Below are 57,671 nucleotides of genomic sequence, written 5' to 3' on the forward strand. Positions count from 1 at the left end.
ATGATGACCAAAAATTTGGTTTCACGGAATACTGGACTGATTTTTTTCCAGCATAAGACCGCCAGTGCCAATACAAGAATGGTGGAAACTCCTGTTGACATGCGGTGGCTCCATTCGATAATGGAAGCAGGGTTCATTTCTGGAAAGAAACGACCGTGGCAAAGGGGCCACTGTCTGCCGCAGCCAAGACCGGAGCCAGTTTTCGTCACAAGCGCACCGCCAATCAGAACGATCAGCATCACAAATGTTGTGACAACGCTCAATAACCTTAAAGCAAATTTCATCAAATGATTTCACCTTCTCTAAATAACTTCTGATCTAAATGAAAACCTCACATGCTCTCAAGTTTAAGCCAAATGCGTGTTCTGTTGCAATTCATAATGACCAAAGTTCACAAAAAAATGATATGTTAGTTCACAAAGTTTACAGATTTAGAGTGCTTGATCTTTCTTTGACAGTCTGATAGAAATAGAGGAGAGAATATTTCATTTTGCACCGCCTTCTGAAACGCACATCCTAATAAATTCACGAAAAGTTCACAAATAACTTCAAGTTTGTCGTTTATTATTTAATAGGATGTTTTTTTACAGCTCTTTATCTTGTATGATAGAGTTGTAACGATTTTACGTTTTATTCGTTCGTTTGAAGGTTTGGGCAAGGGAGGTTATACACATTGGCAAATTCCAAAACAGCCGCGGAAGCAGCTATTCATGGACAAATAGAAGAAACAACCGCTTTAAAAGATTTTCTTGCTCTTATTAAAATGGGCATCGTCAATTCCAATTTCATTACAACATTTACTGGAATGTGGCTTGCTTTTTATTTTACAGATATGAGTTTCCTTGGAAATCTTGATATTGTTCTGTTAACAATGATTGGTTCTTCTCTTATTATTGCCGGTTCATGCGCCATTAATAATGCGTTTGACCGTGATATTGATATACTAATGGAAAGAACAAAAACAAGACCGACGGTGACAGGTAAAGTTCAGCCGGGTCAAGCGTATGCATTTGGTATTCTGCTTGTTGTACTTGGACTGATTATGCTTTTGATGACAACTGTTACATCAGCAGTGATTGGATTTATCGGTGTCTTTACTTATGCAGTTCTATACACGATGTGGTCTAAACGCCATTACACCATTAATACAGTCATTGGGAGTGTATCTGGTGCGGTTCCGCCATTAATTGGCTGGACAGCTGTTACAGGCACCATCGACACAACGGCTTGGGTCCTGTTTATGATTATGTTCATCTGGCAAATTCCGCATTTCTTATCACTTGCGATTAAGAAAACGGAAGATTACCGCAAAGCAGGTATTCCAATGCTGCCAGTTGTTTACGGCTTTGAAGTCACAAAACGCCAAATCATCATTTGGACAGCATGTCTTCTCCCGCTTCCATTTTTCTTAGGTGGATTAGGATGGCCGATTGTCGCACTTGGCACATTGCTGAACATTGGATGGCTCGTAATTGGTCTTATGGGCTTTAAAATGAAAGATATCATGAAGTGGTCAACACTCATGTTCGTTTATTCATTAAACTACTTAACGATCTTTTTCGTTGCGATGATTATTATTACACTATTCTAGAGTGAAATACACTTTGATCACATCAAAACAATGGCTATATCTTATAACACAACATTTTCTTACAACTATGAAAGCCGCCTGATATTCAGTTCTATTTAGGCGGCTTTCTGTTTATACATAGATGGTATTTTGAGTAAAAACATCATTTTTTTATGAAAAGAGGAAATGTAAGTGCTTTTATAAGAGGCGGGGGTTATGGATGGGTGAAAGGTGATTTTATAAATAAGAGGTAAAAAGCGAAAGGCAAAGGAGATCAAGCAAAAGGGGTTGGGACAAATTATGATAAGAAAATGGCGTGTTTATTCACTGTTTCTTTTACTGACGCTCGTTTTGGCGGGCTGCGGTGAACCATACTTATCAACACTCAAGCCAGTTGGGGAAGTAGCAGATAAACAGTTTTTCCTAACGGTACTGAGTACACTTATTATGGTTCTTGTCGTTATTGTTGTATCGATCATTTTCTTTTACGTCATCATTAAATTCAAACGTTCTAAAGTGGGAGAAGATACGATTCCTAAACAGGTAGAAGGGAACCGTAACCTCGAAATTACGTGGACAGCGATTCCGATACTTCTACTCATTATTCTCGTTGTACCTGTTGTGGCATACACGCTTGAGCTAGGGGATACAAGCGCTATGGATAAGAAAAAACGAGATCCTGAAAAAACACTTGTTGTGAATGTAAGAGCCAGCTTATATTGGTGGGAATTTGAATACCCTGATTATGGGATTGTGACAAGTCAGGAATTGATTGTTCCAACTGACCAAAAGGTTTATTTTAAGCTGAAAGCATCCGATGTGAAACACTCTTTCTGGGTTCCATCGGCTGGGGGTAAAATTGATACAAATACAGACAACGAGAACAAGTTTTATTTAACATTTGACTCAAAACGAACGAAAGATGCTGGAGAATATTTCTATGGGAAATGTGCGGAGCTTTGTGGTCCATCACATGCTTTAATGGACTTTAAAGTTAAAACGCTTTCTCAAGATGAGTTTTTAGGCTGGACGAAAAAGATGGCAGATTATAAGAAGCCTGCATCTACGTCAGATCTAGCCCTTGAGGGTGAAAAACTTTTTAAAGAGAAAAACTGTTTAAGCTGTCACGCGGTAGAGCCTGGAGATGAACGGCCAGAGGCGGCAAGGACTGCTCCAAACCTTGCAACCTTCGGAGAGCGGACAAAAGTAGCTGGAATTAAAGACATGAACAAAGAAAATGTCAAAGCATGGCTGAAAGATCCAGAGAGCTTTAAACCAGGTAATAAGATGACAGGGACGTACCCTAAACTAAATGACTCAGAAGCAGATGCACTCTACGAGTATTTAAAAGGTCTTAAAATACAGTAAATGCCTTGAGCAGCTTGAAGTTGCGCACATTCAAAAGGGTATACGATCTATGTGAAGTTTTTGTTAAGAGCTCCCGAATAAGTCTCTACATCCAAGAATAAGTCATCTGTCAGATATAGTCTGTTTTTAGAACGTGAAGATAGACATTGATATGAAAAGGGGCAAATGGGAGATAAGAGGGGGATTTCATGGTGAGTACAATAGCTAAAAAGCGGGGGTTTGGCGCTGTCTTATGGGATTACTTAACGACGGTTGACCACAAAAAAATTGCCATACTATATTTAGTGGCAGGGGGATTTTTCTTTTTAATTGGTGGCCTGGAAGCGATGATTATCCGTATTCAGCTAGCCATCCCTGAAAATGATTTTGTGAGTGCAGGGTTTTACAATGAAGTCATGACGATGCATGGAACAACGATGATTTTCCTTGCAGCAATGCCGCTTTTATTTGCATTAATGAATGCGGTTGTTCCCATTCAAATTGGTGCACGTGACGTAGCGTTTCCATTTGTGAATTCACTTGGTTTTTGGCTGTTCTTTTTCGGTGGTATTTTCTTAAACCTTGGATGGTTTATGGGCGGGGCACCTGATGCAGGCTGGACTGCCTATGCGTCGCTCACGCTGAATTCAGAAGGGCACGGCATGGATTTCTATATTTTAGGGTTGCAGATAGCGGGTATTGGTACGCTAATTGCCGGAATCAACTTTCTTGCAACGATTATTAATATGAGAGCGCCAGGTATGACGTATATGAGAATGCCGCTCTTTACCTGGACGACGTTTGTGGCATCTGCACTAATTTTATTCGCATTCCCGCCGCTAACAGCAGGACTTGCGATGCTGATGCTTGATCGAATGTTTGATACGAGCTTTTTTAATCCAGAGCTTGGCGGAAATACAATCATCTGGGAGCATTTGTTCTGGATTTTTGGACACCCAGAAGTGTATATCTTGATTTTGCCGGCATTTGGGATTTTCTCTGAGATCATTCCAGTGTTTGCAAGAAAAAGATTGTTTGGTTATTCGTCCATGGTGTTTGCGACTGTATTAATTGGTTTCCTTGGATTCATGGTGTGGGCGCATCACATGTTCACAACAGGACTTGGTCCAATTGCCAATGCGATCTTTGCCGTAGCCACAATGGCGATTGCGGTGCCAACTGGAATTAAAGTATTTAACTGGTTGCTCACCATATGGGGCGGTAATGTGAAGTTTACAACGCCGATGCTATATTCAGTTGCGTTCATTCCGTCATTCTTACTTGGCGGTGTAACCGGCGTCATGCTTGCAGCAGCAGCAGCGGATTATCAGTTCCATGACACGTACTTCGTTGTGGCGCATTTCCACTATGTCATTATCGGTGGTGTGGTCTTCGGTATTTTAGCAGGTGTGCATTATTGGTGGCCGAAGATGTTTGGGAAAATACTGAATGAGAAGCTTGGGAAAATTGGCTTTGTGCTGTTTTTCGTCGGTTTCCATTTAACGTTCTTTATCCAGCATTTTCTCGGTCTTTGGGGCATGCCGCGCCGAGTCTTTACATTCTTGCCAGGTCAGGGTCTAGACCTTGGGAACTTGGTCAGTACGATTGGGGCACTGTTCATGTTTGTAGCAGTTGTCATCATGCTGATTAATATCATCTGGACGACAGCAAAAGGGGAGCGTGTATCGGGCGATCCTTGGGGAGATGGAAGAACGCTTGAATGGGCAGTATCTTCACCTCCGCCAGAATATAACTTTAAGCAGCTGCCTCTTGTACGGGGACTTGATCCATTATGGATTGAGAAAATGGATGGTAAAAAAGGAATGACAGCATCTGAACCGCTCGATGATATTCACATGCCGAATAATTCCATCTTGCCTATCATTATCTCATTCGGTCTATTTGTGTCAGCGTTTGGTTTTATGTATCGTCAAGAACACAGCTGGGGTCTACCGGTGATCTTCATTGGTCTTGGCATCACGTTTGCGACCATGCTCGTTCGCTCTCTTAAAGATGATCATGGATACCATATTCACAAAGAAGATTTGACGGATGACGATGACAAAGGGGTGAAAGCATAATGGAACCACAAAAAATGACAGCGGAAACCTTTCCGGCTTCTCCTGAGAAAGCCACGTTAGAAGGAAAGAATAAGTTCGTCGGGTTCTGGTTGTTTCTTGGGGGAGAAACGGTCCTGTTTGCATCTTTGTTTGCCACTTATTTGGCGCTGAAAAATTCAAATGCAGGCGGCGCAACAACAACTGAAATGTTTGACCTCACACTTGTCTTTATTGCCACAATGCTTCTGTTAACGAGCAGTTTAACGAGTGTGTATGCTATGTATCATATGAAAAACTTTGCCTTTAAAAAAATGCAGCTTTGGCTAGGTGTAACCGTTCTTTTAGGTGCTGGATTTTTAGGGGTAGAAATTTATGAGTTTTATCATTATGTACATGCGTATGAATTTACAATTACGAGCTCTGCACTTGGCTCTTCCTTCTATACGCTTGTTGGAACACACGGGGCTCACGTCGCATTTGGACTTTGCTGGATCACCGCTCTGATGATTCGGAATATGAGACGCGGTCTAGATTTATACAATGCACCAAAATATTATGTGGCAAGCCTTTATTGGCATTTCATTGATGTTGTGTGGGTCTTCATCTTTACCGTTGTATATTTAATGGGAATGGTGGGATAAGAATGGGAAATAAAAACACAAATCAGTCCAAAGTCGATCTTGTCTATCGGAAAAAGAAAAATGCCGAAGAAATGAAGCATCAGCTCATTTCTTTCGGCTTGATGATTGGTTTAACGTTTGTTGCCTTTTTAACAATCGCCTCTGAAGACGTCGGAAATTGGTTCGCTGTCCCTTTTATTTTACTGCTTGCAGTGATTCAGGTGGCTTTTCAGCTTTATTATTTTATGCACATGAACCAAAAAGGGCATGAAACACCCGCGTTGTTTCTTTACTCAGGTGTGTTTGTCGCGTTTATTACCGTTTTAGCCTTTTTGACCATTATTTGGTGGTAAGCTCGCTTTGCCCTTGAAGGAGGCGCAGCAATGGAAAACTTAGAGATATTTGGATTTCGTGCATTATGGAGTCCTTACTATTTGACATGTATTGTAGTAGCAGCCGCTTTTTATCTGCTTCTCGTGACGAAGGGCAAGCACCGTGCGACGGTGAAAGAGAAAACGCTATTTCTCACGGGGCTTGTGTTGCTTTATGCAGTGAAGGGGAGCCCGATTGATTTAATGGGGCATATTATGTTCAGTGCGCATATGGCGCAAATGGCAGTGCTCTATTTGGTCATCCCGCCGCTTCTTATTACAGGTTTACCTGCGGCGATTTGGGAGCGGATCATTCAAACACGGGGCATTCAGCCGATTTTCCGCTTGTTTTCTAAGCCGTTGATTGCCTTGCTCGGATTTAACGGGTTGTTTTCGCTGTATCATATTCCGCTTGTGTTCGATTTTGTCAAAACAGATCCGTTTTATCACGCATTGATGACGGTTGTCATTTTTATCGCTGCCTTTTTCATGTGGTGGCCGCTTGTCCATAAAGTGCAAAGTCAGCCGCAGATTACGGGCATTTTAAAGCTTGGATATATTATGGCAGATGGGATTTTAATGACACCTGCCTGCGCACTCATTATGTTTAGTGAAGCGCCTATCTATGCCACTTATTCAGATGCCGGCGCATGGATACAAGCACTGCACCTATGCGTACCGAGTGATATGCTTGCTGGTCTTGCGCTTACGGGACCTGACATGTTTCATACATTGCCGCTGCTAGAAGATCAGCAACTAGGTGCTATTTTGATGAAAATCATTCAAGAGATTGTATACGGATCGATTCTTGCTGTTGTCTTCTTTGACTGGGCAAGAAAAGAAAGAGCGAAAGATGCCGTACCAGATGCGCTCATTCCGAAATATGAATAAATGAAAAACACAGCCGCAGGGGCTGTGCTTCCAGATTGTTGGCAAAGGGCTAAAATGAACTTTATTTTAGCCCTTTGTCTTCTTTTCAGCGTGATAGAAAACCTTTGCAGTCTAGGAAGGACGAGCACTGGAGCGGAGCGAATTTGGCATTCGTGAGCACCAGCGCACAGGACTGACAACGAATGCGAGGGTTTGTCTACACGCTGAAAGCACAGCCGTAGGGGCTGTGCTTCTTTTATGCTTCAGCAGTTATCGCTTCTAGTTTTTCTTTCAATTGGTTCAGCGTTTTTTTGCTGGATTGAATAAGAGATTTAGGGAAATCTTCGCCTTCTCCATATTCAACACCATGCGGATAATAGTGTTTTCCAAGTAAAGGTGTCAGCAGCTGGATGTGGGCTTTTTTGGAGCCGACATCTCCCTCAGTGGCGTAGCCAGAGATCCGTAAGTAAAACGTCCCCTCTACCATGTTATACTTCCTGTCGTACGTCACACGCTCATAATCCCATTGATCGGCTCGTACAAATCCTTCACTTTCCATAATGAAATCCAATTTATTTAAGTCAGCTGATACCTTTTCAATCCCCGTACCTTCAAACTTCACCCAAAACCCCTCCTTATAAAAATTCCCTTTACTGACAATCATAGTATGAAAGCGTTAAACTTTCAACTGTGAAAGGTATGTTCTTTTATAAGCTGGTTACAGTAATAAAGAAAATAACGGATGGAGGAATCAACGTGAAAACGAAAAAAATCAAAGATATCATGACGAAAAAAGTAGTGACGTTGCAAAAGGACGACAATGCGTATGAAGCGGCAGTCAAAATGAAAAATGCTGACATTGGTGCCATCCCAGTAGTCGATGGGGATCAGCTTGTTGGTATTGTCACAGACCGCGACCTTGTACTTAGAGGTATTGCTGAGAAAAAGCCGAACTCACAAGAGGTTGGTGCCATCATGACGAAGGAAGTTTTGACAGCTGAAGAAGATGCAACCCTAGAAGAAATTGTCCGGTTGATGTCAGAACATCAGCTCCGCCGTATCCCGGTTGTCAAAAACGGGGCACTAACAGGAATCGTAGCCCTTGGGGATTTATCAGTTGAAGATTTATCAAACGATCGTGCAGGTGATGCTCTGACGGAAATCTCTCAACAAGACCAGGATCATGGCCAAGGATTTCTTCATTAGGAGGGGCATATTTTAAATTCGTGTTAAATAGGCTGTATTGTCGTTGATAAATGGAGCAAGTTTTGTTTAAATGACAATAGAAGGTACTTTTTGTACCTTGCCAATTTAACGGAGGTGTTTATTTGAAAACTGTGCTGAAAACACTCTTCATCCTCCTGATTATATCTGGAACGTACGTTCTGTTTATTCAATATGGATCTTCACCAGAAAAAGAAAACAGCAATGAGCCGAAGGTGTCTAATGAAGAAACATCTAGCGATAAGCCGATCAACATTCCGAAAAAAGGTCTCATGTCCTTTATGGGGAAGTCTTCAAACGAAGTGCTTAAACAGCTAGGGGAACCAGATCGCATTGATCCTTCCGCATATGATTATGACTGGTGGATATACAATCAATCGAAGAAACACTATATTCAAGTAGGGGTAAAGGACAGTAAAGTGGTGACCTTGTTTGCGACAGGGGATGGGCTGAATGTTGAGCCGTTTAAAATCGGTCAAGCCACAAGTGAAGTATTTAAAAAAACACAAATCGCTCCTTACATTCATGTAGAGGACGAGGGAAATTCATATCGCTTTGAATTCTCAGAAGATGATATGAATACCAGGCCGACGGTGAAAGTGGGAGATGATGTGTATGTCCAGCTCTACATGGATAAGTTTGAAAGCACTCTTTCGAGCATTAGAGCCTTTAACGCAGATACATTTGTCAAACAAAAGCCGTATGAAGTCGTTTATCGAGGTCAATTAATTGAACCTGAGGCGATATCAGGCGAAAAGTGGAAGGATATTGAAGCGTCGAGTCAAAAACAAATTTTTGATATGACCAATATTATCCGCCATAAGTACAAACTACCGACCTTAAAGTGGGACGATGAAACCTCTGAAGTGGCATTCATGCATAGTGAGGACATGAAAGATCATCATTATTTCTCCCATGAATCTAAAAAATACGGCACGCTGAAAGACCGGTTAGAAAGAGGAGAGGTCGCATTTCAACTTGCGGGGGAAAACATTGCGTATAATTATGTTGATGGCCCTGCAGCTGTAGAAGGCTGGCTGAATAGCGAAGGTCACCGGAAGGCATTGTTAAATCAAGATTACACGCACCTTGGCGTTGGTGTGAAAGAAAAGTACTATACACAAAACTTCATTAAGAAAACGTCTTAATCCTCTAAACAGCTGCGCACAGATGGCGGCTGTTTTTTTATGAAAAGGGCTCACCAAAATAGATCCAGATGTATATAGTATAGTAGGCATTTGTATGGGGGGTGAGGATATGACAAATAAGCAAAAGCAAACATCCATTGATGAATTTAAACAGTTCGTCAGACGCCATCCGAAATTAATCCAAGAAGTGCAGACGCAAGAAAAAAGCTGGCAAAGTTTATACGAGAATTGGGTCATGTTTGGTGAGGAAGATGATATGTGGTCTCCTTACCGGCAAACACAAAAGGAAGAAGCAAAAGAAGAAAAAGCCGCTAAGCAAAGTGAACCGGGAAAAGCAGATTTTATGTCTAAAATGGTTTCTGCAGTGAAAAAAATGGACGCTGATCAAATGAATGAACAAATTAATAAAATGAGCCAGTCTATTTCCTCTTTACAAAGCTTACTCGGTCAATTTTCATCAAATGGCTCAAAGAAGGGTTCATCTGGAGGCAGCCAGCACCCATTCTCCTTCAGGAAAGATTAATTGAAAGGGGATGCTTTTGGTGCGGAGAGAAGTACAAGAGTTTGTCATGGCCGAAGAGGATCGAATCAAATTCATCAGGCAGCGCCCACTCTGGTATAGACAGTTAACGCGGCATCCTGAAAATGTCACTTCGTTTGAATTAGATAAAATGAACTTTTACGAAAAAACCATTCCTCATCGTGTGAGCCAGTTGAGCAATAGTGTCCAAATGGCTGAAATGATGATTCAGATGTTCCAAGCAATGCGCAATCAAAATGGAGCCGGGTGAGGCTTTTTTTGAGTTGATTAAGATGTCTATTTCATGAGCATCCTATGAAAGTAGACGAAAGGAGAATCAGAACATGAAATGGATGCTGTCAATATGCGCATTGCTTTTTCTTCTCACCGGATGTCAAAGTCAACATGATCAAGAGCAAGTAACTAGGCAAGAACCAGCAGTACCAGTCATGCAGCAGACGCAAAGTGAAATGAAGCAGCAAGGCTTTTTAAAATACAAAGTGCAGGGATCTGTTGTGTATATAGAAAGTACACTTCAAGATTTTCACCTTGAACCTTCACCCCTGAAAAAGGATAAGAAGGCGGGGTATTTTACTGTGTATGTAGACGGGAAACGGGCAGGCAATGAGTATACTGCGGCGTTTGTGGTCAAGCACCTTTCAAAAGGAAAGCATAAAATGACCGTTGTGCTAAATTCTCGTCACCCTGAATATAAGCAGAAAAGAGAGACGTGGGATGTATTTGTCACGTAAAAGCATTTTCTGATCCATAGGTTTCGTGGTAAACTATGAATTGGAGGTGCAACATTTATGTATGCGACAATCGAATCTGTGGAGCTCCAAGAGGAAGCAAATCAATTGGCTGCCATGATTCTTCAGTCGGAGGAGGCTGAACATTACCGCAACTGCTTTAAGCGTCTCCAGCAAGACGAAGAAGCCCAACAAATTATTGCCCATTTTACAAAAGTAAAAGAGCAATATGAAGATGTGCAGCGGTTCGGCAAATACCATCCGGACTATAGAACGATCTCAAAAGAAATGCGTGAGGTCAAAAGAAAGCTAGATCTTCACGATACAGTGGTTGATTTCAAAAAAGCAGAAACAGCGATTCAATCCATCTTAGATGAGATTAGTATTGAAATCGGTCAAGCTGTATCAGCATATATTAAAGTTCCAACAGGGAACCCATATTTTGATGGTCTATCATCATGCGGCGGTGGCTGTGGATCAGGAGGCAGCTGTGGCTGTAAAGTATCTTGACGAGACTTGAACGTCTCGTCTTTTACATAATGAACGGAAAGAATTGAAAAGCGGCAGGTGAAAAGATGGATACCAAACGTCAAGGGATGGTCGTTTGGCTGCATTCGTTAAAGCAGTCAAAAGCGCTAAGGAAATTTGGGAATGTTCACTATATTTCAAGGAAAATGAAATATGCAGTGATTTATTGTGATATGAATGATCTTGAGCGCCACATGGCAAAGCTCAGTTCATTACCATTTGTGAAACGTGTTGAGCCTTCCTATAAACCTTTTATTAAATTAGAGTACGAATCGAAATTGGACAAAGCAAAAGAGTATGACTATAAGGTGGGCTTTTAAAGACACAAAAAAACCCCCGCGGCATCACCCGCGGGGTCCTTCTATTCTTAATGATTCATTAAGGAGAAGGCAAAGGGAGAGGAGAAACCGGAGGAAGAACTTATGGGGAAACGTAAGTCTTCTCCGCGGTTGGCAACAGCACCACATCAGATGCTGTTAACAGTAGTATGACCCTCTCTTTTGTGATCTATACATAGAAAATGAATGGAATTCAGTGCATTGTCCCATGTGGAGTGGATATGGTAAGATAATGTTGAATTTTTTGTCATCAAACAATATTCAATAGATGCAAGCAGAAAAAGTGGTGGAAAAATGAGAGTGATTTCTGGAACAAAAAAAGGCCGCACGCTGAAAGCCGTACCCGGCCAATCAACAAGACCAACAACAGATAAAGTAAAAGAATCCATTTTTAATATGATTGGACCGTATTTTGATGGGGGATGGGCCCTTGATTTATTTGCTGGAAGTGGTGGTTTAGGTATTGAAGCGCTTTCTAGAGGGTTCGATCATTGTATTTTTGTGGATCGAGATATGAAGGCAATTCAGACGATTAAAGGCAACTTGAATCAATTGTCGCTGATGGATCAAAGTGAAGTGTTTCGAAATGATGCAAACCGTGCACTCGCTGCTGTAGTGAAGCGAGAAGAATCTTTTCAAGCCATCTTCCTTGATCCGCCGTATAAAGATCAAAAGTTGAAAGCACTTCTTGATACGATTGATGAGCATTCCTTATTAGCAGATGATGGCGTCATTGTCTGTGAGCACGATAAAGATGTGACACTGCCAGAGGAAGCAGGACAGCTACATATCTCAAGGCAGGAAATGTACGGAATGACTGGCATTACGATCTATAGAAAGCGGGGAAATTAAAGCATGGGGAATATAGCCGTTTGTCCGGGTAGCTTCGATCCAGTCACATTGGGCCATTTGGATATTATCAAAAGAGGGGCTAAGATTTTTGATGAAGTATATGTGTGCGTCCTCAATAACTCGTCAAAAAAGCCGTTGTTTACTGTTGAAGAGCGGTGTGAACTGATTCGTCAAGCAACAAAGGAGCTGCCGAATATCAAAGTGGAATCCTTTCATGGACTGCTCGTTGATTATGCGAAACAAAAAGAGGCGAAAGTCATTTTACGCGGACTTAGAGCGGTGACGGACTTTGAATACGAGATGCAAGGGACATCAATGAACAAAGTGTTGAATGATGACATTGAAACGTTCTTTATGATGACGAATAATCAATACTCCTTCTTAAGTTCAAGCATTGTTAAAGAAGTAGCGAAGTATCATGGATCAGTCAAAGAGCTTGTACCGCAAGAGGTCGAAGCTGCGCTGAAAGAAAAATTTAATGGATGAGTGCACTGTGCACTCATCCATTTTTTAATTTCTGATAATAGAGCGCAATATACACGATCAGACTGAACAAGGTGATGAGGGGACCAGCAGATACAAGCTGATTCCATAACACGCTGCTAAACACCACGACTTGCTCGCTTGCTTCAAATGCCCCTGCTGGAAGCGCCATGTCTGCTTTAGAGACGTAAAGGGGTTTGAATAACAAAAAGGCAAAGACGGCTGCGTAAATACCGTGAAGCAAACGGGCCAAGAAAAACGGTTTAAAACGTATATCGGTTGCTGCCAAAATGCCGGCTACCTGAGCTTGAACGGAGAATCCGCTAAATCCTAAAATAAAGCTGACCACAATCGTTTTAGCGAGCAGGGAAACCTCTTGTGACCCTGTGAGTTGACTTCCTAATGTGATTTCAAATAGACCCGCAATCATGGCTAGATCTAATTCTGGCGGAAGATGCATCGTTTTCAGTATATAACCGATCCCGATAGAGAGAAGATCTGTTACATGCACAACAGCGAGCATTTGACTAAAGACAGAAAATAAAATGATAAAGCCGCCAATCATAAAAAGCGTTTGAACAGATGACATGACAGCGTCACTTAATATTTGGCCAAGTGGTCTTTTTTCTGCGAGTCTTGCCGTATGAAGAGCGCTGAATGCTTCTCGAATTGGAGGCAATAAAAATCCTTTTCGGCTTCTGAGGTGCGCATCATGACGTGCTTTATATCCACGCATCGTCACCCCAACCGCGAGATTTCCTAAATAATGTGCACAGGCTAACACAATGCCTAAAGCTGGGTGATGAAAAAATCCTACAGCCACTGCTCCAAAAATGAACAAAGGGTTTGAAGAATTGGTAAATGACACAAGGCGTTCTGCTTCAATTCTTGTCAGCTGTCCTTCCTGCCGAAGTCTTGTCGTCAATTTAGCGCCAGAAGGAAAACCAGAGGCCATTCCCATCGCTAATACAAAACCGCCGACACCAGGCACCCGAAAGATAGGCCGCATAAATGGCTCTAATAATACGCCGACAAATCTGACAATCCCGAAACTGATTAATAGCTCGGACAAAATAAAAAAAGGTAGCAGCGATGGAAAAACCACTTCCCACCACATTGCAAGTCCATTTTTTGATGCTTGCAAAGAGGCTTGTGGATGTGTTATCACAGTGGCTGTTAAAAAGATAAAAAAAGCAGCGATGAACAGAGTGTTCCATTTTTTCATGGAGATGTCGCCCCTTGCCGTTATAATCTATTGGCTAGCTCGTGATTAAAGAAAAAGAGATGCTAGCCGAGCCTGTCTTCTATTACTATACGATGAGAAGGGGCATGTTTAGACCTATAGATTCGTATATATGCATAGAAAGAGGAGGGTGGATTCATGAAACGACCGATTATCGGGCTTGCGCTGGGCTCCGGGGGTACCAGAGGGATGGCGCATATCGGGGTTTTATCTAGTCTTGAGAAACAAGGAATTCAGGTGGATATGATCGCAGGAAGCAGTATTGGTGCTCTTGTGGGGAGCTTTTATGCGGCAGGACAAGACGTAGAAAAAATGAAAAAACTTGCACTTGTCTTCAGAAGAAAGTATTATGCTGACTATACACTGCCAAAAATCGGTCTGTTAAAAGGAAATCGAATTTTGCAGCTGATTCACACGTTTACATATGGGAAGAATATTGAAGAAATGCGCGTGCCTCTTGCGATTGTCGCCTGTGACCTTCAGACAGGGGAGAAGGTTGTGTTCAAAGAAGGGTCTGTCTCACAAGCAGTCAGGGCAAGCATTAGCATTCCGGGTGTGTTTGTTCCGCATGAAATAGGCGGCAGGCAATTGGTGGATGGAGCGGTAGTGGACCGCATTCCTGTCTCTGTTCTGAAAGAAATGGGGGCAGATCTCATTATCGCCTCTGATGTATCAAGGGTGAAAAAAACAGAAAAGGCAACGAGATTATCGGATGTCATTATGCAAAGTTTGGACATCCTTCAAAATGAATTGGTTCGTCACCAAACCATTCATGCAGATCTCATGATTCGGCCGAAGCTTGAGACCTTTAGCTCTAGTGCGTTTACACAGGTTCAAGAAATGATTGAAGCAGGGGAACTCGCCGCCGACCAACTAAGAGAAAAACTGAAAGATGTCATTGATAAATGGGAGTGTTAATCGAATGAAAAAATTAAATATTCGCTGGCTCAGCTTTTTTGCTGTTGTTCTAGTCTTATTTGGCTTAACTTTTGTGAAACTGCCCTATTACGTCACAAAGCCAGGTGATGCAACAGAAATTGCGCCACACATTCAAGTAGACGGAGGATATGGCGAGAAGGGCAGCTTTTCTCTTATGACCATTAAAGTAGGTCCAGCCAATCCATATACGTATTTGCTTGCAAAAATGAACAAGTATGACGAAATCGTTCCAGAAGAAAATATTAAAGCAGACGGAGAGTCTGATGAGGATTATATGAAACGGCAGCTGCAGCTCATGAAAAGTTCTCAAGAAAATGCGATGATTGCCGCTTATACAAAAGCGGGGAAAAAAGTAGATTATACGTTTAATGGGGTATATGCGAGCTATGTGATGAAAGGAATGCCTGCATATGGGAAGATTGAAGTGGGCGATAAGATCAAAAGCGTCGACGGCCGTACATATGAGTCAGCAGATAAAATGGTTTCGTATATTAGCAGTAAAAAAGCAGGCGCTGCTGTCCGTTTTGTACTTGAACGTAATGGCAAAGAAATCACGCAGAACGTGACGTTAAAACCATTTAAAGAAGAGCCAAAACGAGTGGGAATTGGCGTATCATTATTTACAGACCGTCATGTGAAAGTGTCTCCTTCTGTGAAAGTGGACATCGAAAACATCGGCGGTCCATCGGCTGGTTTAATGATGTCACTTGAAATTTACAATCAGCTGACAAAAGAAGATGAAACACATGGCTATGCGATCGCAGGGACTGGAACGATTGATGCAGATGGTACAGTCGGACCGATTGGCGGAATTGATCAAAAGGTTGTTGCAGCAGACAAAGCAGGAAAAGACATCTTCTTTGCACCGAATGATAAAGGTGACCCAAACTCTGACTACAAAAATGCAGTCAAAACAGCAAAAGATATTAAAAGTGATATGAAAATCGTTCCTGTGGATACCATGCAGGACGCACTAAACTATTTAAACAAATTAAAAGAGAAAGCATCATAAAAAGAGCAGCCTGACTTGCAGGCTGCTTTTTTTCTATCGAGGTGAAAAGAGCCCGCTCTCTTCATCATATCGAATCGGTGATGTTTTAAACTCTGCTTTCGTTAATTCTGTTTGCATGGGTTCACAGATGGGAAGGCTGAACACCCTTGAAGCGCGAATATCAAGATCAAGGGCGGGATGTGAAAAGGAAGACAGTTTACTCACAAGTGGTACATCCAACTCTTTTTTTACAAGAGACAGGTACTGTTGTCCTTTCCTTGTCATTCCAAGTAAACGAATATAGGGCGCTTTTTTCTCTTCAAGCAGCTCGTGCATCGTCTTTTTCTTCACGTTCATTAATAGATGCGTATTCATCCGCTGTAACCTTGTCCACGTATATCGTTTTGTTTTGACAAGTGATAGATACTCCTCGTAGGAAGACGCATGTGTCATGGCTTTTTGCATGCGGTGTTCAATGCCTTCTTCAATTTCATAGATGCCCTCTAGTTCACTCGTATCCATTGTATGAAAAACATGTTTCAGAAAGCGAAAATAGGCTTCTTGCGTATGTAAAAGACCATATGAAGAATGATAGTCGTGTAATTGCTTTAAAGTAGCGTCCGGGAGGTAGGGCGTGACTGCTTGAAATGAGCTCTGTTCTTTTAAAGCTTTTCGGATACTTGTGGCGCTTGCGATTTTTTGGTTGTCAGGTAGTTCTTCATCATGATAATCAGATGCAATTCTTTGAGACGTAAAAGGCTGCATGTGAGGAGCTCTCTCTAAGATGGCTTTAACATAATGAAAGCCTAAAATGTTATTTGGTTTGGACAAATCCAGTAAGTGTTCAGAATGAATGGCCTCATGAAACGCACCTGCTGCTGCTGCGGGATAACTAAGACCTTCTTTCACCTTTTCTTTTGTTAAAAGGTCAATCTCTGCCTTTTTTTCATGCCAAGCGTGTGCTGTGCGCTCAAATGCTTTGATCTCTCCATCCTCACTGCCGAAAAAAAGAGAATGGCATTTTAATGCATCGAGGATGGACACAGCGCCATTGGCGAAGGTTTCTGCCTTTTGTACGACATATATGTATGGAAGCTCACACACAATGTCTACACCGTTTTGCAGTGCCATTTTTGTACGTGCCCATTTTGAAACGATGGCAGGCTCCCCGCGCTGGAGGAAAGAACCGCTCATGACGGCAATGGCAACATCTGAGGAGGTTTGTTTTTTCGCCTGGTTCACATGATAGGCATGCCCATAATGAAATGGATTGTACTCGACAACGACTCCCACTGCTTTCAATAGATGTTCCGCCTTTCTTGCTATGGTTAAATGGTCTGTGCTACAGTAGCATAAGGGAAAAATGAAGACCATTTTTTTCAGTGTAGGCATTCCGAGAACTGATGTCAAACAGCCCTTTGACGTCATGAAGGACTGTAAAGAAAAAATATTGACAAATAGCATGATGAAAGCTATAATCATGTTTGTTGCTCTTAGAGGTGATACAATTGAAATGGACAGTTTATCAGTTACATCAAAAAGCTAAAAACAGCTTCGATTTTCATGAGACGGTTGACTTAAATGAACTTACTAGCCTTCATTCAGATATACGTCGCATTTCACCAGTAGAGGTGAAAGGGACTGGAGTGATCGAATCAAAGCAAGTCGCATTTGATTTAACCATCACAGGTGAAATGACATTGCCTTGTTCAAGAACGCTTGTTGATGTAAATTATCCATTTGCGATTTCAACAAAAGAACTATTTGTACTTCATAAGACAGACGATATAGAAGATGAAGACGTATCTGTTGTAGAAGACGATATCATCGACTTAACGCCTATAGTCAAGGAAGAAATTCTTCTTGAAGTGCCCATGCAAATCTTTTGCGACCAAGCTGACGTAAAAGGTGCTGCACCACAGGAAGGGAATGACTGGGCGGTCATTTCGGAAGATGCACATCAAAACCGAATTGATCCTCGTCTGGAAGGCTTGAAGAAGCTCTTAGAAGAAAATAATGAATCTTAACTCTTTAAGGAGGTGGGAATAATGGCTGTACCTTTTAGAAGAACTTCTAAAATGAAAAAAAGATTGCGTCGTACGCATTTCAAACTACAAGTACCTGGTATGGTAGCTTGCCCAGAATGCGGTGAAATGAAAATTTCTCATCGTGTCTGCAAATCTTGCGGAACATACAAAGGCAAAGACGTAAAAAGCAACTAATGCTTGATAAAAAAACGTGAGGGAATCTTCCCTTGCGTTTTTTTATTGATCTATTTTTTAGGTTTCTCTCCTGCAAATAGTCTATCTACTCTAGTAAGCGCATATGATGTGGTATTCAGATTCAGGGGGGATGATGAGTTGACGATTACACGGCAGGACGCATGGACACAAGATGAAGATTTACTTTTAGCAGAAGTTGTCTTAAGGCATATCCGAGATGGCGGTACCCAGCTTTCAGCATTTGAAGAGGTTGGAAAAGCATTGTCAAGAACAGCAGCAGCATGTGGATTCAGGTGGAATTCTTACGTCAGAAAGCAGTACCAGGCAGGCATTGAGCTTGCCAAAAAACAGCGAAAAGAACTGCGTAAAAAAATTGGTATCCATTCTTCGGGTTTACCGCAGCATGCGTTCACCATAGAGGAGAAGGCATCTTCTGATCAGACTGAACTGACGCTTCGAGAAGTAATTCGGTTTCTAGAGCAGCTTGAGAAAGAACCATCTGGTCCAGCTTATTTACGGGAGGAGCTTAAAGATGCACAGCATCAATTAAAATCACTCACCGAAGAAAATGAACAGCTGAAGCGTCAATTAAAAATGACAGAAGAAGATTACCGGGCACTTATTGGTATTGTAGAAAGAGTCAAACAGAATATCAGCTTAAAAGATTACGCAAAATAAGAAAACGCCCCTCACAGATGGAAAGAGGGGCGTTTTCTTATTGATTAAAATGATTAAGCGGACTCACCTGTGTTCTTTTGAATATGTGCAGGCTCCCAAATGAGTGGGTTTTCTCCTTTATCGCGTTCCATATCATATTTCACCGCTTCAAAGCCCATTTTATCCCAAAAACCGGCAGATTTGACGCGTGGATTCGTTCGAATTGGAAGGCCGAAAGATTTTGCGAAATCAACAAGCGCTTCGCCGTATCCTTTACGCTGATATCCTGGCAGCACTTCTAGCTTCCACAGCTCTAGATAATCATGATTATGGTCAAAATACGTCGTCGTCGAGCCATCTACTTGATAGAGGCTCATACGTGCCACAAGCTTATCTCCAAAGTAAATCCCATAAAATGGAGAGTTGCTGTCATTTTCAATCATATTACTTTCTAGGTCTTCAAGCATGGAAAGTTCTTGTATGCCATATTCCTTAAATTGTTTAAATTCCTCTAATGTTTTGTAGTTAATCAGAAGACGTTTTACTTGTGTCATGTGATCTTCCCCCTTACACACATAATGTCGACAGTGATGTCATTGAAGGCGTTTTCATCCCATCCGCCTAAAAAAGTTTTTACACTTATTATTATAGTTTTTTAATTAAAAAAATTCAATCATAGCGCGTTATCTGCTTTTTGCATCGTAGCACGAAACTGGTAAAATAGTTGATAACATGAAGTAAACAGAAAAAGGGAAGTGCGGCAATTGAAAATTGGAATCATTGGCGGTGGTGCGATTGGTCTGCTTTGTGCTAGTTATTTATCAGAGCATCATGACATCACCCTCTTTACAAGAAGAAAACAGCAGGCAGAAGAAATTCGAGCATTAGGCATTGAACGAATGGTAAGAGGGGAAACCATTCAATCAGCTGTTGGGGCCGATACGGGAGTCAAAGGAATATTTGATTTGCTGATTGTGACAGTGAAGTATCATCACCTGCAAGATGTTCTAAGTGAATTATCAGGACTGCCTCGTCAGCGGATCTTATTTTTGCAGAACGGAATGGCCCACTTATTCGATTTAAAGAACTGGAAAGCGGCACATCAGTTATATATTGGTGTAGTAGAGCATGGCGCAATGAAGGTGTCTGATCGCGCAGTAAACCATACAGGAATTGGTGTCATCAAGTGGGGAGCATTTCTGCATGAGGAAAAAGGACCTATGAGTAGTGGATTGTCATCGGCCGATTTTCAAATGATTTATACAGATGAATGGAAAAAGATACTGGAGGAAAAACTGCTCGTCAATGTGTGTATTAATCCGTTGACGGCTTTATTACATGTGAATAATGGGGAATTGGTATCGAACCCATCATATGAACATATGATGACATGTGCATTTGAAGAAGCGGTTTCCATTCTACGGTTGCCTGAAAAAGATCGTCTATGGGCTCATGTGAAATCGATTTGCCATCAAACGGCTGCCAATCAATCGTCGATGCTGCAAGATATCGTCAAAGGCCGCCAAACTGAAAGAAAAGCAATCATTGGCTACCTTTTAAAAAAAGCTCAAGGTCAAGGGATGACGCCGCCATTCCTCACTTTCTTGAATAGAAGCTTGGAAGTATTGGAAAAAAAGCAAACAAAATCTTTTGAGTGAGCTCATTTACATGCTATACTTTTTTCGGGAAACTAACTATTTATTGAAGAAAGGAAGTTCTAAACATGCAATTGACTGAACTTTCCATCCGAAGTCAGAATTTATTCATACGTGATTATATAGAAGAAAAAAAAGAGATGACTGCTTTTTTTGATTATGATATACATTCTGAGCACACATGGAAAAAGAGATACGACGATCTCATGGAAAGGAGCTTCCCGCGCGAGGCTTTAGCGGATTATATGAGCGCATATCATGCAAAATTTGATTCGGCTGCCATGCGTGAGAATATTGAGAAGATCCGTGATGAACGGAGCGTCATGGTGGTTGGAGGACAGCAGGCAGGCTTACTGGCAGGTCCGCTTTATACCATACATAAAATCATTTCCATTATTCAGTTTGCCAAAGAAAAAGAATCAGCGCTTGGCGTTCCTGTTATTCCGGTCTTTTGGGTAGCGGGTGAAGATCACGATGTAGACGAAATTAACTTTGTGTACACGTCTGGCGAAAAAGGCCCAGTCAAACAAAAGCTTCCATTACATCATGTGAAAAAAACAGCTGCGAAAAGAACACCTCTCCACCAAGAGAAAACAGAGAGATGGCTTCGTGATGTATTTTCAACCTATGAGGAATCTGCTTACACAAATGACTTGTTTGATCAGCTTCTTCGATGTTTACGCAAATCAGAAACGTTTACTGATTTCTTTGAGTGGATTGTTTGCGATCTATTTGAAGAAGATGGACTGCTGTTATTGAATTCAGGAGACTTCGGCGTGAAGCCACTTGAACGTACGTTATTCAAGCAAATTGTGGAGTCGAGTGATGCGATCGTGGCTCGCTTAAATAACACGCAGGCTGCCATGAAACAAGCGGGGTATCAGCCGATTATTGAAGCTGGTGACCATCAAGCCAACTTGTTTTACGAATATGATGATGAGCGTTTCCTCATGGAAAAAGAGAATGGCCAATTTTCTATATCCGAAGTGGGGCTTACTTGGACAAAAGATGAGCTTTTGCAGGAAGTCGAGGAGCACCCAGAGCGGTTTAGCAATAATGTGGTGACCCGTCCATTGATGCAGGAAACCCTTCTTCCAACGCTTGCTTTTATGGCTGGACACGGTGAAGTGAACTATTGGGGTGAGCTGAAAGGCATCTTCGAGTACTTCGATGTCAAAATGGCACCCGTTCTTCCAAGACTGCACGTCACCATTCTTGAAAGGCACATTGATAAGAAGCTGCCGATAAGAGAATTGTCGGTTGAAGAAGTGCTGACAAAAGGCGTGAAAGAAAAGAAGGATGCGCACTTTCAGCAAAGTCTCCCAGACAGCTTTGTTCAATCGGTTCAACATGCCAAACGTGAATTAGCGAATGTTCATGAGGCAATGAGACAAGAAGCGCTAGAGATCGAACCAAGCTTTGAACAGCTATTAGATAAAAATGCCAAATTTATAGAAGACCAGCTTCAATTTGTTTATCAAAAGGTTGCAAAGCGTGTGGAAGAGAAGGAAGGATACATCCTTCGAGATTTTGAACGGATTGAAAATAGTTTAAAACCACTCGAAGCACCACAAGAAAGAATTTGGAATATCATGTACTTTTTAAACAAATATGGTCCAGAATTCTTCAAAACGTTCAAAAATCTGCCATTTTCATTTCAAAACAAGCAACAAATTGTCAAACTTTGAAATAAAGTTTTAATGAACCCTGACTAGTTCAGGGTTTTTTTTTATGTGGAAACAGTGTAAAATAAGTTTTGTGGAGAGAAGTGGTGGATAGTGGAGAGTATGGGTGAGAAAGTGGGGCTCTGATATCATGTTCATGGGTGAATACCAACATACGATTGATACAAAAGGGCGCATGATCATCCCTGCTAAATTTAGAGACGATCTCGGAGAACAGTTTGTGCTGACGAGAGGGCTTGATCAATGTTTATTTGGCTACCCTATGAGTGAGTGGAAACTAATTGAAGAGAAACTCAAAGCACTGCCGCTAACGAAAAAAGATGCACGTGCGTTTACCCGGTTCTTCTTCTCCGGCGCAGTTGAATGTGATCTGGACAAGCAGGGGCGCATTAACATCGCATCCAACCTACTCCAATATGCAAAACTCGAAAAAGAATGTGTGGTCATCGGCGTTTCAAATCGAATTGAGTTGTGGAGTAAGTCGATCTGGGAACAATATACAGAAGAGCAAGAAGATTCTTTTGCTGAAATTGCTGAAAACATGATTGGATTTGATATATAATAATCCCTTGTGCAGCAAGCTTTCTACACATTCATTTCTATTTGAAAAAGGTGGGACCATATCATCATGTTTCAACATGAGACAGTATTATTAAAAGAAACAGTTGACGGTTTAAACGTCAAAGAAGACGGTACATATGTGGACTGCACGCTAGGCGGCGCAGGTCATAGCTCATATTTACTATCTCAATTATCAGAAAAAGGTACATTGATTGGGTTTGACCAAGACGATGCTGCACTGGATCATGCACGAGAGAAGCTCGCACATGTTAAAGCGAACATTCTTTTCATAAAAAGCAACTTCCGATATTTAAAAGAACGTCTGAATGAACAAGGAATTACAAGCGTAGACGGTGTGATTTTTGATCTTGGGGTTTCATCACCTCAGCTTGACACACCAGAGAGAGGCTTTAGTTATCACCATGATGCACCTCTTGACATGCGAATGGATCAAACCGCTGCTTTGTCGGCAAAACAAGTGGTGAATGAATGGCCATTTGAAGATCTAGTTCGGATTTTCTACAAATATGGGGAAGAAAAATTCAGCAAGCAAATCGCACGCAAAATTGAAGAAGCCAGAAAAAAAGCGCCAATTGAAACAACAGGTGAGCTTGTCGACATTATTAAAGAAGGAATTCCCGCACCTGCAAGACGAAAAGGCGGACATCCAGCGAAAAGAGTATTTCAAGCGATCCGAATTGCCGTAAATGACGAATTGAAAGTATTTGAAGAAGCACTAGAACAAGCAATAGAGTTACTCAATCCGAAGGGGAGAATTTCTGTCATTACATTCCATTCACTTGAAGATCGGATTTGTAAAAGTACATTTAAAGAAATGTCTTCTCTTCCAGAACTTCCGCACGGACTACCAGTGATTCCAGAAGGACTTGAACCAAAACTGAAGCTGATCACGAGAAAACCAATCGTTGCATCAGAACAAGAGCTGGAATATAACAACCGTGCCCGTTCAGCGAAGCTCCGAATTGCAGAAAAAAAGTAAACGACACCATAGATGATGATAAAAAGGAGGTTTCTTATGAGTAATTTGGCTTACCAAAGAGAAGTAAAGCAACATCAAACCGAGCAGCAAGGTCAATCGGTTGTGATTAGAAGAAGAGGTTCTATTACACTTGGTGAAAAAATCTTACTTGTCATGTTTGTCATGGCTCTCATGTGCAGCTCGATCCTCATCATTTCGAAAGCCTTTGCTGTTTATCACGCAAATATCGAAGTGCAGAAACTAGAACAGCAAGTGTCATTAGAATCGAAAAAGATCACCGAACTGCAAAAGGAAAAAGATTTACTAAGTGAACCAGAGAGAATCATTGAAGCCGCTAAAAAAGCGGGCTTAAGCATATCGAAAGATGTTAAGAAGGTCGATTAACATGGCGATGCCTAAAAAGAATAAAATGATGAACAGAGGCGCGGCAATTGCGAGTATTTGCTTCGCCCTGTTTTTCTTTATCATCCTTGCACGTTTTATTTATATTCAGATTACGGGAACCGTTGATGGACAAGTGTTAGCTGCAAAAGCCAATGAACAATATCAATCGAAAAAAACACTTGAAGCCAAAAGAGGGTCCATTTTAGACAGAAACGGAAATGTGATTGCGGAAGATACATCTGTGTATAAGCTGATTGCGATCATGAGCAAGAAAATGACGGTCGATCCAAAGCATCCGATGCATGTCGTTGACAAAGAAAAGACAGCAAAAGAGCTGTCAAAAGTCATTGATATGAGTGAGAGTGAAATTTTAAAGCGTCTGAATACAAAAGATGCGTTCCAAGTTGAGTTTGGTAAAGCCGGAAAGGATATTAGTTTTTCAACAAAGGAAAAAATTGAAAAGCTAAAACTTCCTGGGATCGCCTTTGAAAAAGACACAAAGAGGTATTATCCAAACGGCATGTTTGCTTCGAACTTAATCGGTTACGCTAGATTAGATGAAGCAACGAAGGACATGTCAGGCGCAATGGGTCTAGAAAAGGCTCTGAATAAATATCTGAAAGAAAAAGATGGCTATGTAACATATAACAGCGACAGAAGCGGATGGGCACTTCCGAATAGTAAAGAAGACATCGTTGCCCCGAAAGACGGGAAAAACGTCACACTGACCATCGACCAAAAAATTCAAGCATTTCTTGAAGAAAGTATGACGCAGGTCGCTAAAAAATATAAGCCGAAGAAAATCATTGCGACAGTCGTTGATCCGAAAACTGGAAGAGTTCTTGCAATGGGACAGCGGCCAAGCTTTAATTTAAATGAACTCGACATTACGAACTATAACAACGATGTCATTTCTTACGCATTTGAACCAGGTTCAACAATGAAAATTTTTACACTCGCTGCTGCTATCCAAGAAGGAGTGTACCAAGGCAGTGACAAGTATCAGTCTGGTACTTATAAAGTAGGCGGCGGTCTTGTAAGAGACCATAACAACGGAAATGGCTGGGGGAAAATTGATTTTCATGAAGGTGTTCTACGTTCTTCAAACGTAGCTTTTGCGAAACTGGCAAAAGATAAGCTAGGTTTCACACGCTACGAACAATACTTGCAAAAATTCCATTTCTATGACAAAACAGGCATAGACTTGCCGAACGAAGCGTCTAGTAAAATCAATTTCAGATACGAATATGACAAAGCATCGACTGCTTATGGTCAGGCGTCCGCGATTACCCCAATTCAGCAAATTGAAGCGGCGACAGCCATTGCAAACGGTGGAACGATGATGAAACCATATGTAATCGATCATATTACAGACCCGAACACAAACAAAACAATTTTACAGCACGAACCAACAGTAGCAGGAAAACCAATTTCTTCTGATACAGCGAAGCAAGTCCGTGACATTTTAGGTGAGGTCGTTTCCTCAAAAATTGGCACAGGACAGCCATATCAAATCAAAGGTTTTGATGTCGCTGGGAAAACAGGTACAGGACAAATTGGCGGTGCTGGCGGTTACCTTCAAGGGAGAAACGATTACGTCTTTTCATTTATGGGAATGGCACCAAAAGATGATCCGAAGCTGCTCGTTTATGTGGCTGTCCAACAGCCTCAGCTATCTGAAACACAAACAGGCTCTGCCCCTGTTTCAGAAATCTTTAACCCTGTGATGAAAAATAGTTTGCTCTATTTAAATATCGCACCAACAAAAACAGACGATAAAAAATCTGGCAAACAGAAAATAAAACAAGAAACAATGCCGTCATTCCTAGATTTAGAAGTGAAACAGGCAGAAACAGAAGCAAAAAACAAAAAGTTATCACCTGTTGTCATTGGTGACGGTCTATCCATTAAACGCCAATGGCCAAATGCGGGCTCTGAATTCTCTGAAAGCCAGAAAGTCTTTTTGAAAACAGCAGGGAAAACCATTAAAATGCCTGATATGACAGGCTGGTCCAGAAGGGAAGTTCTTCAATATGCGTCTATTTCAGGTGTGCATATTGAAACAAATGGACAGGGATATGCTGTCAAACAAAGCGTGAAAAGTGGAGCGGAGATTTCAGATAAAGTCGTCACAGTGACCTTCAAAAGTCCAAATTAACTTGAAAACCTAGCAAATCATTTGCTAGGTTTTTTTCTTCTGCTTGAGCGATGGACGAGATCGTTCTATAAAAAGACGAGCCTGCATATGATGAAAACAAGCCATATGTAAGGAGTGAACCGGGCGTGCGAGTGTCAAGTGTAACAGTGAGAAAACGATTGCTTTTCGTGCTGCTGTTTGGGGTGATCATTTTTTTCATCATAGATACTAGATTAGGATATGTGCAGTTTATTATGGGCGAGAAGCTGACAAGTTTAGCGAAAGATTCATGGAGCCGTAACCTTCCATTTGAACCAGAACGAGGAGATATTTTGGATCGAAATGGAGTGGAGCTGGCGACGAACAAAAGTGCTCCCTCTATTTTAGTCGTGCCGCGGCAGGTGAAAGACCCAGCAGAAACAAGCAAAAAATTAGCAGCAGTGCTGAATATGTCTGAGGAGAAAGCGTACAAGCATGTCACCAAGAAAACGTCTATAGAGCGGATTTCCCCAGAGGGGAGAAAAGTATCTCATGAAAAAGCAAAAGAAGTCAGAGAGCTTGATTTAGATGGAGTCTATGTAGCAGAGGACAGCATTAGACATTACCCGTTTGGAAGTTTCTTATCTCATGTATTAGGTTTTGCTGGAATTGATAATCAAGGCTTACTTGGGCTAGAAGCGTACTATGATGATGACCTAAAAGGTGAAAAAGGCTCTGTGAAATTTTATTCTGATGCAAAAGGGCAAAAAATGCCAGATGAAGCAGATGATTATACACCGCCTAAAGATGGGCTTGATATGAAATTAACAGTTGATTCAAAAGTGCAAACCATCATCGAACGAGAACTAGACAATGCCCAGGCAAAATATAACCCAGATGGCATGATTGCCATTGCCATGAATCCGAAAAATGGTGAGGTGCTGGGAATGTCGAGCAGACCTGACTTTGATCCGGCTGACTATCAATCAGTTGATCCAAAAGTATTTAACCGAAACTTACCGGTGTGGAGCACATATGAGCCAGGATCGACGTTTAAAATCATTACACTGGCAGCTGCCCTGGAAGAAAATAAAGTAAATTTAAAACGTGATCAATTTTTTGACAGCGGATCTGTGACAGTGGATGGCGCAAGGCTCAGATGCTGGAAAAAGGGAGGACATGGATCACAGTCGTTTCTAGAAGTGGTACAAAACTCTTGTAACCCGGGATTCGTCGAGCTAGGCGACCGTCTTGGAAAAGATAAATTATTTTCTTATATTAAGAATTTTGGCTTTGGTCAAAAGACAGGAATCGACCTTCAAGGAGAAGGTAGAGGAATTTTGTTCCCGCTTGATCGTGTTGGTCCTGTAGAACAGGCAACAACAGCCTTTGGTCAAGGTGTATCTGTTACGCCGATTCAACAAGTAGCTGCAGTGGCAGCCGCAGTAAATGGAGGAACGCTTTACACCCCTTATATTGCAAAAGAATGGATCGATCCAATTACAAAAGAGGTGGTAAAAAAGCAATCACCAATTGCCAAGAAGAAAGTCATTTCAGCGGAGACGTCTAAAGAAATCAGGTATGCCCTTGAAAGCGTAGTCGCTCAAGGAACTGGCCGGAATGCATTCGTTGAAGGATATCGGGTGGGCGGAAAAACAGGAACAGCACAGAAAGTAAAAGACGGAAAGTACATGGAAAATAACCATATTGTGTCATTTATCGGTTTTGCGCCTTCGGATGATCCAAGCATTGTTGTGTATGTAGCAGTAGATAACCCAAAAGGCACGATTCAATTTGGTGGGACAGTAGCAGCACCTATTGTGGGCCATATTATGCGAGACAGTCTGCCTGAAATGGGCGTGAAAAAAAGAAAAGGACAAATTGAAAAGAAGTACCAATGGCTGGACACAAAAACCATTGAGGTACCGAATCTTGTAGGAGGATCTGTTTCTGACCTTGAATCACTCCTGATTAATCTAAAGATTGATGCTTCAGGAACTGGCAGTAAAGTGGTGAAGCAATCGCCTGCTGCCGGCACAAAGGTCAAAGAAGGTTCCACGATCCGATTATACTTAAATGATGAATAATAAAGAATGAACAGAGGGTAGCCGCACTCATTCGGCTGCCTCTTTTTGTTGAAACAGAAGGGTCGCTTTAAAAAAAGAGCATAAAGTGTGCTTTTTCCAAGAGAAACTTAAGGAATACGCTGGATGTATCCTTTTTTTTACGATAAAATATAGACTGTGTGTTTTTTTCACAAGACATGCACGTGAACGAATTTGAGAGGTTTGATATGAAATGAAATTACAAGAACTCCTTACATACTTTAAAAGTGAAAACAATGAACTGATAAACGAAAATCCGGAGATTACTTCCATTGAAATGGATTCAAGAGAAGTGAAAAAAGGGAGTCTTTTTGTCTGTATAAAAGGCTATACAGTAGATGGACATGATTACGCTGAAAAAGCAGTGAAAAGCGGGGCTGCAGCGATTGTAGCAGAACACCCACTTCACATAACAGATGTACCAGTCATTATTGTAAAACACTCTCAAAGAGCACTTGCAAGAATGGCAGATGCTTTTTACGAACAGCCAACTCATAAACTCAATCTAATTGGTATTACAGGAACGAACGGGAAAACGTCCACAACACACATGATTGAGCAAATGATGAGAAAAGCCGATAAAAAAACAGGTTTAATCGGTACGATGTATATGAAGGTAAACGATGAAATTCTCGAAGTGAAAAACACAACACCTGAGAGTGTCACCCTTCAGAAGACCTTTAAGCAGATGCTTGATCAAGACGTAGATACAGCCATTATGGAAGTATCATCACATGCTTTGCATCTTGGGCGTGTTCATGGATGTGATTATGATATTGCCGTCTTTACAAATCTTACCCAAGATCATCTGGACTACCACAACACAATGGAAGAATATAAACATGCAAAAAGCTTGCTCTTTTCCCAGCTTGGAAGTGCCTTTCAGCACGATAAGCCGAAGCATGCCATTTTAAATGCAGATGATGAAGCGTCTAGTTATTTTGAAAAAGTCACAGCTGCTGAAATTATGACGTATGGCTTAGAGCAAGAATCAGATGTAATGGCAAAGAACATTCAAATCAAACCAAAGGGAACACAATTTGATTTGATCACCCCAATCGGCACAAAAAATGTGACGGTTGCCCTTATTGGGAAATTCAATGTGTATAACATTCTAGCAGCTGTATCAGTAGGAATTGTATCAGGCTTAACGTTTGAAACGATCGTTAGTGCCATTGAAGAACTTGAGGGAGTCAAAGGAAGATTCGAACTTGTGAATTGTGATCAAGACTTCCCAGTCATCGTTGATTATGCGCACACACCTGACAGTTTAGAAAATGTACTGACTACGTGTAGAGAATTAACAGAAGGTAGAATTTTCTGTGTAGTTGGCTGCGGGGGCGACCGTGATAAAACCAAGCGCCCTCAAATGGCCCAAATCGCTGTGAAATATGCAGATGAGCCTGTTTTTACATCAGATAATCCAAGAAGTGAAGATCCATCAGCCATTTTGAAAGACATGGAAAATGGCGTGCCAAATGCCTATTATCACAGCTTTGTGAACCGGAAACAGGCCATCTTTTTTGCCATTGCTAATGCAAAAAAGGGCGATACAGTCTTAATAGCTGGAAAAGGCCATGAAACGTACCAAATCATTGGTGATCAAGTCTATGACTTTGATGATGCCAAGGTGGCATCCGACGCTATTTTAGATCTAAACAAATCTTAAAAATGATGAAAAGAGTGTAATGAAATGAAGCATTTTGTACAAAAACAACATACGAAAGACACGAATGAATATCATAATAATGAATGCTATTTTCTAATGGAAAACGGCTTTGGAAATTCGGAAGGAGTAAAGAACAATGCTTGAACAGGTGATATTGTTTACAATCATAATGGGATTTTTAATCAGTGTTCTTTTATCCCCGATTTTTATTCCGTTTTTAAGAAGACTTAAATTTGGTCAAAGTATTAGAGAAGAAGGACCTCAGTCTCACCAAAAGAAATCTGGTACCCCAACAATGGGTGGAATTATGATTATCTTTTCTATTACAATTACAACGATCGTGATGATTAACAAATTCTCTGAGATTAGTCCAGAAATGTTTTTATTGTTATTTGTCACCCTTGGCTACGGATTATTAGGATTTTTAGATGATTATATTAAAGTAGCGATGAAGCGAAATCTTGGCTTAACATCAAAACAAAAACTGATCGGGCAAATTGTGATTGCTGTGATTTTCTATGCAGTCTTCCATTATTATGAGTTTGCAACGACTATTCGCATTCCAGGAACAGATGTCAGCTTTGACTTAGGATGGGCATATTTTATCCTCGTCGTTTTCATGCTTGTCGGTGGTTCTAATGCGGTAAACCTTACAGATGGACTTGATGGTTTATTATCTGGAACAGCTGCTATTGCATTCGGAGCTTTTGCTATATTGGCTTGGAATCAATCTCAGTATGATGTGGCGATCTTTTCGGTAGCAGTAGCAGGGGCTGTCCTTGGGTTCCTTGTCTTTAATGCGCATCCTGCAAAAGTATTTATGGGTGATACGGGATCGCTTGCTTTAGGCGGTGCCATCGTGGCCATTGCCATTTTAACGAAACTTGAGATTTTACTCGTCATTATTGGAGGAGTATTTGTTGTTGAAACGTTATCCGTTATCCTTCAAGTCATCTCCTTTAAAACAACTGGAAAAAGAATCTTTAAGATGAGCCCGCTTCACCACCACTATGAGTTAGTTGGCTGGTCTGAGTGGAGAGTAGTTGTCACCTTCTGGACAGCTGGTTTATTGCTTGCTGTTTTAGGAATTTACATCGAGGTGTGGTTATAATTGAATAGGATGCAAATGTTAAAAGACGAACATGTACTAGTACTAGGCCTTGCAAAAAGCGGATATGCGGCAGCCTCAATTCTTCACGAACACGGAATAAACGTGACGGTCAATGACCAAAAAGCTTTTGAAGAAAACGAGCCTGCTCAGTTACTTTCTGAAAAGGGGATTGATGTCATTTGTGGCAGTCATCCTCTTCGTATGTTTGACGATAAAGAAATTACGATTTTAATTAAGAACCCTGGAATTCCTTATGAGAATGTGATGGTTCAAGAGGCGCTTCGCCGAAAAATTCCAGTTTGGACTGAAATAGAATTGGCGTATCATTTGACCTCATCTCCTTTTATTGGGATTACCGGATCAAATGGAAAAACGACCACGACCACTTTGATTTATGAAATGTTGAAAAAAGACAGCCAAAAAACATTGGTAGCAGGTAATATCGGAACGGTCGCAAGTGAAGTTGCCGCGCGTGCAGCGGGCGATGAATGGATCGTAACTGAGCTCTCTTCATTTCAGTTAATGGGAACCGTTGAATTCAGACCTAAAATCAGCTTAATATTAAATATTTTTGACGCACATTTAGACTATCATCACACGCGTGAAGAATACGAAAAAGCAAAACAGAAAGTGTATGCACATCAACAAGAAGATGACATAGCTGTGGTTAACCTAGATGATCCTTCTGTTGTCAAACTAGCAGAAGATTCGAAAGCGCAAAAAGTGTTTTTCTCAGTTAAAGAGCCGGTAGCACATGGAGCGTTTATTAAAGATGGTGCCATTTACTATATGAATGAACATGTCATTGACCTCAAGGATGTTGTTCTTCCTGGTGAGCATAACCAAGAAAATATTCTAGCAGCTATTTGTGTTGTAAAAAATGCAGGCTGCTCAAACGAAGCGATTGCGCAAGTTCTTACTACATTTAGTGGAGTGAAGCATCGTTTGCAATTTGTGGAGACGATTCAAAATAGAAAATTTTATAATGACAGTAAAGCGACCAATATACTGGCAACAAGTAAAGCTTTGTCTGCCTTCAAGCAGCCGACCATTTTACTAGCAGGTGGACTGGATCGTGGCAATGAATTTGATGAATTAAAACCTTTTATGAAGAATGTAAAAGGAATGATTACATTTGGTGAGACTGCGCCTAAGTTTGTGAAGCTTGGTGAAGAGCTGGGAATACATCACGTAAAACATGTCGATAATGTTGAACAAGCAGTACCTGCGGCGTTTAGCATATCTGAAGAAGAAGACGTGATTTTATTGTCTCCAGCTTGTGCAAGCTGGGATCAGCATAAAACATTTGAAGAACGTGGAGACATGTTTGTAAACGCCGTGCATATGCTTAAATAAGGGCTTGTCTCTCATAAGACTGACAGCCCAAATGAAATTATGCTTGGGGTGTCGGTCTCTTGACGAATAAGAAAACTTCTCCGGATTTTTTGCTTGTTGTCATTACGTTACTTTTATTGACGATTGGTTTAATTATGGTGTACAGCGCAAGTGCTGTGTGGGCATCGTATAAATTTGATGATTCGTTTTATTTTGCAAAAAGACAGCTTTTGTTTGCCGGAATCGGAGTTATCGCAATGTTTTTCATTATGCGGGTCGATTATTGGACGTGGCGGACTTGGTCAAAGATACTGATTGCAGTGTGTTTTCTCCTCCTCGTGCTTGTCTTGATTCCTGGTATCGGTATGGAGAGAAATGGTTCAAGAAGCTGGATTGGTGTCGGTGCGTTTAGTATTCAGCCCTCTGAATTTATGAAGCTTGCGATGATTGCGTTTCTTGCAAAATTCTTATCTGAAAAGCAAAAGAATATCACATCCTTTCGTAAAGGTTTCGCCCCAGCACTAGGTATTGTGTTTTCTGCATTTGCCATCATTATGCTGCAGCCGGACCTAGGTACAGGAACGGTTATGGTTGGAACCTGTATTATTATGATATTTGTTTCAGGTGCGAGAATCGCTCACTTTATCTTTCTCGGTCTTTTAGGGCTTAGCGGATTTGCCGCACTTGTCTTATCAGCACCCTATCGAATAAAACGAATTACATCTTATTTAAATCCTTGGGAGGATCCACTTGGCAGCGGGTTTCAAATTATTCAATCGTTATACGCTGTCGGTCCAGGCGGTCTGTTTGGAATGGGGCTAGGTCAGAGTAGACAAAAATTCTTCTATTTGCCTGAGCCTCAAACAGACTTTATCTTTGCTATATTGTCTGAAGAACTTGGATTTATAGGTGGATCACTCATTTTGCTGCTCTTTAGTGTTCTATTGTGGAGAGGCATTAGAATAGCCCTCGGGGCACCAGATTTATATGGAAGTTTCTTGGCAGTGGGTATCATCTCAATGGTTGCCATTCAAGTAATGATTAATATCGCAGTTGTCACTGGTCTCATCCCTGTGACGGGCATCACACTCCCATTCTTAAGTTATGGCGGTTCATCACTGACATTAATGCTGATGGCAATTGGCGTACTTTTGAATGTAAGCAGATATGCTAGATATTAATGTGCTGATAGTTCATGAAACCATATAGACTTTTATTTTGCAAAAGTATGAAAAAATGATTTGAAGAGTGAAAATGGCAGTTTCTGTTTCGAAAACATGATGATTGACTCTTCTTTACAGGTTTTGACGGAGCCCTGTTGTTTAAAACAGGGTTTATACTTTGTTCAGAGCAGAAAAAAATTGAGGGGAAATGGTATAATGCGTATAGTTATTAGTGGAGGCGGAACAGGCGGGCATATTTATCCTGCTCTAGCTTTTATTAAAGAAGTGAAAAGACTGCATCCTGATGTGGAATTTTTATATATTGGCACTGAGAACGGGCTTGAAAAGAAAATTGTAGAAAGAGAAAATATCCCATTTAAATCAATTGAAATTTCAGGTTTTAAAAGAAAGCTTTCCTTTGATAATGTAAAAACAGTGATGAGGTTTCTAAAGGGCGTCCAAAAAAGTAAATCTTATTTAAAAGAATTTAAGCCGGATGCTGTTATTGGAACAGGTGGTTATGTGTGTGGTCCTGTTGTTTATGCTGCGTCTAAGCTAAAAATCCCGACGATCATTCACGAACAAAATAGCCTGCCAGGCATCACAAATAAGTTTCTGGCAAGATATGTGAATAAAGTAGCCATCTGTTTTGAAGAAGCAAAGGAACACTTTCCTTCAGAAAAGGTTGTTTTTACGGGAAACCCAAGAGCCTCTGAAGTCGTCTCTATTAAAGAGGGAAAATCTCTTAAAGAGTTCGGGCTGGATGAGAAGAAAAAAACGGTTCTCATTTTTGGCGGGAGCAGAGGTGCAGCTCCAATCAATAAAGCAGTGATTGACATGCAAGATGAATTAAAGGCAAAGAACTATCAGCTTTTATATATTACAGGTGAGGTTCATTATGAAAAAGTGCTGAACGAATTAAAAGAAAAAGGTGAAGCGCCGAATATGATCACAAAGCCTTTCTTGCATCAAATGCCGGAGTATTTAAAATCAATTGATGTCATTGTTGCAAGAGCGGGAGCCACAACGATTGCTGAAGTGACGGCACTTGGAATTCCGACCATCTTCATTCCAAGTCCATACGTGACCGCAAATCATCAGGAAATTAACGCAAGATCACTTGAAAAACATGATGCTGCGATCGTTTTAAGAGAATCAGAGCTTTCAGGAGATCGCTTGCTTCATGCAATTGATGAAATTGCTGGTAATGACGAGAAACTACATCAAATGAGCCGTTTAACAAAAGAACTCGGAGTACCAGATGCGGCCACACGTTTATATAATGTGTTAAAAGAAATTACGACTTCATGATGAATGATATGAGGTAAGGCGGAGGGTAATATGGAGAACTTGAAGAATGAATTATTAGAAGCGCAAGTTGGTAAAGTACTTGAAAACGAACCGCTTGCAAATCATACGACAATGAAAATAGGCGGACCGGCCGATCTATTAGTCATCCCTAAAGATGTCGATGCTGTCAAAACAATTATGGATCAGGTGAAAAAACATGATACTCAATGGACGGTCATTGGGAGAGGGTCCAATTTACTTGTTCTTGATAAAGGAATTCGCGGGGTCGTTTTAAAGCTGGGTGCTGGGCTTGATCACTTAACTGTCAATGATGAAGAAATTACAGTTGGCGGAGGCTATTCAGTTGTAAGACTTGCTACGTCTCTTAGTAAGCAGGGGCTGTCAGGATTGGAATTCGCAGCTGGTATTCCAGGTTCTATTGGTGGCGCTGTTTATATGAACGCAGGGGCACATGGATCTGACATCAGCAAGATTCTTGTGAAAGCGAGAGTCTTATTTGAAGATGGAACGATCGAGTGGTTAACTAATGAGCAAATGAACTTTAGCTATCGAACTTCTGTGCTTCAAAAGGAACGCCCTGGAATTGTTCTCGAAGCAGTGTTCAAGCTTAAACAGGACGAACGTGAGAAAATCACAAAGAAAATGCAGCAAAATAAAGATTATCGTAAGGAAACACAACCGTATAATAAACCATGCGCCGGCAGTATTTTTCGAAATCCATTACCTGAATATGCAGGACAGCTTGTAGAAAAGGCGAATTTAAAAGGATATCAGATTGGCGGGGCTAGAATTTCTGATATGCACGGAAACTTTATTGTCAACGCTGGTGGGGCAAAGGCTCAAGATGTGCTCGACTTAATTCAGTACATTCAAAAGAAAATCAAAGATGACTACAATGTAGAGATGCATACAGAAGTAGAAATTATTGGTGAAGCAAATTAAAGGCTACTACTTATGAATGATGGTATCACGGAAAACAAACGGCATTTTTTCATGCCGTTTGTTTTCTAATCAATATGAGATAAAGAATGATCCAAAGGTGCGGACAAGCAGCTTTGAATGAGGTGAAGAGTATATATGCGGCCTGATCATGAAAATGAAAAGATCGTCAATATAGAAGAACGAATCCCTAAAATTAAAGAACAAAGGAAGCAGAAAGCGAATCGGAGATTAATCTCTTTTATTTTGCTGTTTTTTATCATGGTTTTAATTATTGTCTATTTGCAAACACCAATCAGTAAAATTTCTTCTTTAACCATTACCGGTAATGAACATGTACCAACAAAACAGCTCGTTAAACTTTCGCAAATTAAAGAAGGCGAGACAGAGTTTTGGAATTTAAATAAAGATATGACAGCAGACCATATAAAGCAAAATAAATTGATTAAAAGTGTCAGTATCAAAAAACATTTCCCTAATAAGGTCAGTATTGCTGTCAAAGAGTATGCAAATATTGCGTATCTGCAAAAGGGACATTTTTATTATGAGCTTCTTGAAAACGGGACGGCTTTGCCAGATGAAGTAACACCAAGTCACGCAGGACCTATTTTTGTCGATTGGGACAATAAAGAGAAATTGAAGCAAACAGTGAAAGCTCTAAATCAACTGCCGGCTTCTATTCAGGAACTAATCTCAGAAGTATATTACGTACCGACTAGCTCCAATCAGTGGCTCGTTAAATTTTATATGAATGATGGAAACACCGTTATTGCATCAATTAAAACATTCGCAGATAAAATGACGACGTACCCTGCCATTGTCAAAGAGCTTTCGTCCTCTGAGAAAGGTACGATTCATATGGAAGTAGCTACATATTTTGAAGCTTTTAAATCTAAGAAAAAGGAAGATGAACGTTGAGAGGCAAAACCGTCATATTCTCAATTGTAATGCTTGTTCTTGGATTTCTGATTTCTTTTTCATACCAATATACGAAGCAGCATCGAGCAGATGTCAATCGAACAGAACAATGGAAAAAAGAATATTCTTTGAAAAGTCAGCTAACAAAGCAAGAAAAGGCGAATCAAAAACTTGAAAAAGAACTTTATCGTCTTCAATCAAAAGTCCAAGAAACAGAGTTTGGTTTGAAAAATGAAAAAGAGCAGTATTTCAATGTTTTGGAAGATGTTGAGAAATACAGAATGTTTACAGGAGAAATAGGTGTAAAAGGGAAAGGGGTAAAAGTATCTCTTGAAGATGCATCTTATATCCCGAGTGGACAAAATGTCAATAATTACATTGTGCATGAGAGCCACATTTTCCATGTGATAAACGAACTATTTATATCAGGGGCATCTGCTGTAGCTATAAACGGACAAAGAATCACACACCAATCATACATACATTGTAACGGTCCAGTCGTCACGGTTGATGGTGTTCAACATCCAGCACCATTTGTCATTTCTGCTATTGGAGATCCAGCTGTTTTAATTCCTGCATTAAACATTGCAGGCGGGGTGGTTGATCAGCTGACAAGTGATCATATTTCCATGACGATTGAAAAGAAGGATATTCGTATGAATCCTCTTCTAAGAAACAAAGATTAAATGTGAAAAGGTGAGTGGTGTTGAGGAAAAAGAAGCCATTACTTAGTTTGACAGTCCTGATGGTCATATTTGGCATCATGGTCTCGATCCAGTTTAACTCTCTACAAAAGCCTAAAGTTCGCGATACTCGAGACGTTTGGGAATTAAGAGAGGATTTATCTGCATCTAAAAGTAAGGAACTGGATTTGTTGAAAGAAATTGATAAATATGATGAAATGCTAAAAAAGTATGGCAACCAAGAAGATCAATCCAAAGAAGCACAATTAACAAAAACGTTGAAGGATTTGAAAGAAAAGGCTGGTTTTACAGAGGTAACGGGTGAAGGAGTTGAAATAGAAATTACTCAGCTTTTTTCTAAGGAACTTACCGGAGAAGAAGTCAAAAATATACCACCTGATCTTCTGAAAAAATTAATCAACGAAGCCAATATGTTTGGGGCAAAACATATTTCCATTAATGAACTCCGGGTGATTAACACCAGTGTTATTCGAGATATTAATGGTACGACGAAAATGGATGGTTACAGCATAGATGGTGATACAGTCACGATTAAGATGGTCAGCGAGCAGGCCGATAAATTATACAGCCGTTTAAATGTATCAGATATTGGTGATTTGTTTGCTCAGGAAAATTTCAGTTTGAGTATTAGACCGCCGAAGAAAAAAATTCATTTAAAAGCATTTGACGGTACAATACAATTAAATGAATTGAAGCCTCTTGACGATGTAAAGGAGGGAAAATCTTAATGTGGCTTCCTGTACTTGGTTTAATCATAGGAGTTGCGATCGGTTTCTTAACGAATTTTACGATACCGAATGAGTATTCTAACTATCTTTCCCTCGCTGTACTTGCTGCGCTTGATACATTGATTGGTGGAATCAGAGCACATCTGCAAGGGGCATACGATGAACTAGTGTTTGTATCAGGTTTCTTCTTTAATATTATACTCGCAATAAGTTTAGCTTTTCTGGGCGTCCATCTTGGTGTAGACTTGTATTTAGTCGGAATGTTTGCATTCGGTGTTAGATTGTTTCAAAATATCGCCGTTATTCGAAGAATTCTACTAACAAAATGGACAATTTCTAGAGAAAAAAAGAAAAAAAGTGAGTCATAAAAAAGGATATACATATGATGTAACGAATATTTTCAGTAATCCTAATAAAAAATGTTGATTTTTTAAGTTTTGTTACACACTTGTAAAAACACATTCATTGTATTGTTGTTCAGCAAATAATAGAATAGAAAGTATTGATATGTGAGGAGGTGCCATAGAATGAACAACAATGAAATTTACGTCAGCCTTGACATCGGTACATCCAATATAAAAGTCATCGTCGGAGAAATGGCGGATGATTCGCTTAACATTATAGGTGTTGGAAATGTCCCTTCAGAGGGGTTAAAAAAAGGATCGATTGTTGATATAGATGAAACAGTTCATTCTATTAGACAAGCATTTGAACAGGCTGAGAGAATGGTAGGTTTTCCTTTACAAAAGGCGATAGTCGGAATTAACGGAAACCACATTCATATTCAGAATACGAGCGGCGTTGTCGCGGTGTCTAGTGAAAATAAAGAAATACATGCTGAAGATGTGAGACGTGTCTTGGATGCTGCACAGGTAGTATCTATTCCGCAAGAACATCTCGTAGTAGACGTCATTCCGAGACAATTTATCGTCGACGGAAGAGATGAGATCACAGATCCGAAAAAAATGCTAGGTGTAAGGCTAGAAGTGGATGGATCGTTAATCACTGGTTCTAAAACGATTCTACATAACTGGCTCCGATGTGTAGAGCGGGCTGGTATTGAAATTATGGATATTTGCTTGCAGCCACTTGCATCGGGTTCAGCAGCGTTATCGAAAGATGAAAAAAATCTAGGGGTAGCTCTTGTCGATATTGGCGGCGGCTCTACTACGATATCCGTATTTGAAAACGGGCATCTCTATTCTACTCACAGTATCCCATTGGGCGGAGAGAACATTACAAAAGATTTGTCTATAGGACTTAGAACTTCCACTGAAGAAGCTGAACGAATCAAAAAGCAATTTGGGCATGCATTCTATGATGAAGCATCGTCTGAGGAGACATTTGAAGTTTCCGTCATCGGTACGGACCAAAAACAGACGTATACACAACTTGAAGCAGCCAATATCATCGAAGCGCGATTGGAAGAGATTCTGCTTTTTGTGGCAGAGGAATTACGCAATATGGGTGTCCATGATTTGCCTGGCGGATTCGTTCTAACAGGTGGACAGGCAGCTATACCAGGTATTCTTTCTCTGGCACAAACGGTCTTACAAAACAATGTAAGAATCGCAAGTCCTAATTATATTGGGGTCCGGGAACCTCAATATATGACAGGAGTGGGCTTGATCCATTTTGCTTATCGCAATGCAAAGATTCAGGGCAGACAGGTTGGATTCCAAATGCCGGATGAAGCATTTCATGAAGTAGGCGCGTCCATGGAGCCGGTTTCTTCTACACCACAAGTAAAAGAAGCTCAGCCAAGACCGAAAGTGAAACAAAAAGCGCAACAAGAGACAAATAAAAAACCGGGCAAAATGAAAAAACTATTTAATATGTTCTGGGAATAGAACTAGATTTTCGACGGATTAGGAGGATTCAGCATGTTGGAGTTTGAAACAAATATAGACGGCCTAGCATCAATTAAAGTAATCGGTGTAGGTGGCGGCGGAAATAACGCTGTCAACCGAATGATTGAAAATGACGTACAGGGTGTCGATTTTATTGCAGTGAATACAGATGCACAGGCGTTAAACTTATCAAAAGCAGAAACAAAAATGCAAATCGGTGCTAAGCTGACAAGAGGGCTTGGAGCAGGTGCGAATCCTGAAGTCGGTAAAAAAGCTGCTGAAGAAAGCAAAGAACAAATTGAAGAAGTCCTAAAAGGCGCTGACATGGTCTTTGTGACAGCCGGTATGGGCGGTGGAACTGGTACGGGTGCTGCACCTGTCATTGCGAAAATCGCAAAAGATTCAGGAGCCTTGACAGTTGGAGTTGTGACTCGTCCTTTCACATTTGAAGGAAGAAAGCGTCAGCTTCAAGCAGTTGAAGGGATTGCTTCTATGAAAGAAGCAGTTGATACGTTAATCGTGATTCCAAACGATCGCCTGCTTGAAATTGTCGATAAAAACACGCCAATGCTTGAAGCATTCCGTGCAGCAGATAACGTGTTAAGACAAGGTGTTCAAGGGATCTCAGATCTCATTGCAACACCAGGTTTAATTAACCTTGACTTTGCTGACGTGAAAACGATCATGTCTAACAAAGGTTCAGCTCTTATGGGAATTGGTGTCGCAACAGGCGAAAACCGTGCTGCTGAAGCAGCGAAAAAAGCCATTTCTTCACCACTTCTTGAAACAGCGATTGATGGAGCACAAGGTGTTATCATGAATATTACTGGTGGTACCAACCTTAGTCTTTATGAGGTACAAGAAGCAGCGGATATTGTTGCATCAGCCTCTGATGAAGATGTCAACATGATCTTTGGATCTGTCATTAATGATAACTTGAAGGATGAAATTGTGGTCACAGTCATCGCAACCGGTTTTATTGAGCAAGAGCCGGAAGTGACAAAACCTCAAAGAAATCCATTAGGACAAGGATTAAAGCAGAATCAATCTATTCCACAAAAGCGTGAAGTAAAACGTGAGGAACATCAACAAACATCATCACAACCAAGACAAAATACACAGTCAAGTGATGATACATTGGATATCCCAACGTTCTTACGTAACCGCAACAAACGATAAGCAAGCACGATTCATCCCCTTCCTTTGGAAGGGGTTTTTTTATGTCTGCATGGTGAAAAGATCCTGAGAGTGATTGATATAAAAGTCTTGTTTCTGCGTGTTATTTGGATCTATCGTATGTGTTTTGGCTTGAGTTTTTTAAGTCAAAAGAATCATTTTTAATTCCCTTTACAAAAAACGACAAAATGTTGAACTTTATTTGACTACATTAATGAGAACACCATGAATCTTGTCATGATCAAAAAGAAGGGGGAGGGGCAGGGTACACACTGTTTGACCATTTGAGGAGGAGGGATTTTATTGAAAGTGAAGTTTCGCAAAACCGCCGTCTATCGTTTCATGAGTCTTTTGGTGATTGGTACTTTAACGATGACAAGCTTTGGGATGGTTCAAGCAAAATCGACTTCTACCTCATATCAGGAGGAAGCCATTTCCTCTAAGACAACAAAAGCCAAGATTTCTTCGAGATTAAAGAAGCAGTTTCAAAAGGAAGATAAGGTGACCTTCTTAGTCAAAATGAAGGAACAAACGAATGTACAAAAAGTAGCAAAAGAAGCTGTATCAAAAGCAAAAAAACAAAAATTAACCGCGGCTAAAACGCAGTACACAAAAAGATCATCCGTTGTATCTGAGCTGAGAGCAACATCTGATGAAACGCAGCAAGCGCTCCTAGCGTATTTACAAAAGGAAAAAAAGAATAAGCAAGTGAAAGATATTCATTCCTACTATATTGTGAATGGTCTAGCTGTGACGGCAACAAAAGAAGTGATGGAAAAGGTTGCTTCTTTTCCAGTAGTAGCTCAAGTGCTGCCGAATGAAACACGTCAACTTCATCGTCCTGTTGATTTGAAGCATGCTAAGCCAAACAAACAAATCAAAGCAGTAGATGGAGTTGAATGGAATATTGCTCAGGTGCATGCACCAGAAGCGTGGGATTTAGGCTATGACGGGACTGGAACCGTTGTAGCAAGTATTGATACAGGTGTCGAATGGGATCATCCTGCGCTAAAAGAAAAATACCGCGGGTTTGACCCTGCTCGTCCGAACGAACCATCTCATGAACTGAATTGGTATGATGCCACGACAGGATCTGAAGTCCCTTATGATGACTTGGAGCATGGGACCCATGTGACAGGCACAATGGTTGGTTCTGAGCCAGATGGAAAGAATCAAATTGGGGTCGCACCGGGAGCAGAATGGATTGCAGTGAAAGCTTTTTCAGAAGATGGCGGTACAGATGCAGATCTGTTAGATGCCGGTGAGTGGATTTTAGCACCGAAAGATAAAAACGGAAATCCTCACCCAGAAAAGGCACCTGATGTTGTGAATAATTCGTGGGGCGGCGGGCCAGGTCTTGATGATTGGTATAAAGATGTAGTGAATGCTTGGAGAGCAGCAGACATCTTTCCAGAATTTTCAGCCGGTAATACCGATTTATTCAATCCAGGCGGCGCAGGATCGATTGCAAATCCCGCTAGCTATCAAGAAGCCTTTGCTACAGGCGCAACAGATCAGGACAACAAGTTAGGGTCTTTCTCCCTTCAGGGTCCTTCTCCATATGGCGTAATGAAACCAGATATTGCTGCTCCGGGAGTAAACATTCGCTCTTCGATCCCGGGAAAAGGATATGAGGATGGGTGGAATGGTACATCGATGGCAGGTCCGCATGTCTCGGCTGTTGCTCTTCTTCTCCGCCAAGTGCAATCAGACCTTTCTGTTGATGAAATTCAGCAAATTCTCATTGAGACAGCGAAACCACTGACAGATCAGCAATTTCCTGAATCCCCTAACAACGGCTATGGGGCAGGGTTAGTTGATGCAAGAGAGGCGATTACTGCTTTAACCAATGGAATCGGTACGATTGAAGGCCAAGTGACAAAAGAGGGAGAAGATACAGAACCACCTGTTTTTTCACATAAAGGTCCGAATGAAATTTTTACTGCAACGCCAACCCCATTGACCATCACTGCAGAAGATGGGATAGCAGTGACAAATGTTTCCTTGACTTATCGAGTAGATCAAGGTGAATGGGAGACGCTGAAAGCCAACCGCACGGATGGAAATCATTTAAAAGGAACCTATACGGTGCAGCTCCCTGAACTCGAGGGGGAAAACGTGACGTACCGATGGATTGTGAAAGATTTTGGAGAAAATGAAGCGGCATCAGATCCTTATACACTTCCAATTAAAACATCCATCACCACTGGCTACTCACAAGATTTTGAAGCATGGCCAAGTGGATGGTTCAGTGGTGGAACAAAAGATCCGTGGCAGTGGGGAATACCGTCCACTGGTCCAAAACAAGCATTTAGCGGGGAACATGTCTACGCCACCAATTTAGACAGTCCTTATGAAAATAAAACGGACGCCAATTTGTCTATGCCGCTCATTGCTGTACCAGATTCAGGTTCTTCCTACCTGCAATATCAATACTGGCATGATCTCGAAGCCAATTATGATTATGTGCATGTCTATGTACAGCCAGAGGGTGAAGACGCCGTTCAAGCGACAGCTTATACGGGAAAAACAAATGCGTGGACAGCAGGCGAAGTTGATTTATCTGCTTATAAAGGTCAAAAAGTGAGAGTCCTGTTTCAGATAAGAACAGATGGCAGTGTCACAAAAGATGGCTTTTATTTAGATGATGTGAAAATCACAGATGAGGCTTTGTCTCAACAAGCCAAGAACCAGCTGGGTGTGATCAAAAAAGAAAAATCCACAAGCCAGAATAAAAAATCAGTTGATCCAAAAAAGGCAAAGCCTGCTAAAGTAAAAAATAAACATGTACAAATTCAAAAGCAAAACAGTCATGATGCTCCGTCTATTCAAGCTCTTCCAATGAGAGCGCAAATCAGTGTTCTAGAAAGCGGAAAATCAACTTCCACCGATGAAGCGACAGGGAAATATCAGCTGTCTCAAGGAGCAGGAGAATGGACAGTGAAAGCGGAAGCTTACGGCTTTGAATCACGGTCCCAAAAAGTCAAAGTGGCATCAAAAGAAACAGCAGAAGCGAATTTCTCCTTACAGCCGCTAGAGAAACGAACGATCTCCGGCACGGTCGTCAATGAAACAACTGGTGAAAAGGTGAAGAATGCAACTGTTTATCTTGTGGAGGACGCAAAAATTGAGCCGGTGAAAACAGATGAATCCGGTGAATTTTCTCTAGAGGCATTAAGCGGTGTCTATACAGTCAAAATTTTTGCAAAAGGGTTTAAAGGCTATACGTTTACAGCGGATGTGACGGAAAAGCCGCTTGAAAAGTCAGTGAAACTTGAGCCTTTTATCGGTTTTCCGGGAGAGATTGGCTATGATGATGGAACGGCTGAAAATGCACGGGCTTTCTACGATCCTGGCAATGGTTGGGCTGTGAAGTTTTCATTAGAAAAAGGAAAGAAACAAGCACAAGTCACAGGTGGCCTTTTCCGGTTTTGGACATCAGAATGGCCAGCTCCTGGAGGCGATGAATTTGCTGTTGAAGTATATGATGCTTCTGGGAAGGGTGGCGCACCAGGTGAGAAAATCGCAGGACCTTTAAAAGCAAATGCACTGCGTAATGGTGAATGGACAAAAGTAGATTTAGAAGATCAAGCCATTACAGTGGATGGCGATTTCTATCTTGTTTATATTCAAACGAAAAAGAATACCGAATCTCCGGGACTTGCCACAGATGAAGATGGCCCTAATGCTGAAAGAAGCTGGCAGCTGACGAGCGGTGCTTTTTCTCCTTCTCCGAAAGAAGAGGGGAATTATATGATTCGTGCGCTCGTAAACTATGAAGCAGATGTACCAGAAATCACTTCTCCAAAGGCAGGAACCATTACAAATCAAGGTGAATTGACGATTGAAGGCACGGCCTCTCCGGGTCTCGATGTGGCCATTTATCAAAATGATGAAGAGGTGGCCAAAGTCAAATCAGATGAGTCGGGTACTTTCAAAGAAAATGTATCTGTTCCAAGTGGAGAGCATGTCTTCACGGCGGCGACTGTAACGGATAAAGGCTCAACAAAACATTCCAAGCCAGTCAAGGTGATCATCGATCAAACAGCACCGACGTTGACCATTGATACACCGAAAAAAGGTGACAAGTCTAATAGAGAATCACTCACGGTGGAAGGGAAAGTAGCGGATGATTATCTAGACCAAGTCACAGTCAATGGAAAAAAAGCGACCGTAAAGGATGGGGCATATTCTGCAAGGGTGCTACTTGAAAATGGGAAAAATACAATCAAAGTGACAGCAAAAGATGCGGCTGGAAACAAAACGACTAAAAAGGTCGACATCGATGTACAATATGATGCACCTGTCATTTCTGAATTAGCGCCAAAAGACAATATGAATCTATCATCAGGTGAATCGGTTAAGATTTCATTTAAAAGCAGGGAAAAGCTAGATGCCACCTTTGTTCTTCATATGCCGCTGACAAATGCTAGATCAAAACTTCAAAACACAACCGAACTGCCGATTCGTGAAGTAGCACCGGGAACGTATGAAGGCTACTGGACGGCGACATCTATTGCAAAAGCAAAAGGTGCAGTGATTGAAGTCATTGTCAAAGATGATTATGGAAATGTCACAAGACAGAAGGCAGAAGGAACACTCACCATCAATGAGAAAGAATGACAGCGAAAAAGACACGACTCTTCGGAGCGTGTCTTTTTTTGTGCAATTGATAGAGGAGACACTTGTCCAACAAATCATTCCGATGTTCTTTCTGTTTCATACGTCGACAAAAACGATAACAATCCACCAAAAGTTCTCTATCATCCCCTACAAGAATTGACAGACTTCCATCCGATGACTGTTTTATACTGGTACAAACAAGTGCAAGTACTGCTTTTGATTCTTTGTTTCAGATGAAAGGAGCAGAAGGTGGTCATTTATTTAGATGTCATTTGGCTGTTAAACTTTTGTTTTGATCTATTGCTGCTCTTACTCACGGCATTTATTCTCAAACGACAAGTGAAAAAAAGGCGATATATGTTAGGAGCTCTCATTGGATCGAGCATTGTTCTCTTGCTCTTTACGCCATTTGCAATGATTGTGTCGCACCCTTTAGGCAAACTGCTTTTTTCTGTCTTGATCGTGCTTGGAACCTTTGGCTTTCAAAGATTTCGTTCCTTTTTTCAAAATCTGTTTGCTTTTTACTTTGTCACATTTTTGATGGGAGGGGGCATGATCGGGGTTCATTCGTTTTTGCAGACAAATACAGTTATTCAAGATGGACTGCTTATTTCACAAAATGATGGATTTGGTGATCCCATTAGCTGGCTTTTTGTTCTCACTGGCTTTCCGGCCATTTGGCTGTTTTCAAAGAAACGATTAGGAGAGGTTGGTGCGAAAAAAAGACAATATGACGAACAAGTACTTGTGGAGATCCACATTCAAGGAGAAACGATCCGCTTAAATGGTCTGGTCGATTCTGGAAATCAGCTGTATGATCCATTGACGAAAACACCTGTCATGATCGCCCAGCTCGATCAGCTCACATCTATTTTCGGAGAGCCATTTATAGAAAAAATGAAACAGTTTCATCCTGTTGAAGTGATGCAAAAGCTCGATGACCATTTTCCGCTGCTTGATCGTTTAAGACTTGTTCCGTATCGCGCAGTCGGTCATGATCACGGGTTTCTACTATGCTTTAAACCAGATACGGTCGTCCTTTATACAAAAACGCATATGATCCAGCCAGCGAAGTGTTTTGTTGGGATGAGTCTAAGTGGATTATCAGCAGATCAGGAATTTCAATCCATCATTCATCCAGAGATGTTAGACGGAAAAATGATACAAGGGGTGTCGTAGTTTTTTTGTGATGTCTTTTATCTTACGAAGTCAACTGGACATTTAGAAGGGAGAAGAAGATGAAAAAATTAAAATTTAAACTCACTTACTACTGGTATAAACTCCTCATGAAGCTAGGGCTAAAGAGTGATGAGATTTATTATATTGGTGGAAGTGAGGCACTGCCTCCGCCATTATCAAAGGATGAAGAACAAGAATTGCTCGTTAAATTACCTAAAGGTGATCAAACAGCAAGAGCCATTTTGATCGAAAGAAATTTGCGATTGGTCGTTTATATCGCAAGAAAATTTGAAAACACAGGCATTAACATTGAGGATTTGATTAGTATCGGAACGATAGGCCTCATCAAGGCAGTAAATACGTTCAATCCAGAAAAAAAGATCAAACTGGCCACATATGCGTCTAGATGTATTGAAAATGAAATTTTGATGTATTTGCGCCGAAATAATAAAATCCGTTCAGAAGTATCCTTTGATGAACCGCTTAACATCGACTGGGACGGTAATGAACTGCTTTTATCAGATGTACTTGGGACAGATGATGATATTATCACCCGCGATATTGAAGCAAATGTCGATAAAAAATTACTGAAAAAAGCGTTAGAACAATTAAACGATCGTGAAAAACAGATCATGGAACTGAGGTTCGGTTTAGTTGGCGGTGAAGAAAAAACACAAAAAGATGTTGCCGACATGCTTGGTATTTCTCAGTCCTATATTTCAAGGCTCGAAAAAAGAATTATTAAACGATTGCAAAAAGAATTTAATAAGATGGTCTAAAAAAATTTTTTTGAAAGCTTTATCCCTGCACTGTCAAAGGGATCACCATTTTTTCACATCTTTCTCGTCGTAGACCGTGCATATTTTTCCATCCCACGGAGATACTGAACTTTGTACAACAGCTCCTGTAGGGAGGGAAAAAAGTGTCCAGAAATAAAGTGGAAATCTGCGGAGTCGACACCTCCAAACTGCCTGTTCTGAAAAACGACGAGATGAGAAAATTATTCAGACAGCTGCAAGATGAAGGTGACGATACAGCAAGAGAAAAGCTAGTTAATGGCAATTTGCGGTTGGTTTTAAGTGTGATCCAGCGTTTTAACAACAGAGGCGAGTATGTTGATGATCTCTTCCAAGTAGGCTGTATCGGATTAATGAAATCAATTGATAATTTTGATTTAAGCCACAATGTCAGATTTTCAACTTATGCGGTCCCTATGATCATAGGAGAAATCCGTCGATACTTGCGCGATAACAACCCTATCCGGGTGTCTCGTTCACTAAGAGATATTGCCTATAAGGCGCTTCAAGTCCGTGAGAGATTGATTAGTGAGACAAGCAAGGAACCAACGGCAGAAGACATTGCCAAAGTGTTAGAAGTCCCTCATGAGGAAATTGTTTTTGCCCTAGATGCCATTCAAGATCCTGTTTCTTTGTTTGAACCGATTTATAATGACGGAGGAGATCCGATTTATGTGATGGATCAAATTAGTGATGAACGGAACAAAGATACACAATGGGTAGAAGAATTGGCCTTAAAAGAGGGAATGCGCAGATTGAATGATCGAGAAAAAATGATTCTTCGTAAACGCTTTTTCCAAGGCAAAACACAAATGGAAGTGGCAGAAGAAATCGGCATTTCTCAAGCACAAGTATCAAGGCTTGAAAAAGCAGCAATCAAACAAATGAATAAAAATATTTTTTAAAGCCGCCGCTGATATGCGGCTTTTTTCATTCTTTTTAGAGAACCCATTTCTAGTATTGACTCTGTTATTTTTTTCATTTAATCTGTTTTTAACAAATGTTATTTGAAATATCATTTGTGAGGGAATAGAGAAGCGGAAAGAAGGGTTATTATGACATTCCATGATGAAAGAAGGCTGCTCATTAAGGTTGCGCATATGTACTATGAAGAAGGCGCCACTCAATCTAAAATTGCAGAAGCTGTTGGGGTTAGCCGTTCGCTCATATCGAAATATTTGGCAAAAGCACGTGAAGCAGGAATCGTGGAAATCATTATTCATGATGAAGTGAATCAACAATATGGTTCGTTAGAAAGAAAAATAGAGCGAAAATACGGGCTGCGAGAAGTCGTGTGTGTGGAATCTCTCAGTCAAGAAACAACAAAAAGTCGAATAGGAGCTGCGGCTGCGGGCTTTTTATTAAAAGTCATGAAGGATGGACAAGTCATCGGTTTTTCATCAGGGACAACCTTGCATGAAATGGCGAAAGCGCTTACGTCTGTTCAGCATTTTCCGTCTGTGACATTTGTTCCGCTAGTCGGAGGCGTCGGAAATGAAGATGTTGATATTCATGCCAACTATATTATTGGAAGATGCTCAGAAGCACTCAAATCCAAATGTGAGTTTTTACATGTGCCTGTCATGCTTGATACGAAAGAAGCGAAAGATGTACTCATTAGACAGCCGTCGATCAAAAAAGTCATTGAATTAGGAGAATCATCAAATATCGCGGTCGTAGGAATAGGCGGGGTTCCGCAACATTCAACGATGGTGAAATCCTATATGACAAGTGGTGAGGAAGATATCCTGCAAGCGAAAGATGTCGCGGGTGACATTTGTTATAACTTTATTGATCATACAGGTGAAGTGTATCCGCATCCGTGGAACGACCGGGTGATGGGGATCAGTCCTCAAAAACTGAAAGAGATCCCGCTTGTGATTGGTGTCGCTGGAGGAGAAGAAAAAATTGAAGCGATCAGGGCGGCGTTAGAAGGTGGATTAATTCATGTGTTAATTACAGATGAACAAACCGGAGATGCCCTATTAAAGTAACTACCTAAGCCGATTAGGTAGTTTTTTTGAGTCTTTAGACTCAAAAAGATTGAAAATTTTATCGATTTTATCTTGACACAAAGTTGACACATCATATAAACTAAGTTCATAACAAATGATAAATAAAATAACAAATGTTACAAGAAACAGATTTTTGTTAATTTTTATAACATTTGTTAAAAGTTTCAGATTATTTTTCTAGCAATCTATTGTGAAGCAAGAAAACCTGAAAGGATGATTTAGATGTCAATTTATCAACAATTGTTAGCACGAGAACGCAGCGGAGATCCAATCAAAGTTGGGATTATCGGGGCAGGCCAAATGGGCTTTGGACTCATTTCACAAATTTCTAAAATTCCAGGTATGATTGTCGCAGGTGTTTGTGATATTCATCTTAGTGCAGCTGAGAAAGCAGCGAATTTTTACAAGCAACATGCGAAACCACATCAAATGGTCGTCACAAATGATTACAGAGAAGTGATTCAATCAGATTCTGTGGAAGTCGTTGTGGATGCAACAGGTGTTCCAGAGGTCGGAGCAAACATTTCTTTGGAAGCGCTTAATTCAAAAAAACATCTCGTTCTTTTAAATGTAGAAGTCGATATTACGATCGGCTTGGTCATGCATAAATTATTCACGAATGCAGGACTTGTTTACTCTGGATCAGCTGGAGATGAACCAGCAGCAACGCTAGAACTATACGAATTTGCAAAAACAATGGGGCTTGAAGTATTGGTTGCTGGGAAAGGTAAGAACAACCCATTCTTCCCAGAAGCAAACCCAGATACGTGTAAAGCTGAAGCAGATAGTAAACATATGAGTGCCCACATGCTGGCAGCATTCCAAGACGGAACAAAAACGATGGCAGAAATGAACCTATTAAGTAATGCAACAGGACTTTTGCCTGATAAAGTCGGCATGCATGGAGTAGAAGCGAATTTAGAAAATGTAGCAGATAAATTAAATCAAAAACAGCAAGGCGGCGTACTGGATAACTTCGGAGTCGTTGAATATGTAAACGGACTTGCACCAGGTGTCTTTGTCATCGTCAAGAGTGATCTTGAGCCAGTAGATGAAGAACTTCGCTACTTAAAAGTTGGAAAAGGTCCTCACTACACACTGTATCGTCCTTTCCACTTAGCAAGTCTTGAAACACCAGTGACGATCGCAAAAGCAGTCTTACAACACGATTCTTCAATCCATCCAATTGGTGTACCAGTATCAGAAACTGTCGCTGTGGCGAAAAGAGATATTAAAGCAGGAGAAACACTTGATGGTATTGGCGGATACTCCGTAAGAGGTGTACTTGAAACACATCAAGACATGAAAGCGAACGGCCACATCCCAATTGGCTTAATCAGCGGAAAAGTGGTAGCGAAAAAAGATATCAAATTGGGGCAATTCTTATCTCATGATGATGTAGAACTTGATGCAAACACAACGGTCTGGAAGCTGCGTTCATTACAAGATCACTTATTTCAATCATAAGGACGTGAGGCTATGGAAAAATTAGCAATCGTACTTTGTATCATTCTAATTGTGCAGTATGGTTTATCGTTTATTCAAATCAAGTACTACCGCAAAAGCATGGATTCACTGATTGACGACTATAAAGGGAAACAAGGCTATCACTTGTTTTCAGGAATGGAGCGGCGCAAATTTGGTCCTGGAGCCATTGCGCTCATCATTGTCGATGAATCATACATCATTCAAAAGTGTCATGTGCTGGGCGGCGTCTCGATTTTGTCTAAATTTAAGGAACTGCCTTCCTATGAAGGAAAACATGTGGGGGCTGTGCTTGATGAGCATCACATGATGAAACAAACATTGAAAAAGCGCAAAAGGGGACCAGCTGTCATGCAAGCACTCTCCATGGCAGCGGAGCAGGCGCTTGTCTCAATTTCTAAAAAAAATATAACAAATGTGAACTAAGAAAGGGGAGATGAAACATGGAATGGATTCAATGGTTTGGAGAGCACTTTATCGGGATGTTTGAAGCCGGCGGAAAGCAGTTCATGGGTCTTGTTACAGGTATCGTTCCAACGCTTGTTGTGTTACTTACTTTCACTTATGCTGTCATGAAGTTTATTGGAGAAGAGCGAGTGAATAGAGCGATTCAGTTTGCAGCGAAATATACCATTTTGCGCTATACGTTAATGCCGATCTTATCCGTTCTTATTTTGACAAACCCAATGGCTTATACGTTTGGCCGCTTTTTACCTGAAAAACAAAAACCAGCATTCTATGATTCAGCTGTTTCATTTGTTCATCCGGTGACATCACTGTTCCCGTATGCCAACGCAGGAGAACTGTTTGTCTACTTAGGAATTGCGAACGGGATTAAAGAAGCTGGATACTCTATGTCAGAGCTGGCTGTTCGTTACTTCTTAGTCGGGATCGTTGTCATTTTACTTCGCGGAATCATTACGGAATGGATCACAAAGTACTTAGCAGGAAAAATGAAAGCGAATTCACAATAGGGGAGGGTTAGACATGACAAACCACAAAGTATTTGTTGCAAAAGGTGCTGGCGGATGGGGAAAAGGATTAGAGCTTGAACCAACCGGTAAAAGAAGAAAGGTCGTTTCCATTACAGGAGGAGGCATTCACCCAGTTGCACGTAAAATTGCAGAAATGACAGGGACAGAAGCATGTGATGGTTTTAAAAATTCTATACCAGAAGATGAAATGATGTGTGTTGTCATTGACTGCGGAGGAACAGCGCGAATCGGACTTTATCCAATGAAACGCATTCCAACTGTCGATGTGCTGGCATCCTCTCCTTCTGGACCGCTTGCAAAACACATTACAGAGGATATCTTCGTATCAGGTGTCACAGAAAAAGATATTTCCTTTGCGGAAGCATCTGATAGTGAAGGGAATGTAGAAGGTCAAGAAAGCAGCGGCCCAATTGACAAAGAGAATTTCAAAGAAACCTATTCAAAATTGAAAGAGGAAAATATAGAACGTCAAGAAAAAGGGAATTTCCTCATGAGATTCTCAAGAGGAATCGGAAAAGTAACCGGCACATTCTATCAAGCTGGTCGTGATTCTGTTGATATGCTCCTTAAAAACATTATTCCATTCATGGCCTTTGTCAGTATGTTAATTGGAATTATCAATTATACAAAAATCGGTGATCTGATTGCCCATTTCCTTTCACCTTTGGCAGGATCTTTATGGGGGCTCTTACTGCTCGTTGTTGTCTGTACCTTACCGTTCCTATCGCCTGTCTTAGGACCTGGGGCAGTCATTGCACAAGTCATCGGTGTACTGATTGGTAGTCAAATTGCACTAGGAAATATTCCGCCTCAATTTGCTCTTCCAGCACTGTTTGCGATCAACGGTCAAGTAGGGTGTGACTTTATCCCGGTGGGGCTATCACTTGGTGAAGCGAAGCCGGAAACGGTACAATATGGGGTACCAGCTGTTTTGTATAGCCGTCTCATTACAGGCGTTCTATCTGTTGTGATCGCATACGTTGCCAGCTTCGGTATGTATTAAACGTATTAAAGGAGGAATCGAGATACATGGTAACACAATCTGTCGTAAAAGAAATTGGGATCTTAGTCCCGCAGTTTAAAGAAGATAAGCTGATTGTTTTATTTGGACCAGCAGCGCCGCAGGAATTAAGAGATATGTCTGTCATTCATGAGTTTGAACACTTAGAAGAAGAGCCGCTGAAATTAGGCGGAACGATTCAAGTGGGCGACCAAACGTATACCATTACTGCTTTAGGCAATAAAGCAAATGACAACTTTAAGGAACTCGGCCATATTTCGATCTACTTCCAAGAGCCGTTTGATGATGTATTACCGGGAGCTGTCTTTGCATCCCCGCATACGTTTCCTGATATTAAAGAAGGCGTACGAATTGAAATTTCGTAACCATGCAAAAAAGCTGTTCCTTTTAGGGAGCAGCTTTTTTGCGTTAGGTTTACTGATTGAAACATTTGCGATATGCTGTAGACGTTATTATTTGTATATTCAGAATTTTTATTCAGGGGGAAAAGATCGTGTCGCTTGACTTGAAGGATGTTTCTTTAAAACGAAATGGAAAATGGCTGCTTCGTTCTATTGACTGGCAGGTGAAAGACCAGGAACACTGGGTGCTTTATGGTTTAAATGGTGCTGGGAAAACGGCTTTATTAAATATGCTTTGCTCATATTATTTTCCAACGTCAGGTGAGATGACGGTGTTAGGCCATGTGTTTGGCAAGGAAGCGCTTGGTGAAAAACTAAGGAAGAAAATTGGTCTCATCTCTGCTGGTCTTGAAAAGAAGCTGCACAGAGATGACAATGCATTTGAAATTGTTTTGAGCGGGGCATTTGCTTCCATCGGACTTTATGAAACGCCGACAGATGAGATAAGAGAGAAGGCGATTGATTTATTAAAAACATTTGGCTCATTTCAATATGCCAATCGCACGTATGAAACCCTCTCGCAAGGGGAGAAACAAAAAGTGCTGATCGCAAGAGCTTTAATGAATGATCCGAAGCTTCTGATCTTAGATGAACCTGTGACAGGTCTTGATTTTTTAGCAAGAGAACAAGTGCTGGAGACGATCTCATTGATTGCATCAAAACCAGATGCGCCCACATTGCTCTATACGACCCACCACGCAGAAGAGATTCTCCCGATTTTTCAGCACACCTTATTATTAAAAGAAGGTACTGTTTTTCATAAAGGGGAAACAAAGCAGATGATGACAAGTGACTTGCTTTCTTCCTTTTTTGAATGTCCAGTCGAAGTCATGTGGCAAAACGGCCGTCCTCACTTAAGTAAATTGTAGATAAGAGAAACTATTGGTCTGCTTCCCTGCTTTTCCATCATACATATTATAGTAGAAAACGAAAGGCGGGGAAGGACAGATGATCAGTATTTCTGAATTCCAAATCAAAGATGTCGTCGATGTGTCGAGCGGAAAAAAATTAGGTACTATTGGAGACATTGATATCAATGTCACGAGCGGTAAAATACAAGCGATTATCATTGGCGGTACAGGTAAAATGATGGGATTTTTCGGAAAAGAAGAGGAAATGATTGTCCCGTGGCGAAATATAGTAAAAATTGGCGAAGATGTGATACTTGTCCGTTTGTCTTCTTAAAATTCGTATAACTCCTCAATGAATCATTCAATGATCCTTAACATAAGCTCTCCATTCTCAGCAATCAATGTCTTTTTCGGGTAAAAAGATTACGTTTTCATATCAATTTGAAAAAAAACCTGTAGAAAGGGCACATTTGAGTGTAATATTTAATGAATCCCACTAACTGTCTTAGCAGGTCTTGTGGTAAAATAGGAGCGATATAAAGAGAGATGAATGAAAGGTGGGAGGCAGCTTTGATAGACAAATATGACCCCTTTCAGCAGAAATCACCTTATGCAATGCTGATTCATGATTGGACGAACATGACATGTTCTGGAAAAGAGATATTGGCCGGTTTTACGACAAAAAATGGCGGCTTTAGTCTTTCTCCATATCAATCAATGAACACTGGACTCCATGTAGGAGATGATGCTTCTAGTGTCCAAATGAATCGTCAAGTCATTGCAGATGCTACTGCTGTGCCGCTCTCTAATTGGGTGTTTGCTGACCAAACACACGAGGATCGCATCATGAAAGTCACAAAGGAACAAAAGGGAAGAGGAAGTCTTCAGTATGATGAAGCACTATCTAGAACAGATGGTTTATACACCTCTGAACCAAACATCATGCTCGCTCTTTGTTTCGCTGACTGTGTTCCGCTTTATTTTCTAGCGCCGCAATCTGGGCTGATTGGAACGGCTCATGCCGGCTGGAAAGGAACCGTCAAACAAATTGGCGCCAACATGGTTGATGCATGGGTTCGCCAAGAAGGCGCTGATGCCGATCATATACAAGTCGTCATTGGACCATCCATTGGCAGCTGCTGCTACATAGTAGATGATGTTGTCATAGATCAAGTGAAACAGCTTCCTTTTTCAACAGAGGATGTGTATTCCGAGATGTCACAAGGACAATACAAAATTGACTTAAAAACACTAAACAAAAACGTATTACTTCATGCAGGATTAAAAGAAGAAAACATACATGTCAGTTCGATGTGCACAAGTTGCAATGAGCAGCATTTCTTCTCACACCGGCGTGATCAAGGGAAAACAGGACGTATGATGTCTTTTGTCGGGTTTAAGGAGGCATAAGTGCAATTGAATGTACGAGAGAATCTCAGACAAATAAATGAACAAATCAACGAAGCATGTAAAAGAGCAGGTAGACATCCAGACGATGTATCGGTTGTTGCTGTCACAAAGTATGTCTCGATTGAACGAGCATTAGAAGCAAAGGATGCCGGAATTTTGCACTTTGGTGAAAATCGTGACCAAGGGTTACTTGAAAAACAGGCAGCCATAACCGATGAAAACATTAGCTGGCACTTCATCGGCAGTTTACAGACGCGAAAAGTGAAATCTGTCATTCAGACCATTGACTACTTACATTCGCTAGACAGAATGTCCCTTGCGAATGAAATTGAAAAAAGAGCGGATCACACGGTTCGCTGTTTTGTACAGGTGAACACATCACTTGAGGAGTCAAAACACGGCTTACAAAGCGAAGACGTGATTCCATTTGTCAAGCAGCTGGCAGATTTCAAACACATTGAAATTGCCGGACTGATGACGATGGCTCCATTTACAGATGATCATACTGTGATACGAAACTGTTTTAAAACATTAAAAAGCCTTCAACAAGAGGTAAAACAACTGAACCAAGTAAATGCACCTTGTCAGCATTTATCGATGGGCATGTCAAACGATTTTGAAATCGCAATTGAAGAAGGTGCGACATTTGTTCGGATTGGCTCTTCACTTGTTGGAAATGAAACAGGAGGTGCGTGACATGAGCATAAAAAATAAGTTTAAAAGCTTCTTCACACTCGATGATGAAGAGTATGAGTACGAATATATTGATGAAGAAAGAGAACCAGCACAAGAAGAAAAAAACACAAAAGATAAAGCGGCATTTCAAGAGCGTCCTCAGGCAGGAAAACAAAATGTCGTCAGCTTGCAAAGCGTGCAAAAATCCTCTAAAGTGGTGTTAAGTGAGCCACGTGTTTATGCAGAGGCTCAAGAGATTGCAGATCATATTAAAAATCGGCGTGCAGTCGTCGTCAATTTGCAGCGCATTCAGCACGATCAAGCAAAGCGAATCATCGACTTCTTAAGCGGAACGGTTTATGCAATCGGTGGAGACATTCAGCGTATTGGCTCGAATATATTCCTCTGCACACCTGATAATGTGGATGTATCTGGCACAATATCAGAACTATTGACAGAGGAAGAACCTCAGAGGTGGTAAATCATAGTTATTCTAAATTTCATTTTTAATATTTTGGGTACGGTATTAACGATTTACTCATTCGCGATCATTATTTACATCTTTATGTCATGGGTGCCATCTGCAAGAGAAACATCGATTGGCCGCTTCTTGACAAACATTTGCGAACCGTATTTAGAACCATTCCGTAAAATTATTCCGCCAATTGGCATGATTGACATCTCGCCGATTGTGGCATTGCTTGTGATTCGTTTCGCATCATCGTATGGACTACATGGTCTTTATAATATGATTGTACGATTCATGTAAACAGGCTGCCGGGCTTGGCATCTGCCAGGCTCTTTTACATAAAAGGGGAACAAAATGAGCGATATTTATCAACATTTTAGAAAAGACGAACAGCCATTTGTCGACCAAGTATTAGGCTGGAAAAACATCGCGCTCGATCAATATCGAATGAAATTAACAGACTTTCTTGATCCGCGTGAGCAGTTTATTACCCAGTCCGTGATTCAGCATTCTGATGAACTTGGTCTCATGTTTTTTGGCGGGTATGAGGAAGCAGAGCGAAAAAGGGCTTTGATCTATCCTGACTATTTAGCACCGACCATACAGGA

Annotated in this window: 61 protein-coding genes (2 of these 61 cut by a window edge); 56 read left to right on the forward strand and 5 right to left on the reverse strand. The window is 40.9% G+C overall.

Annotated features, from left to right (window positions below):
• Window positions 1-284, reverse strand: the 5' end (the start) of a protein-coding gene (locus tag BA79_RS02085) for a COX15/CtaA family protein (protein WP_017359381.1). It extends 640 nt beyond the left edge of the window; 284 of the gene's 924 nt are visible here — the first part of the coding sequence; it begins with the start codon at window positions 282-284; its stop codon lies beyond the left edge, outside the window.
• Window positions 285-673: 389 nt separating this feature from the next.
• Here BA79_RS02085 and cyoE point away from each other — a divergent pair, with 389 nt between their 5' ends.
• The 6 genes from cyoE to ctaG all read left to right on the forward strand — a co-directional run bounded on the left by cyoE (window position 674) and on the right by ctaG (window position 6,859).
• On the forward strand, window positions 674-1,591 hold the full coding sequence (gene cyoE, locus BA79_RS02090) for a heme o synthase (protein ID WP_007499825.1): 918 nt from the start codon (window positions 674-676) through the stop codon (window positions 1,589-1,591).
• Window positions 1,592-1,870: 279 nt separating this feature from the next.
• Entirely contained in the window at window positions 1,871-2,938 is a 1,068-nt protein-coding gene (gene coxB, locus BA79_RS02095; protein WP_008345042.1) for a cytochrome c oxidase subunit II, read from the forward strand.
• A 188-nt stretch (window positions 2,939-3,126) separates the two neighbouring features.
• The gene (gene ctaD / locus BA79_RS02100; protein WP_007499823.1) at window positions 3,127-4,998 is read left to right on the forward strand and encodes a cytochrome c oxidase subunit I; all 1,872 of its coding nucleotides are present in this window, start codon (window positions 3,127-3,129) and stop codon (window positions 4,996-4,998) included.
• Window positions 4,998-5,618 (forward strand): cytochrome c oxidase subunit III, encoded by a 621-nt coding sequence (gene ctaE / locus BA79_RS02105; protein ID WP_007499822.1) that lies wholly within the window; start codon window positions 4,998-5,000, stop codon window positions 5,616-5,618. Before ctaD ends, ctaE begins: the two co-directional genes overlap by 1 nt.
• Window positions 5,619-5,620: 2 nt before the next feature.
• Window positions 5,621-5,950, forward strand: coding sequence for a cytochrome c oxidase subunit IVB (gene ctaF / locus BA79_RS02110; RefSeq protein WP_003211520.1), 330 nt, complete (start codon window positions 5,621-5,623; stop codon window positions 5,948-5,950).
• A 30-nt stretch (window positions 5,951-5,980) separates the two neighbouring features.
• Window positions 5,981-6,859 (forward strand): cytochrome c oxidase assembly factor CtaG, encoded by an 879-nt coding sequence (ctaG, locus tag BA79_RS02115; RefSeq protein WP_008345036.1) that lies wholly within the window; start codon window positions 5,981-5,983, stop codon window positions 6,857-6,859.
• 235 nt (window positions 6,860-7,094) lie between these two features.
• Here ctaG and BA79_RS02120 read toward each other — a convergent pair whose 3' ends face one another.
• Window positions 7,095-7,460, reverse strand: a complete 366-nt coding sequence (locus tag BA79_RS02120; RefSeq protein WP_008345035.1) for a YugN family protein — start codon at window positions 7,458-7,460, stop codon at window positions 7,095-7,097.
• Window positions 7,461-7,621: 161 nt separating this feature from the next.
• Here BA79_RS02120 and BA79_RS02125 point away from each other — a divergent pair, with 161 nt between their 5' ends.
• The 9 genes from BA79_RS02125 (at window position 7,622) to coaD (ending at window position 12,683) form a co-directional block, all read left to right on the forward strand.
• Window positions 7,622-8,044, forward strand: a complete 423-nt coding sequence (locus BA79_RS02125; protein WP_035701063.1) for a CBS domain-containing protein — start codon at window positions 7,622-7,624, stop codon at window positions 8,042-8,044.
• Window positions 8,045-8,166: 122 nt separating this feature from the next.
• Window positions 8,167-9,210, forward strand: a complete 1,044-nt coding sequence (locus BA79_RS02130) for a CAP domain-containing protein (RefSeq protein WP_008345031.1) — start codon at window positions 8,167-8,169, stop codon at window positions 9,208-9,210.
• 109 nt (window positions 9,211-9,319) lie between these two features.
• Entirely contained in the window at window positions 9,320-9,733 is a 414-nt protein-coding gene (locus BA79_RS02135) for a YlbD family protein (RefSeq protein WP_017367184.1), read from the forward strand.
• A 19-nt stretch (window positions 9,734-9,752) separates the two neighbouring features.
• Window positions 9,753-10,001, forward strand: coding sequence for a YlbE-like family protein (locus tag BA79_RS02140; RefSeq protein WP_017359376.1), 249 nt, complete (start codon window positions 9,753-9,755; stop codon window positions 9,999-10,001).
• A gap of 73 nt (window positions 10,002-10,074) precedes the next feature.
• Window positions 10,075-10,482, forward strand: a complete 408-nt coding sequence (locus tag BA79_RS02145) for a hypothetical protein (protein WP_007499810.1) — start codon at window positions 10,075-10,077, stop codon at window positions 10,480-10,482.
• A 57-nt stretch (window positions 10,483-10,539) separates the two neighbouring features.
• On the forward strand, window positions 10,540-10,989 hold the full coding sequence (ricF, locus tag BA79_RS02150) for a regulatory iron-sulfur-containing complex subunit RicF (protein ID WP_007499807.1): 450 nt from the start codon (window positions 10,540-10,542) through the stop codon (window positions 10,987-10,989).
• Window positions 10,990-11,054: 65 nt separating this feature from the next.
• Window positions 11,055-11,327 carry a YlbG family protein gene (locus BA79_RS02155; protein ID WP_008345023.1) on the forward strand — a complete coding sequence of 91 codons (273 nt, stop codon included), beginning with the start codon at window positions 11,055-11,057 and terminating at the stop codon, window positions 11,325-11,327.
• A gap of 312 nt (window positions 11,328-11,639) precedes the next feature.
• Complete coding sequence (gene rsmD / locus BA79_RS02160) at window positions 11,640-12,197, forward strand: 16S rRNA (guanine(966)-N(2))-methyltransferase RsmD (RefSeq protein WP_007499805.1); 558 nt, start codon at window positions 11,640-11,642, stop codon at window positions 12,195-12,197.
• A gap of 3 nt (window positions 12,198-12,200) precedes the next feature.
• On the forward strand, window positions 12,201-12,683 hold the full coding sequence (gene coaD, locus BA79_RS02165) for a pantetheine-phosphate adenylyltransferase (protein ID WP_007499803.1): 483 nt from the start codon (window positions 12,201-12,203) through the stop codon (window positions 12,681-12,683).
• Window positions 12,684-12,696: 13 nt separating this feature from the next.
• Here the strand turns inward: coaD and ylbJ are convergent, their stop codons facing one another.
• A complete protein-coding gene (ylbJ, locus tag BA79_RS02170) occupies window positions 12,697-13,905 on the reverse strand; it encodes a sporulation integral membrane protein YlbJ (RefSeq protein WP_035700641.1) in 1,209 nt (402 codons plus the stop codon).
• Between the two features lie 156 nt (window positions 13,906-14,061).
• Between ylbJ and BA79_RS02175 the strand changes: the two genes are divergently transcribed.
• Window positions 14,062-14,841 (forward strand): patatin-like phospholipase family protein, encoded by a 780-nt coding sequence (locus BA79_RS02175; protein WP_035700644.1) that lies wholly within the window; start codon window positions 14,062-14,064, stop codon window positions 14,839-14,841.
• A 4-nt stretch (window positions 14,842-14,845) separates the two neighbouring features.
• Window positions 14,846-15,874 carry a SepM family pheromone-processing serine protease gene (locus BA79_RS02180; RefSeq protein WP_035700646.1) on the forward strand — a complete coding sequence of 343 codons (1,029 nt, stop codon included), beginning with the start codon at window positions 14,846-14,848 and terminating at the stop codon, window positions 15,872-15,874.
• 33 nt (window positions 15,875-15,907) lie between these two features.
• On the opposite strand, the gene BA79_RS02185 is transcribed toward BA79_RS02180, so the two are convergent.
• Window positions 15,908-17,155 carry a nucleotidyltransferase gene (locus BA79_RS02185; RefSeq protein ID WP_368501622.1) on the reverse strand — a complete coding sequence of 416 codons (1,248 nt, stop codon included), beginning with the start codon at window positions 17,153-17,155 and terminating at the stop codon, window positions 15,908-15,910.
• A gap of 206 nt (window positions 17,156-17,361) precedes the next feature.
• On the opposite strand from BA79_RS02185, the gene BA79_RS02190 reads away from it, so the two are divergent.
• The 3 genes from BA79_RS02190 (at window position 17,362) to gerR (ending at window position 18,753) form a co-directional block, all read left to right on the forward strand.
• Window positions 17,362-17,880 carry a YceD family protein gene (locus BA79_RS02190; RefSeq protein ID WP_008345010.1) on the forward strand — a complete coding sequence of 173 codons (519 nt, stop codon included), beginning with the start codon at window positions 17,362-17,364 and terminating at the stop codon, window positions 17,878-17,880.
• A gap of 21 nt (window positions 17,881-17,901) precedes the next feature.
• Window positions 17,902-18,075 (forward strand): 50S ribosomal protein L32, encoded by a 174-nt coding sequence (gene rpmF, locus BA79_RS02195; RefSeq protein ID WP_008354700.1) that lies wholly within the window; start codon window positions 17,902-17,904, stop codon window positions 18,073-18,075.
• Between the two features lie 138 nt (window positions 18,076-18,213).
• Window positions 18,214-18,753, forward strand: a complete 540-nt coding sequence (gerR, locus tag BA79_RS02200) for a sporulation-specific transcriptional regulator GerR (RefSeq protein ID WP_017359370.1) — start codon at window positions 18,214-18,216, stop codon at window positions 18,751-18,753.
• A 53-nt stretch (window positions 18,754-18,806) separates the two neighbouring features.
• Here gerR and BA79_RS02205 read toward each other — a convergent pair whose 3' ends face one another.
• Complete coding sequence (locus BA79_RS02205) at window positions 18,807-19,286, reverse strand: N-acetyltransferase (RefSeq protein WP_007499784.1); 480 nt, start codon at window positions 19,284-19,286, stop codon at window positions 18,807-18,809.
• A 210-nt stretch (window positions 19,287-19,496) separates the two neighbouring features.
• Between BA79_RS02205 and BA79_RS02210 the strand changes: the two genes are divergently transcribed.
• The 36 genes from BA79_RS02210 to BA79_RS02385 form a co-directional block, all read left to right on the forward strand.
• Window positions 19,497-20,390: a 2-dehydropantoate 2-reductase gene (locus BA79_RS02210; protein ID WP_035700655.1), complete on the forward strand. Its 894-nt coding sequence runs from the start codon at window positions 19,497-19,499 to the stop codon at window positions 20,388-20,390.
• 65 nt (window positions 20,391-20,455) lie between these two features.
• On the forward strand, window positions 20,456-22,075 hold the full coding sequence (gene bshC / locus BA79_RS02215; protein ID WP_035700658.1) for a bacillithiol biosynthesis cysteine-adding enzyme BshC: 1,620 nt from the start codon (window positions 20,456-20,458) through the stop codon (window positions 22,073-22,075).
• Window positions 22,076-22,202: 127 nt separating this feature from the next.
• Window positions 22,203-22,634: a division/cell wall cluster transcriptional repressor MraZ gene (gene mraZ / locus BA79_RS02220; RefSeq protein ID WP_035701066.1), complete on the forward strand. Its 432-nt coding sequence runs from the start codon at window positions 22,203-22,205 to the stop codon at window positions 22,632-22,634.
• A 66-nt stretch (window positions 22,635-22,700) separates the two neighbouring features.
• Window positions 22,701-23,633, forward strand: coding sequence for a 16S rRNA (cytosine(1402)-N(4))-methyltransferase RsmH (rsmH, locus tag BA79_RS02225; RefSeq protein WP_007499781.1), 933 nt, complete (start codon window positions 22,701-22,703; stop codon window positions 23,631-23,633).
• A gap of 36 nt (window positions 23,634-23,669) precedes the next feature.
• The gene (ftsL, locus tag BA79_RS02230) at window positions 23,670-24,017 is read left to right on the forward strand and encodes a cell division protein FtsL (protein WP_008344998.1); all 348 of its coding nucleotides are present in this window, start codon (window positions 23,670-23,672) and stop codon (window positions 24,015-24,017) included.
• Window positions 24,018-24,024: 7 nt separating this feature from the next.
• The gene (locus BA79_RS02235) at window positions 24,025-26,175 is read left to right on the forward strand and encodes a penicillin-binding protein (RefSeq protein WP_035701069.1); all 2,151 of its coding nucleotides are present in this window, start codon (window positions 24,025-24,027) and stop codon (window positions 26,173-26,175) included.
• Window positions 26,176-26,300: 125 nt separating this feature from the next.
• Window positions 26,301-28,220, forward strand: a complete 1,920-nt coding sequence (locus tag BA79_RS02240) for a stage V sporulation protein D (RefSeq protein ID WP_035700661.1) — start codon at window positions 26,301-26,303, stop codon at window positions 28,218-28,220.
• Window positions 28,221-28,431: 211 nt separating this feature from the next.
• A complete protein-coding gene (locus BA79_RS02245; RefSeq protein WP_035700663.1) occupies window positions 28,432-29,907 on the forward strand; it encodes a UDP-N-acetylmuramoyl-L-alanyl-D-glutamate--2,6-diaminopimelate ligase in 1,476 nt (491 codons plus the stop codon).
• 136 nt (window positions 29,908-30,043) lie between these two features.
• Window positions 30,044-31,018, forward strand: a complete 975-nt coding sequence (gene mraY / locus BA79_RS02250; protein ID WP_007499771.1) for a phospho-N-acetylmuramoyl-pentapeptide-transferase — start codon at window positions 30,044-30,046, stop codon at window positions 31,016-31,018.
• A gap of 9 nt (window positions 31,019-31,027) precedes the next feature.
• The gene (murD, locus tag BA79_RS02255) at window positions 31,028-32,374 is read left to right on the forward strand and encodes a UDP-N-acetylmuramoyl-L-alanine--D-glutamate ligase (protein WP_370539203.1); all 1,347 of its coding nucleotides are present in this window, start codon (window positions 31,028-31,030) and stop codon (window positions 32,372-32,374) included.
• 59 nt (window positions 32,375-32,433) lie between these two features.
• Complete coding sequence (spoVE, locus tag BA79_RS02260) at window positions 32,434-33,534, forward strand: stage V sporulation protein E (protein ID WP_007499768.1); 1,101 nt, start codon at window positions 32,434-32,436, stop codon at window positions 33,532-33,534.
• A gap of 198 nt (window positions 33,535-33,732) precedes the next feature.
• Window positions 33,733-34,827 (forward strand): undecaprenyldiphospho-muramoylpentapeptide beta-N-acetylglucosaminyltransferase, encoded by a 1,095-nt coding sequence (gene murG, locus BA79_RS02265; protein WP_008344982.1) that lies wholly within the window; start codon window positions 33,733-33,735, stop codon window positions 34,825-34,827.
• Window positions 34,828-34,857: 30 nt separating this feature from the next.
• A complete protein-coding gene (gene murB / locus BA79_RS02270) occupies window positions 34,858-35,769 on the forward strand; it encodes a UDP-N-acetylmuramate dehydrogenase (protein ID WP_007499764.1) in 912 nt (303 codons plus the stop codon).
• Between the two features lie 135 nt (window positions 35,770-35,904).
• The gene (locus tag BA79_RS02275; RefSeq protein WP_007499762.1) at window positions 35,905-36,684 is read left to right on the forward strand and encodes a cell division protein FtsQ/DivIB; all 780 of its coding nucleotides are present in this window, start codon (window positions 35,905-35,907) and stop codon (window positions 36,682-36,684) included.
• Complete coding sequence (locus tag BA79_RS02280) at window positions 36,681-37,370, forward strand: DUF881 domain-containing protein (protein ID WP_007499760.1); 690 nt, start codon at window positions 36,681-36,683, stop codon at window positions 37,368-37,370. Before BA79_RS02275 ends, BA79_RS02280 begins: the two co-directional genes overlap by 4 nt.
• 20 nt (window positions 37,371-37,390) lie before the next feature.
• Window positions 37,391-38,116 carry a DUF881 domain-containing protein gene (locus BA79_RS02285; protein ID WP_035700670.1) on the forward strand — a complete coding sequence of 242 codons (726 nt, stop codon included), beginning with the start codon at window positions 37,391-37,393 and terminating at the stop codon, window positions 38,114-38,116.
• Entirely contained in the window at window positions 38,116-38,484 is a 369-nt protein-coding gene (locus tag BA79_RS02290) for a small basic family protein (protein WP_003210988.1), read from the forward strand. Before BA79_RS02285 ends, BA79_RS02290 begins: the two co-directional genes overlap by 1 nt.
• Window positions 38,485-38,643: 159 nt before the next feature.
• Window positions 38,644-39,966, forward strand: coding sequence for a cell division protein FtsA (ftsA, locus tag BA79_RS02295; RefSeq protein WP_007499754.1), 1,323 nt, complete (start codon window positions 38,644-38,646; stop codon window positions 39,964-39,966).
• Window positions 39,967-39,999: 33 nt separating this feature from the next.
• The gene (gene ftsZ / locus BA79_RS02300) at window positions 40,000-41,145 is read left to right on the forward strand and encodes a cell division protein FtsZ (RefSeq protein ID WP_007499752.1); all 1,146 of its coding nucleotides are present in this window, start codon (window positions 40,000-40,002) and stop codon (window positions 41,143-41,145) included.
• A 300-nt stretch (window positions 41,146-41,445) separates the two neighbouring features.
• Window positions 41,446-45,765 carry a S8 family peptidase gene (locus BA79_RS02305; protein WP_035700673.1) on the forward strand — a complete coding sequence of 1,440 codons (4,320 nt, stop codon included), beginning with the start codon at window positions 41,446-41,448 and terminating at the stop codon, window positions 45,763-45,765.
• Between the two features lie 249 nt (window positions 45,766-46,014).
• Window positions 46,015-46,944 carry a sigma-E processing peptidase SpoIIGA gene (spoIIGA, locus tag BA79_RS02310; RefSeq protein WP_017359360.1) on the forward strand — a complete coding sequence of 310 codons (930 nt, stop codon included), beginning with the start codon at window positions 46,015-46,017 and terminating at the stop codon, window positions 46,942-46,944.
• A 59-nt stretch (window positions 46,945-47,003) separates the two neighbouring features.
• Complete coding sequence (gene sigE / locus BA79_RS02315) at window positions 47,004-47,723, forward strand: RNA polymerase sporulation sigma factor SigE (protein ID WP_007499746.1); 720 nt, start codon at window positions 47,004-47,006, stop codon at window positions 47,721-47,723.
• 143 nt (window positions 47,724-47,866) lie between these two features.
• A complete protein-coding gene (sigG, locus tag BA79_RS02320) occupies window positions 47,867-48,646 on the forward strand; it encodes an RNA polymerase sporulation sigma factor SigG (protein WP_003211879.1) in 780 nt (259 codons plus the stop codon).
• 150 nt (window positions 48,647-48,796) lie between these two features.
• A complete protein-coding gene (locus BA79_RS02325) occupies window positions 48,797-49,735 on the forward strand; it encodes a sugar-binding transcriptional regulator (RefSeq protein ID WP_017359359.1) in 939 nt (312 codons plus the stop codon).
• Window positions 49,736-49,978: 243 nt separating this feature from the next.
• Window positions 49,979-51,223, forward strand: coding sequence for an NAD(P)H-dependent oxidoreductase (locus BA79_RS02330; RefSeq protein ID WP_025207299.1), 1,245 nt, complete (start codon window positions 49,979-49,981; stop codon window positions 51,221-51,223).
• 12 nt (window positions 51,224-51,235) lie between these two features.
• On the forward strand, window positions 51,236-51,667 hold the full coding sequence (locus tag BA79_RS02335) for a transcriptional regulator GutM (protein ID WP_008354650.1): 432 nt from the start codon (window positions 51,236-51,238) through the stop codon (window positions 51,665-51,667).
• A 17-nt stretch (window positions 51,668-51,684) separates the two neighbouring features.
• Window positions 51,685-52,215: a PTS glucitol/sorbitol transporter subunit IIC gene (gene srlA / locus BA79_RS02340; protein WP_003210918.1), complete on the forward strand. Its 531-nt coding sequence runs from the start codon at window positions 51,685-51,687 to the stop codon at window positions 52,213-52,215.
• A gap of 13 nt (window positions 52,216-52,228) precedes the next feature.
• Window positions 52,229-53,239 (forward strand): PTS glucitol/sorbitol transporter subunit IIB, encoded by a 1,011-nt coding sequence (srlE, locus tag BA79_RS02345; RefSeq protein ID WP_024720315.1) that lies wholly within the window; start codon window positions 52,229-52,231, stop codon window positions 53,237-53,239.
• 26 nt (window positions 53,240-53,265) lie between these two features.
• A complete protein-coding gene (locus BA79_RS02350) occupies window positions 53,266-53,622 on the forward strand; it encodes a PTS glucitol/sorbitol transporter subunit IIA (RefSeq protein WP_007499733.1) in 357 nt (118 codons plus the stop codon).
• Between the two features lie 128 nt (window positions 53,623-53,750).
• Window positions 53,751-54,527: an ABC transporter ATP-binding protein gene (locus BA79_RS02355; protein ID WP_017367201.1), complete on the forward strand. Its 777-nt coding sequence runs from the start codon at window positions 53,751-53,753 to the stop codon at window positions 54,525-54,527.
• A gap of 79 nt (window positions 54,528-54,606) precedes the next feature.
• Window positions 54,607-54,843 carry a YlmC/YmxH family sporulation protein gene (locus BA79_RS02360; protein WP_008344958.1) on the forward strand — a complete coding sequence of 79 codons (237 nt, stop codon included), beginning with the start codon at window positions 54,607-54,609 and terminating at the stop codon, window positions 54,841-54,843.
• Window positions 54,844-55,055: 212 nt separating this feature from the next.
• Complete coding sequence (gene pgeF / locus BA79_RS02365; protein ID WP_035700679.1) at window positions 55,056-55,919, forward strand: peptidoglycan editing factor PgeF; 864 nt, start codon at window positions 55,056-55,058, stop codon at window positions 55,917-55,919.
• Between the two features lie 6 nt (window positions 55,920-55,925).
• Window positions 55,926-56,615, forward strand: coding sequence for a YggS family pyridoxal phosphate-dependent enzyme (locus tag BA79_RS02370; protein ID WP_026050091.1), 690 nt, complete (start codon window positions 55,926-55,928; stop codon window positions 56,613-56,615).
• 1 nt (window position 56,616) lies between these two features.
• The gene (sepF, locus tag BA79_RS02375; RefSeq protein WP_017359354.1) at window positions 56,617-57,075 is read left to right on the forward strand and encodes a cell division protein SepF; all 459 of its coding nucleotides are present in this window, start codon (window positions 56,617-56,619) and stop codon (window positions 57,073-57,075) included.
• Between the two features lie 9 nt (window positions 57,076-57,084).
• Window positions 57,085-57,363 carry a YggT family protein gene (locus tag BA79_RS02380; protein WP_374998360.1) on the forward strand — a complete coding sequence of 93 codons (279 nt, stop codon included), beginning with the start codon at window positions 57,085-57,087 and terminating at the stop codon, window positions 57,361-57,363.
• 54 nt (window positions 57,364-57,417) lie between these two features.
• Window positions 57,418-57,671: the start of a YlmH family RNA-binding protein gene (locus tag BA79_RS02385; RefSeq protein WP_017367204.1), read on the forward strand. It continues 523 nt past the right edge of the window; only the first 254 of its 777 coding nucleotides appear in the window; its start codon is at window positions 57,418-57,420; its stop codon lies beyond the right edge, outside the window.

The sequence above is a fragment of the Bacillus altitudinis 41KF2b genome (assembly GCF_000691145.1).
GTDB classification, from domain to species: domain Bacteria; phylum Bacillota; class Bacilli; order Bacillales; family Bacillaceae; genus Bacillus; species Bacillus altitudinis.

Coding starts and splice junctions, on each gene's coding strand:
- coxB (WP_008345042.1), top strand. CDS start 1,871: ATGATAAGAAAATGGCGTGTTTATTCACTGTTTCTTTTACTGACGCTC.
- ctaD (WP_007499823.1), top strand. CDS start 3,127: ATGGTGAGTACAATAGCTAAAAAGCGGGGGTTTGGCGCTGTCTTATGG.
- ctaE (WP_007499822.1), top strand. CDS start 4,998: ATGGAACCACAAAAAATGACAGCGGAAACCTTTCCGGCTTCTCCTGAG.
- ctaF (WP_003211520.1), top strand. CDS start 5,621: ATGGGAAATAAAAACACAAATCAGTCCAAAGTCGATCTTGTCTATCGG.
- ctaG (WP_008345036.1), top strand. CDS start 5,981: ATGGAAAACTTAGAGATATTTGGATTTCGTGCATTATGGAGTCCTTAC.
- BA79_RS02125 (WP_035701063.1), top strand. CDS start 7,622: ATGACGAAAAAAGTAGTGACGTTGCAAAAGGACGACAATGCGTATGAA.
- BA79_RS02135 (WP_017367184.1), top strand. CDS start 9,320: ATGACAAATAAGCAAAAGCAAACATCCATTGATGAATTTAAACAGTTC.
- BA79_RS02145 (WP_007499810.1), top strand. CDS start 10,075: ATGAAATGGATGCTGTCAATATGCGCATTGCTTTTTCTTCTCACCGGA.
- ricF (WP_007499807.1), top strand. CDS start 10,540: ATGTATGCGACAATCGAATCTGTGGAGCTCCAAGAGGAAGCAAATCAA.
- BA79_RS02155 (WP_008345023.1), top strand. CDS start 11,055: ATGGATACCAAACGTCAAGGGATGGTCGTTTGGCTGCATTCGTTAAAG.
- rsmD (WP_007499805.1), top strand. CDS start 11,640: ATGAGAGTGATTTCTGGAACAAAAAAAGGCCGCACGCTGAAAGCCGTA.
- coaD (WP_007499803.1), top strand. CDS start 12,201: ATGGGGAATATAGCCGTTTGTCCGGGTAGCTTCGATCCAGTCACATTG.
- ylbJ (WP_035700641.1), bottom strand. CDS start 13,905: ATGAAAAAATGGAACACTCTGTTCATCGCTGCTTTTTTTATCTTTTTA.
- BA79_RS02175 (WP_035700644.1), top strand. CDS start 14,062: ATGAAACGACCGATTATCGGGCTTGCGCTGGGCTCCGGGGGTACCAGA.
- BA79_RS02180 (WP_035700646.1), top strand. CDS start 14,846: ATGAAAAAATTAAATATTCGCTGGCTCAGCTTTTTTGCTGTTGTTCTA.
- rpmF (WP_008354700.1), top strand. CDS start 17,902: ATGGCTGTACCTTTTAGAAGAACTTCTAAAATGAAAAAAAGATTGCGT.
- BA79_RS02205 (WP_007499784.1), bottom strand. CDS start 19,286: ATGACACAAGTAAAACGTCTTCTGATTAACTACAAAACATTAGAGGAA.
- bshC (WP_035700658.1), top strand. CDS start 20,456: ATGCAATTGACTGAACTTTCCATCCGAAGTCAGAATTTATTCATACGT.
- mraZ (WP_035701066.1), top strand. CDS start 22,203: ATGTTCATGGGTGAATACCAACATACGATTGATACAAAAGGGCGCATG.
- rsmH (WP_007499781.1), top strand. CDS start 22,701: ATGTTTCAACATGAGACAGTATTATTAAAAGAAACAGTTGACGGTTTA.
- ftsL (WP_008344998.1), top strand. CDS start 23,670: ATGAGTAATTTGGCTTACCAAAGAGAAGTAAAGCAACATCAAACCGAG.
- BA79_RS02235 (WP_035701069.1), top strand. CDS start 24,025: ATGCCTAAAAAGAATAAAATGATGAACAGAGGCGCGGCAATTGCGAGT.
- BA79_RS02245 (WP_035700663.1), top strand. CDS start 28,432: ATGAAATTACAAGAACTCCTTACATACTTTAAAAGTGAAAACAATGAA.
- mraY (WP_007499771.1), top strand. CDS start 30,044: ATGCTTGAACAGGTGATATTGTTTACAATCATAATGGGATTTTTAATC.
- murD (WP_370539203.1), top strand. CDS start 31,028: ATGCAAATGTTAAAAGACGAACATGTACTAGTACTAGGCCTTGCAAAA.
- murG (WP_008344982.1), top strand. CDS start 33,733: ATGCGTATAGTTATTAGTGGAGGCGGAACAGGCGGGCATATTTATCCT.
- murB (WP_007499764.1), top strand. CDS start 34,858: ATGGAGAACTTGAAGAATGAATTATTAGAAGCGCAAGTTGGTAAAGTA.
- BA79_RS02275 (WP_007499762.1), top strand. CDS start 35,905: ATGCGGCCTGATCATGAAAATGAAAAGATCGTCAATATAGAAGAACGA.
- BA79_RS02290 (WP_003210988.1), top strand. CDS start 38,116: ATGTGGCTTCCTGTACTTGGTTTAATCATAGGAGTTGCGATCGGTTTC.
- ftsA (WP_007499754.1), top strand. CDS start 38,644: ATGAACAACAATGAAATTTACGTCAGCCTTGACATCGGTACATCCAAT.
- ftsZ (WP_007499752.1), top strand. CDS start 40,000: ATGTTGGAGTTTGAAACAAATATAGACGGCCTAGCATCAATTAAAGTA.
- sigE (WP_007499746.1), top strand. CDS start 47,004: ATGAAAAAATTAAAATTTAAACTCACTTACTACTGGTATAAACTCCTC.
- BA79_RS02325 (WP_017359359.1), top strand. CDS start 48,797: ATGACATTCCATGATGAAAGAAGGCTGCTCATTAAGGTTGCGCATATG.
- BA79_RS02330 (WP_025207299.1), top strand. CDS start 49,979: ATGTCAATTTATCAACAATTGTTAGCACGAGAACGCAGCGGAGATCCA.
- BA79_RS02335 (WP_008354650.1), top strand. CDS start 51,236: ATGGAAAAATTAGCAATCGTACTTTGTATCATTCTAATTGTGCAGTAT.
- srlA (WP_003210918.1), top strand. CDS start 51,685: ATGGAATGGATTCAATGGTTTGGAGAGCACTTTATCGGGATGTTTGAA.
- srlE (WP_024720315.1), top strand. CDS start 52,229: ATGACAAACCACAAAGTATTTGTTGCAAAAGGTGCTGGCGGATGGGGA.
- BA79_RS02350 (WP_007499733.1), top strand. CDS start 53,266: ATGGTAACACAATCTGTCGTAAAAGAAATTGGGATCTTAGTCCCGCAG.
- BA79_RS02360 (WP_008344958.1), top strand. CDS start 54,607: ATGATCAGTATTTCTGAATTCCAAATCAAAGATGTCGTCGATGTGTCG.
- pgeF (WP_035700679.1), top strand. CDS start 55,056: ATGAATGAAAGGTGGGAGGCAGCTTTGATAGACAAATATGACCCCTTT.
- sepF (WP_017359354.1), top strand. CDS start 56,617: ATGAGCATAAAAAATAAGTTTAAAAGCTTCTTCACACTCGATGATGAA.